General features: G+C 46.2%; 47 protein-coding genes and 1 pseudogene. 34 read left to right on the top strand and 14 right to left on the bottom strand.

The window, feature by feature from the left end:
- The first annotated feature begins 131 nt into the window (after window positions 1-131).
- The 30 genes from ABIO93_RS23530 to ABIO93_RS23385 all read left to right on the top strand — a co-directional run bounded on the left by ABIO93_RS23530 (window position 132) and on the right by ABIO93_RS23385 (window position 35,414).
- Window positions 132-995 (top strand): ester cyclase family protein, encoded by an 864-nt coding sequence (locus ABIO93_RS23530; RefSeq protein WP_348072270.1) that lies wholly within the window; start codon window positions 132-134, stop codon window positions 993-995.
- Window positions 996-1,010: 15 nt separating this feature from the next.
- A complete protein-coding gene (locus ABIO93_RS23525; protein ID WP_348072268.1) occupies window positions 1,011-1,421 on the top strand; it encodes an ester cyclase in 411 nt (136 codons plus the stop codon).
- A gap of 12 nt (window positions 1,422-1,433) precedes the next feature.
- Window positions 1,434-2,591, top strand: a complete 1,158-nt coding sequence (locus ABIO93_RS23520; protein ID WP_348072266.1) for a nuclear transport factor 2 family protein — start codon at window positions 1,434-1,436, stop codon at window positions 2,589-2,591.
- Between the two features lie 115 nt (window positions 2,592-2,706).
- Entirely contained in the window at window positions 2,707-3,144 is a 438-nt protein-coding gene (locus tag ABIO93_RS23515) for an ester cyclase (protein ID WP_348072264.1), read from the top strand.
- Window positions 3,145-3,209: 65 nt separating this feature from the next.
- Complete coding sequence (locus ABIO93_RS23510) at window positions 3,210-4,037, top strand: type 1 glutamine amidotransferase domain-containing protein (protein WP_348072262.1); 828 nt, start codon at window positions 3,210-3,212, stop codon at window positions 4,035-4,037.
- Entirely contained in the window at window positions 4,027-5,736 is a 1,710-nt protein-coding gene (locus ABIO93_RS23505; protein WP_348072260.1) for a thiamine pyrophosphate-binding protein, read from the top strand. The genes ABIO93_RS23510 and ABIO93_RS23505 overlap by 11 nt, the downstream gene beginning before the upstream one ends.
- Window positions 5,737-5,763: 27 nt before the next feature.
- Window positions 5,764-7,299, top strand: a complete 1,536-nt coding sequence (locus tag ABIO93_RS23500; protein WP_348072258.1) for a GMC family oxidoreductase N-terminal domain-containing protein — start codon at window positions 5,764-5,766, stop codon at window positions 7,297-7,299.
- Window positions 7,300-7,346: 47 nt separating this feature from the next.
- Window positions 7,347-7,772: a hypothetical protein gene (locus ABIO93_RS23495; RefSeq protein ID WP_348072256.1), complete on the top strand. Its 426-nt coding sequence runs from the start codon at window positions 7,347-7,349 to the stop codon at window positions 7,770-7,772.
- A gap of 36 nt (window positions 7,773-7,808) precedes the next feature.
- Complete coding sequence (locus ABIO93_RS23490; RefSeq protein WP_348072254.1) at window positions 7,809-8,201, top strand: nuclear transport factor 2 family protein; 393 nt, start codon at window positions 7,809-7,811, stop codon at window positions 8,199-8,201.
- 31 nt (window positions 8,202-8,232) lie between these two features.
- Entirely contained in the window at window positions 8,233-8,808 is a 576-nt protein-coding gene (locus ABIO93_RS23485) for a DJ-1/PfpI family protein (RefSeq protein ID WP_348072252.1), read from the top strand.
- A 1-nt stretch (window position 8,809) separates the two neighbouring features.
- Window positions 8,810-9,235 carry a VOC family protein gene (locus ABIO93_RS23480; protein ID WP_348072250.1) on the top strand — a complete coding sequence of 142 codons (426 nt, stop codon included), beginning with the start codon at window positions 8,810-8,812 and terminating at the stop codon, window positions 9,233-9,235.
- A 133-nt stretch (window positions 9,236-9,368) separates the two neighbouring features.
- Window positions 9,369-11,192 (top strand): AGE family epimerase/isomerase, encoded by a 1,824-nt coding sequence (locus ABIO93_RS23475; protein WP_348072248.1) that lies wholly within the window; start codon window positions 9,369-9,371, stop codon window positions 11,190-11,192.
- 45 nt (window positions 11,193-11,237) lie between these two features.
- Window positions 11,238-11,576 (top strand): STAS domain-containing protein, encoded by a 339-nt coding sequence (locus tag ABIO93_RS23470; RefSeq protein ID WP_348072246.1) that lies wholly within the window; start codon window positions 11,238-11,240, stop codon window positions 11,574-11,576.
- Between the two features lie 3 nt (window positions 11,577-11,579).
- Window positions 11,580-13,700 (top strand): glycogen debranching protein GlgX, encoded by a 2,121-nt coding sequence (gene glgX / locus ABIO93_RS23465; protein ID WP_348072244.1) that lies wholly within the window; start codon window positions 11,580-11,582, stop codon window positions 13,698-13,700.
- Window positions 13,701-13,957: 257 nt separating this feature from the next.
- Window positions 13,958-14,278: an anti-sigma factor antagonist gene (locus tag ABIO93_RS23460; RefSeq protein WP_348072242.1), complete on the top strand. Its 321-nt coding sequence runs from the start codon at window positions 13,958-13,960 to the stop codon at window positions 14,276-14,278.
- An 8-nt stretch (window positions 14,279-14,286) separates the two neighbouring features.
- On the top strand, window positions 14,287-14,715 hold the full coding sequence (locus ABIO93_RS23455) for an ATP-binding protein (RefSeq protein WP_348072240.1): 429 nt from the start codon (window positions 14,287-14,289) through the stop codon (window positions 14,713-14,715).
- 5 nt (window positions 14,716-14,720) lie between these two features.
- Window positions 14,721-17,858, top strand: coding sequence for a hypothetical protein (locus ABIO93_RS23450; protein ID WP_348072238.1), 3,138 nt, complete (start codon window positions 14,721-14,723; stop codon window positions 17,856-17,858).
- 15 nt (window positions 17,859-17,873) lie between these two features.
- Window positions 17,874-20,555 (top strand): TonB-dependent receptor, encoded by a 2,682-nt coding sequence (locus ABIO93_RS23445; RefSeq protein ID WP_348072236.1) that lies wholly within the window; start codon window positions 17,874-17,876, stop codon window positions 20,553-20,555.
- A 25-nt stretch (window positions 20,556-20,580) separates the two neighbouring features.
- Entirely contained in the window at window positions 20,581-21,408 is an 828-nt protein-coding gene (locus ABIO93_RS23440) for a class I SAM-dependent methyltransferase (RefSeq protein ID WP_348072234.1), read from the top strand.
- A 1-nt stretch (window position 21,409) separates the two neighbouring features.
- A complete protein-coding gene (locus ABIO93_RS23435) occupies window positions 21,410-23,950 on the top strand; it encodes a hypothetical protein (RefSeq protein WP_348072232.1) in 2,541 nt (846 codons plus the stop codon).
- Window positions 23,947-27,645: an ATP-binding protein gene (locus tag ABIO93_RS23430; RefSeq protein WP_348072230.1), complete on the top strand. Its 3,699-nt coding sequence runs from the start codon at window positions 23,947-23,949 to the stop codon at window positions 27,643-27,645. Before ABIO93_RS23435 ends, ABIO93_RS23430 begins: the two co-directional genes overlap by 4 nt.
- Before the next feature lie 39 nt (window positions 27,646-27,684).
- Complete coding sequence (locus ABIO93_RS23425; RefSeq protein ID WP_348072228.1) at window positions 27,685-28,515, top strand: ATP-binding protein; 831 nt, start codon at window positions 27,685-27,687, stop codon at window positions 28,513-28,515.
- 42 nt (window positions 28,516-28,557) lie between these two features.
- Window positions 28,558-29,739 (top strand): SpoIIE family protein phosphatase, encoded by a 1,182-nt coding sequence (locus ABIO93_RS23420; protein ID WP_348072226.1) that lies wholly within the window; start codon window positions 28,558-28,560, stop codon window positions 29,737-29,739.
- Window positions 29,740-29,874: 135 nt separating this feature from the next.
- Window positions 29,875-30,693, top strand: a complete 819-nt coding sequence (locus tag ABIO93_RS23415) for a DUF6443 domain-containing protein (protein ID WP_348072224.1) — start codon at window positions 29,875-29,877, stop codon at window positions 30,691-30,693.
- 5 nt (window positions 30,694-30,698) lie between these two features.
- Window positions 30,699-32,504, top strand: a complete 1,806-nt coding sequence (locus tag ABIO93_RS23410; RefSeq protein WP_348072290.1) for an RHS repeat-associated core domain-containing protein — start codon at window positions 30,699-30,701, stop codon at window positions 32,502-32,504.
- A complete protein-coding gene (locus ABIO93_RS23405; RefSeq protein WP_348072222.1) occupies window positions 32,489-33,112 on the top strand; it encodes a DUF3238 domain-containing protein in 624 nt (207 codons plus the stop codon). Before ABIO93_RS23410 ends, ABIO93_RS23405 begins: the two co-directional genes overlap by 16 nt.
- Window positions 33,113-33,515: 403 nt before the next feature.
- Entirely contained in the window at window positions 33,516-33,779 is a 264-nt protein-coding gene (locus ABIO93_RS23400) for a hypothetical protein (protein ID WP_348072220.1), read from the top strand.
- 251 nt (window positions 33,780-34,030) lie between these two features.
- Entirely contained in the window at window positions 34,031-34,222 is a 192-nt protein-coding gene (locus tag ABIO93_RS23395) for a hypothetical protein (RefSeq protein WP_348072218.1), read from the top strand.
- Between the two features lie 60 nt (window positions 34,223-34,282).
- Window positions 34,283-34,453, top strand: a complete 171-nt coding sequence (locus tag ABIO93_RS23390; RefSeq protein ID WP_348072216.1) for a hypothetical protein — start codon at window positions 34,283-34,285, stop codon at window positions 34,451-34,453.
- Window positions 34,454-34,595: 142 nt separating this feature from the next.
- Window positions 34,596-35,414 (top strand): hypothetical protein, encoded by an 819-nt coding sequence (locus tag ABIO93_RS23385; RefSeq protein ID WP_348072214.1) that lies wholly within the window; start codon window positions 34,596-34,598, stop codon window positions 35,412-35,414.
- 32 nt (window positions 35,415-35,446) lie between these two features.
- On the opposite strand, the gene ABIO93_RS23380 is transcribed toward ABIO93_RS23385, so the two are convergent.
- A complete protein-coding gene (locus ABIO93_RS23380; RefSeq protein WP_348072212.1) occupies window positions 35,447-37,261 on the bottom strand; it encodes a glycogen synthase in 1,815 nt (604 codons plus the stop codon).
- 257 nt (window positions 37,262-37,518) lie between these two features.
- Here ABIO93_RS23380 and ABIO93_RS23375 point away from each other — a divergent pair, with 257 nt between their 5' ends.
- From ABIO93_RS23375 to pgi, 3 genes are all read left to right on the top strand, one after another.
- Window positions 37,519-38,724: a DUF5009 domain-containing protein gene (locus ABIO93_RS23375; RefSeq protein ID WP_348072210.1), complete on the top strand. Its 1,206-nt coding sequence runs from the start codon at window positions 37,519-37,521 to the stop codon at window positions 38,722-38,724.
- A 67-nt stretch (window positions 38,725-38,791) separates the two neighbouring features.
- Window positions 38,792-39,631 (top strand): sugar phosphate isomerase/epimerase family protein, encoded by an 840-nt coding sequence (locus ABIO93_RS23370; RefSeq protein ID WP_348072208.1) that lies wholly within the window; start codon window positions 38,792-38,794, stop codon window positions 39,629-39,631.
- Window positions 39,632-39,711: 80 nt separating this feature from the next.
- A complete protein-coding gene (gene pgi, locus ABIO93_RS23365) occupies window positions 39,712-41,361 on the top strand; it encodes a glucose-6-phosphate isomerase (RefSeq protein ID WP_348072206.1) in 1,650 nt (549 codons plus the stop codon).
- Here pgi and ABIO93_RS23360 read toward each other — a convergent pair.
- Entirely contained in the window at window positions 41,340-41,726 is a 387-nt protein-coding gene (locus ABIO93_RS23360; RefSeq protein ID WP_348072204.1) for a VanZ family protein, read from the bottom strand. The genes pgi and ABIO93_RS23360 overlap by 22 nt on opposite strands.
- A gap of 146 nt (window positions 41,727-41,872) precedes the next feature.
- Here ABIO93_RS23360 and ABIO93_RS23355 point away from each other — a divergent pair, with 146 nt between their 5' ends.
- Window positions 41,873-44,329 (top strand): alpha/beta hydrolase-fold protein, encoded by a 2,457-nt coding sequence (locus tag ABIO93_RS23355; RefSeq protein WP_348072202.1) that lies wholly within the window; start codon window positions 41,873-41,875, stop codon window positions 44,327-44,329.
- 85 nt (window positions 44,330-44,414) lie between these two features.
- On the opposite strand, the gene ABIO93_RS23350 is transcribed toward ABIO93_RS23355, so the two are convergent.
- The 12 genes and pseudogenes from ABIO93_RS23350 to ABIO93_RS23295 form a co-directional block, all read right to left on the bottom strand.
- On the bottom strand, window positions 44,415-45,239 hold the full coding sequence (locus tag ABIO93_RS23350) for an SDR family oxidoreductase (RefSeq protein ID WP_348072200.1): 825 nt from the start codon (window positions 45,237-45,239) through the stop codon (window positions 44,415-44,417).
- Window positions 45,236-45,511, bottom strand: coding sequence for a hypothetical protein (locus ABIO93_RS23345; protein ID WP_348072198.1), 276 nt, complete (start codon window positions 45,509-45,511; stop codon window positions 45,236-45,238). The genes ABIO93_RS23350 and ABIO93_RS23345 overlap by 4 nt, the downstream gene beginning before the upstream one ends.
- 129 nt (window positions 45,512-45,640) lie before the next feature.
- A complete protein-coding gene (dnaK, locus tag ABIO93_RS23340; protein WP_348072196.1) occupies window positions 45,641-47,560 on the bottom strand; it encodes a molecular chaperone DnaK in 1,920 nt (639 codons plus the stop codon).
- A gap of 166 nt (window positions 47,561-47,726) precedes the next feature.
- Window positions 47,727-50,273 (bottom strand): phospholipase C, phosphocholine-specific, encoded by a 2,547-nt coding sequence (locus ABIO93_RS23335; RefSeq protein WP_348072194.1) that lies wholly within the window; start codon window positions 50,271-50,273, stop codon window positions 47,727-47,729.
- 96 nt (window positions 50,274-50,369) lie between these two features.
- Window positions 50,370-50,990 carry a hypothetical protein gene (locus tag ABIO93_RS23330; protein WP_348072192.1) on the bottom strand — a complete coding sequence of 207 codons (621 nt, stop codon included), beginning with the start codon at window positions 50,988-50,990 and terminating at the stop codon, window positions 50,370-50,372.
- 92 nt (window positions 50,991-51,082) lie between these two features.
- On the bottom strand, window positions 51,083-51,427 hold the full coding sequence (gene rplT / locus ABIO93_RS23325; RefSeq protein ID WP_244819797.1) for a 50S ribosomal protein L20: 345 nt from the start codon (window positions 51,425-51,427) through the stop codon (window positions 51,083-51,085).
- Between the two features lie 105 nt (window positions 51,428-51,532).
- Complete coding sequence (gene rpmI / locus ABIO93_RS23320; protein ID WP_244819796.1) at window positions 51,533-51,727, bottom strand: 50S ribosomal protein L35; 195 nt, start codon at window positions 51,725-51,727, stop codon at window positions 51,533-51,535.
- A gap of 136 nt (window positions 51,728-51,863) precedes the next feature.
- Window positions 51,864-52,418, bottom strand: coding sequence for a translation initiation factor IF-3 (infC, locus tag ABIO93_RS23315; protein ID WP_348072189.1), 555 nt, complete (start codon window positions 52,416-52,418; stop codon window positions 51,864-51,866).
- 112 nt (window positions 52,419-52,530) lie between these two features.
- Window positions 52,531-54,474, bottom strand: coding sequence for a threonine--tRNA ligase (gene thrS, locus ABIO93_RS23310; RefSeq protein WP_348072187.1), 1,944 nt, complete (start codon window positions 54,472-54,474; stop codon window positions 52,531-52,533).
- 61 nt (window positions 54,475-54,535) lie between these two features.
- Window positions 54,536-55,735 carry a tetratricopeptide repeat protein gene (locus ABIO93_RS23305; protein ID WP_348072185.1) on the bottom strand — a complete coding sequence of 400 codons (1,200 nt, stop codon included), beginning with the start codon at window positions 55,733-55,735 and terminating at the stop codon, window positions 54,536-54,538.
- 73 nt (window positions 55,736-55,808) lie between these two features.
- Window positions 55,809-56,696, bottom strand: a complete 888-nt coding sequence (locus ABIO93_RS23300) for a class I SAM-dependent methyltransferase (RefSeq protein ID WP_348072183.1) — start codon at window positions 56,694-56,696, stop codon at window positions 55,809-55,811.
- A gap of 20 nt (window positions 56,697-56,716) precedes the next feature.
- A pseudogene (locus ABIO93_RS23295) lies at window positions 56,717-57,671 on the bottom strand (hypothetical protein); the annotation flags it as partial.

Below are 57,671 nucleotides of genomic sequence, written 5' to 3'. Positions count from 1 at the left end.
TGTTTTTTTCAGTTTCAATCACTATTTAAAAGCCTGAGGCCGGGCTTGTAGAGATATTTATGACACAAAAAGGACAAAAGAGTAAAACAATATAATTTCTAAACCATCCTTCCACAGAAAAATCAACCAAGATGAATTCTAATAAGGTACTCTCGCGACGTTATTTTTATCAGATCATGAATGGGGTGAATGAGCAGGTTGCTCATGAGATCCTGTCTGAGGACTTTGTTTTTACATTGCCTACGCACCCGGAGCCATTCCACGGCCCCGACGGTTTTATGGGACTGGTTCGTATGCTGCATAGCTCATTCCCTGACTTCTATATTAACCCACAGGAAATGGTGGCAGGCGGCGACTGGGTAATTACACGCTGGCGTGGAGGCGGTACACACACAGGCGGACCACTGCTGACCGTGAAGGGCGACGTCAATGCGACCGGCAAGTTTTTTGAAATTGACGGAATGACCTGGCATACTATTAAGGATGGCAAGATCACCGAATCCATTGGTCATGAAGATACGCTTGGATTAATGTTGCAATTGGGTGTTTTGCCGTCCGAAGCTGCTCCTGTAACGCAGGATCTGGATCACAATCAACAACTTGCTTCGCGGTATTTCGAGGAAATCATGAGCCAGGGCAATCTGGACGTCATAGAAGAAATACTGGATCCGGAATTCGCTTTTATTATCCCTACCCAGCCAGAACCGATTGCAGGCTATCCAGCTTTCAAAGGGTTTGTATCCTACCTGAGAAATGCTTTTCCGGACATCAAATTCACGGTCATGCGCCAGACTGCGGAGGGCAACAAGGTGGCATCTCGGTGGAATATCGAAGGTACCCACTTAGGCGAATTCCTGGGTGCACCAGCGACGGGTAATCACGTAAAGGATTATGGTATTGACATTTTTACAATCAAAAACGGAAAGATCGTCTCTGTGCATGTGAACGAAAACGATTTCGGGCTTATGCAGCAGCTTGGCGCATTGCCTTCCTGAAAACTTTTATGAATTATGGGCCAGACAGAAGATAATAAAGCCATTGTGCGTCGGTACTGGTTTGAATTGTGGAACGACAAGAATATAGAAGTGCTAGATGAGATAGCGGTTGAAGACGTTGCTTTTCACTTCCCGCCAGGTCAGGCTCACCAGCCTCCTACCTTGCGGAAATGGTTTGAAACAGCGCTATCAGCATTCCCGGACGTTCATTTCACCTTGCATGATGAGCTGGCAGAAGGCGATAAGGTAGTAAGCCGCTGGTCATACGAGGCGACAAATACAGGTAATTTTCTCGGAAGGGAAACGACGCAGTTGAAAGTGAAGGACCTGGGGATAGATATCTTCCGCATTGAGGGAGGAAAAATAGTTGAAATGTGGGTAGCCCAGGATAGTCTGGGATTATTGCAACAGTTGAAAGTGCTTTAAAAAACACGGTTTATGGAAAGCAAAGGAGTTCGACATTTTCAGATAAGTAACGGACAACTGCCTGCAACGGCGGTGGTAATCGACGATTTCAGTACGGACTATGATGTACTGGTCATTGCCAATCCGGAATTATCCAGAAAAGATCTTCGCTTTCTGCAAAACGACAATGATACCATTGTCCAGTTGGCCGGTCAGCAAAAAGAGCTGGCAATCCTCAAAAATGTAAATGCGCTTGATCTTGATCCGGTAGCATTATTGAAGGGATTTTATGAGGCGCTGGAAAAAAATGACCTCGCGGATGTCCTTACTTTCCTTTCCGAAGACGTTTTTTGGGAAGTGGCAGGTCCTACCGACATTATGCCGTGGGCCGGAGGCTGGAACGGACACCTTGGGGTCGCCAAGTTTTTTGTTTTACTCAGCGAAGGTCTGGCATTTGAGAAGCTGGTACCAACCCGTTATATAGCACAAGGCAACACTGTTGCCGTTGTGCTTGATGGGCATGGCCAGTCCAGATACGGCGTACCTTTTAGCGGAGGAGTGGTGCATTGGGTAACGATCAGAAACGGCAAGATCAGTCATTTGCAATATTACCGCGACACTTACCCGATCATTGAAGCGATCTATGGCGGACGACCTTTTACAGTACAGCCAAGCCACACTGATTCACATTATCACGTGATCAAACCAGTGGCAGTAGACCGGGCTACCGACAGCATTGTTTTTGATCCTTCGGTTTTTGAAACGCCGCCAGGAACAGTAAAGACGGTTAAAGCCATGTATGCTGCATTACAGGGACTGAATGTGCCGGAAGTGCGGAAAGTGTTTGCCGACAACGTGGTATGGGACATTTTCGGTCCCGCCGACATGCTCTCGTGGGCCGGCGAACGGATAGGCCCGGATGCTGCGGCGGAATCAGCGAACCAGATCATTGAGACGATGCACTTTGATCATTTCAAACCAACGAGACTGATCTACGACGGTGACACCGCGGCTATAGTCATTGATGAAGCAGGAACCTCCACGGTAACGGGCTTACCTTTTCAAACCAGTGTAGTGCATGTAGTAGTAGCCAACGAAGAAGGCAAAGTGACATTATTCAAAAATTACATTAACACCGCCTGGATCGTAGAAGCATTTTTAGGCGGGCGACCTTTTACCGTAAGCAAGTAAGAGAGCGACTAATTACCATGAATGACAATAAATGACCATTGCCTGACCAATAATTGATTGCCGAAAGCCGACGGCCCAGAATTAACCAAAAATCAACCCTTAAAAAAGAAAGACCATGTCATTATCAGCAGAACAAAACAATGCTATTTGTGTCGAATTCTTTGAAGCAGCCTGGAATACAGGAGTAGTAAGAGAAGATTTATTGTCATCCGACGCGATCGACCATTCGCAAGTTGGCGGTAAAACCGTTTCAGAACCTGGTTCAGCCAGTTTTAAAGGAATCATCGGAATGTTTCGCGGCGCTATGCCTGATGTAAGACTTTCCATTGAAGATCAGATATATGTGGCCGATAAAGTAGTGCACCGTTGGAGACTGAATGGAACTGATACAGGCGGCGTAATGGGCATGCCACCATCAGGCAAATCACTTTCGATGACCGGTACCTCCACTGTCCGCATGAAAGACGGGAAAATCGCCGAACGTTGGGCCAATGTGGATGAGCTGGGCTTGTTGCAGCAATTGGGCGTCGTTCCTCCTCCTCCCGGCCATTGATATAAATAGTAAATCCTCCTCTCATACAGTTACCATTTGATTTTTCCCTGTAAATCCAAAATCCTATGTCAAAAAAAATACTCGCCGTTTTATCAGAATACGGATACTGGGGCATTGAACTGGTCGGCCCTCTCGAAAAGCTTGAAGAGGCAGGTTATACCGTCGAATTTATCACGCCTAACGGTAAAAAAGCGGAAGCATTGCCGCCTAGCTATGATACTACCTACGTAGATCCTCCGCTGGGAACCTGTGTTACCACGCCATTGGCAGCTGAAAAAGTAAAAGCATTCGAAGCCTCCAACCGTTTGGATGTACGCCAGAATTTGTCGGAAGTCATTCCACAACGTCCCTATTTCTCGACGCCTGATTTCCTGAGGGCTTTTGAAAAATATTACGCAGACCTTAAAATCGCGCAGGAAAAAGTAACCGAGGAATATGCTGCGGTTTTCCTGGTAGGAGGGAGCGGCCCTATCATTGATATGGTCAACAATCAGCGCGTTCATGACCTGGTTTTGGCTTTTTACAACAAAAAAATGCCTGTTGCAGGAATTTGTTATGGCGTTGCCCCATTGGTTTTTGCAAGAGATTTCAATGAGCGCAATTCCATTATCAAAGGCAAGCACGTGACCGGCCATTGTATCGAATACGATTACCACGATGGTACCGGCTTCCTCAACACTGACCTGAACATGGGGCCACCGCCATATGTACTGGAATACATTCTTTCCGATGCGGTAGGTCCTGAGGGGCAGTACCATGGCAATTTTGGAAAAGAAACCTCAGTAATTGTTGACTATCCATTTATTACAGCACGTTCATTGCAATGTTCATTCGAATTCGGAGAGCAGTTTGTGAATGTTCTTGACAAAGGTCTCACGCGTTATGGCTGGTAAAACCGGGAATCAGAAGATCATTGAACAGTTCCTTGCCGACGGCATGGACTTCATGTTCGGGAATCCGGGCACGGTGGAACAAGGCTTCCTTGACGCCCTGGCCGAGTATCCCGACATGAAATACATCCTCACTTTGCAGGAAACCATTGCGGTCATGGCAGGTGACGGCTATGCCAGAGCTACGCAAAAACCAACTTTGGTACAGCTTCACAGTTCGCCAGGGATTGGAAATGCGGTAGGCGCTGTGTATCAGGCCAAAAGGGGGCATGCGCCGCTGGTCGTGATCGGCTCTGATGCGGGTGTGCAGTACATGAACATGGATGCCCAGATGGCCAATGACCTGGTCGCCATGATGGCACCGGTAACGAAGTATGCCACGATGGCTACCTCTTCGAAATCATTGCTCAGAACGATCCGTCGCGCGGTTAAGATCGCGACCACCGCACCCATGGGTCCCGTATACATATGCCTGCCGATGGACGTGCTCGACGAGATCAATGACGAACCTGTGTTCCCAAGCTGCATTCCTTCCACGAGGGTAGCTCCATCCAAAGAGCTGATTGCGCAGTCGGCGGAAATGCTACTGGCAGCCGAGAAGCCAATGATCTTTATCGGAGATGGTGTCGCTTACTCAGGTGCGATTGAGGAACTGACGAAAGTAGCGGAGATCCTGGGCGCAGAAGTGTACGGTGTAGAATTTGGTGATCTGGTGATGGATAACACCCACCCGCTTTACCAGGGTACTACCGGGCACATGTTTGGATCTTACAGCAAACCCATTACTTCCAAAGGTGATGTGAACCTGGTAGTAGGCACTTATATGGTACCCGAAGTTTTTCCTGATCTGGGAGAAATTTACGCGCCAGACGCGAAAGTGATCCATTACGATCTGAACGCTTATGAGATCGCAAAGAACCACCGGGTAGACCTTGGTGTAGTATGCGATCCTAAGCTTTCACTGGCGGAATTACACCAGGCCATTGAATCGCTGATCACGCCGGAACAACGCGCAGCAGCAAACCAACGTATAGAGCAAATCGGTAACGCTAAAAAGCTGAAACTAGCAGGCGAAAAGGAGCTGGACGACAAGCATAAAGGAAGTCATCCCCTGCATATGGCGCAGTTCACCAGTGTACTCGCTGAAAAGCTGAACCAGGACGAAACCATCATATTCGACGAGGCGCTGACCAACTCGCCGGCATTGAGCAGGTACATTCCGCCCAGACTGGCAGGACAGTATTTTTTCACCAGAGGCGGTTCACTCGGCGTAGGATTTCCAGGTGCGATAGGTGCAAAACTCGCGCATCCTGAAAAAACCGTGATTGGATTTTCCGGTGACGGGGGCAGTATGTACACCATTCAGGCACTTTGGTCCGCGGTGAGGCATCAGACGGGAGCGAAATTCGTAGTCTGCAACAATGGTTCCTACAAACTTTTACAGCTCAATATCGACCAGTACTGGCAGGAAAGGGAGATTCCTAAACACGATCACCCGCTGCCGTTCGACTTGTCTTACCCAGCGATCAGGTTCGACCTTTTAGCAAAATCAATGGGTGTGGATGCGGTCCGTGTTGAAAAGGAAGAGGATATTTTGCCGGCTATTGAGAGAATGCTGGCCGATGATAAGCCCTTTCTGATCGACCTGGTGCTGGAAGGCGACCACCGGTCAGATTGGGTAAAGGTAAATTGTTCACATTAGCTGACTAATTAACGCTACGCCAACAAGATGCAGAATAATCAGATATACGATTACGTCATTGTGGGAGCAGGTGCTTCGGGCAGTGTACTGGCCAATCGTTTAAGTTCCGATCCTGCCAACAGCGTGTTGCTGATCGAAGCAGGCGGTGAGGACCAGGAACCGAACATTAAGGACCCGGGGGGATTTGTAACCCTTTGGGGATCAGAACTGGACTGGCAACTGGAAACCACCCGCCAGGATGGCCTGGGCGGTCGCCAGATCCTGATCAACCAGGGGAAGGTCCTTGGTGGCAGTACCTCTCTCAATGCAATGATGTATGTACGGGGAAATCCCGGTAACTATCAGGAATGGGAAGCATTGGGGGCCGAAGGCTGGGGATACAATGATGTTTTGCCGTATTTCAAAAAATCGGAGAGCTTTGAAAGTGGCGCCTCAGCATACCACCACGATGGCGGCGAACTGAGCATTCGCGACTGTCCTGACGAGGTAATGCGTTCCGAACATTTTTTGGTCGGCGCGACGGAACTGGGTTATGATGGCCCGAATTGGGATTATAATGGTGCGCGCCAGGAAAATGGCGCCGGACTGTTACAATTTCACATTGATGAAAATGGTAACCGGGATAGCGGCGCGTCAGCGTTTCTTGACCCGGCCCGGAAAAGGGATAACCTGACCATTATCACCAACGCACAAGTGTTGAAGGTCTTAATTCAGGACCAGAAAGCATTTGGGGTGGAATTATTTTGCGAAGGTCAGGAGTGGCAGGCATTGGCGTTGAAGGAAGTCATCCTTTCCGCAGGTGCGCTGGCTTCACCCAAGTTGCTTTTGCTTTCAGGAATAGGCGCTGCCGATGAACTTGCTGCATTGAAAATACCATTGGTCGCAGACTTACCGGGTGTTGGTAAAAATTTGCAGGACCACTTGCAGTTACCGATGATTTTTAGATCAAAAATTCCGATGCCGAATACCACATTACTGACTGGCAACGCCCTTTTTGTATCTACAAAGGATGATAGCAGCCTGGTGGATTTGCAGATCAATTTTACACCAAGTTTGCCCCAGCCGCTTGCACCGATATTGCCGGATCTGGGCGGGCCTGTATGTATTTTCCTGCCGATCCTGGTTCAACCTGAAAGCCGGGGAGAGGTATCGCTGAGGTCTAAAAACCCGCTGGATGCACCGCTGGTCAATCCGAACTATCTGAAAAGTGAAGCTGATATCCGGGTGCTTACCAAAGCGGTGGAACTGGTTAGACAACTGGCTAATACTCCTAAATTCCTAGAACTGAATGGCGGAGAAATGGTACCGGGTGAGGGAGCAGACATTTCTACTTTTATACGTAGCCAAAGCACGACGATCTGGCATCCGGCCGGGACTTGCCGCATAGGACAAGATCCTGACTCCGTGGTAGATCCACGACTGAGAGTACACGGAATTCAAAAGTTGCGCGTAGCCGATGCGTCGGTGATGCCCACGGTAACGAGCGGCAATACGGTAGCCGCGTGCTTCATGATCGGCGAGAAAGCTGCGGACATGATTTTAGAAGATAATCGGAATAAGTAGTTGATATAGAGTTGACTATTTCTAAACAATTAACCCAAAACAAAGCAATGTTAACACAGGAAGCGATACGATCATTGGCCGAAGACTGGTATAAGAAACTGGACGTGCACGTTCCCATGGTGGAAGTGTTGCCGCTACTGGCTGACGCAGAATTGGAAATGGTTTTCCCGGAAGTGACCATTTACGGTCATGCCGGATTTGAAGGATGGTTTCAGCGCGTGATCCGCATCTTTTTTGATGAAGTTCATACTGTTAAAAGTGTAGAGTCCGAAATCAATGGTGATACCGCGACGGCAAAAGTGGTGGTGCAGTGGGAAGCGAGCGTCTGGAATGCGCCGGAACCATTCAGCAAACGCATCAAATGTGATGCTTTCCAGACCTGGGAGGTGAAGCTCAATGACGCAGGTAAAGTGGTCATTACCAAATATATCGTGGACGGTCTCGAATACCACGAAGGCTCGGCTACGCTTTAAAAAATTTCGTTAACCCCCTTTATTTCTTTCATTATTATGAAAAATGTACCTGATACCAAGCTTGGTAAAATGTATAAAGAGCATATCCAGCACATTCTGGACAAGAACATTGATGCTCTTCTGAACCAATACACCGACGACGCCACGTTGATCAGCAGCTTTTCCAAATCGCCGGTTGTTTACAAAGGCCGCGACCAGGTGAATGAGCACATGCAGGGGATTCTGGGAATTGACGGGCTGGAAACCGAGATCATTTTCTGGGCTGAAACCGAAAATCCTGAAACGCTGATGATCACCGAGCAAATCACGATGACAGTGGGAGGAGAGCAAAGTGAAATGCGGTTTGCAGACAGCTGGGTACTGGAAAATGGTAAGATCGCCATTCACTTCGCAGGAATGGTCCAGCATCCCGACGGTTCACTGGCGTAATCAATTTATCAACTACCTAAATGCTGTTACCATGAAACTCGCGGGAAAGAAGATCGGCGTTCTGTTTGAAGCCGATTATTTTGAGAATGAAATTTTCTATTACAAATTCCGCTTTCCCGAAGAAGGGGCAGAAATCCACTTTCTGAGCCGGTTATGGGGACAGGATAAGCTCACATTCCTGGGGCACGAGCACCGTGCACCGATGGACTGCTGGGAGACTTTTGAAAACATGAGCGACGAAGAACTGAGAAGCTACGATGCCATCATTGTTCCGTCCGGAATGGTTTCCGACCGGCTTCGCTATACCGAGGACGTTGAAAAAATACCCCCGGCCACGGAGTTCCTAAAACGCGTTTTTGCGGAACCCGGCATTTTGAAAGGGATCATTTGTCATGGATTATGGCTCACTGCTCCGGCTACGGAATTGGTACGGGGGCGCAGACTGGTTTGTCACAATAATCTGATCGGCGATGCGAAAGCTTATGGCGCCATTTATGTCAACGAAGATGTGGTAGTGGATGGCGACCTCATTACCGGACGGTCCGGTGGTCATGCGCATTTGTTTGCCAAAAAGATCATTGAAACCCTTTCTGCTAACCAGAACTGATATGGAAACTTCATTTTTTCACCTGGCACTTACAGTAAAAAATCTTGCGAAGTTCGAATCATTCTATTCCCGGCATTTTGGTTTTAAAAGGGCCAGGGTGATTAGTTTGGGCGACGATGCAGAGCTCGTTTTCCTTAAAAATGCGGACAACTTTTACTTTGAGATTTTTCCTCCCGAAGAAGAACGTCCCTGCCCAATGTCAGAAGCGGACGGCCCGCATTACCCGGGGCTGAGGCACATTGCGTTTTCGGTGGATGACATCGATGCCAAAGTCGCATCCATGGGCGAAGATGCGGTTATTACACTTGGTCCGCTGCATTTTGACGATGTGATCGAGGGATGGAAAACAGTGTGGCTGAAAGACCCTGAGGGTAATATCATTGAAATCACGCAGGGCTACCGCGACCAGGAAGACCTCGTGGTCTAGTCCCCTTCGACTGCGGCGGCCGGTACGCTTAGGGTGACAACCCTCTTGTCACTGAGCGCAGTCGAAGTGCACATGCACGACGTAGAAATCCTTCTTTATCAAATAATTATAAAAACACCTTAACTATTGCAGCATGAATATAAATTTCACTTTTTCGGATACCATTGCAGGGTATATCACGGGATATAATGCACAGGAACGCTGGTTTACGCTGGAAACTTCGGATAAAAGACCATTCAAGGTCAACCTGATCCCTTCCACTTATGCCCGCAGCGTACAGAATTTGACAGAAGGCTGGCAGGATCCAGGTGATATCACTGCATTCCTGGCTACGAACGGACAGTACGTTTATGCTTACGGAACGTTTTATCCCAATGCTGGTGCAGACGAAGCAGCATTTGAAGCACAGCAACTGATATTCCCGGGCAAGGAGCCGAAAGCTTACCGTCACGAAGAGCAAAACTGGTGGATCACGCAAATCAGTTCTATTGCTTCGAGTTATTTGAAATGGCAGTTTGATTATCCGAAGGAGGAGATCAACTACAAGAATTACCGTACCATGCTCCATTTGGGAGGTGCGAAAAAAGGTGATTATTTGCAGGAAACAGATACCATTTCTCGGATGGTGTACGGTTTCGCATCAGCATACCTGTTGACAGGAAAAGATGAATTCCTGGAAGGTGCCGAGTTGGGAACGGAATACCTACGTGACCACATGCGGTTCTTCGATCAGGACGATGACCTGGTGTACTGGTACCACGGATTGAAAGTGGAAGGCCAGAAAGAAACGAAATTGCTGACTTCCGAGTTTGGCGACGACCTGGATTCGCTTCCTATGTACGAGCAGATCTATGCGCTTGCTGGGCCTACACAAACGTACCGGATCACAGGCGACAAGCGCATCCGTGAAGACATTGATAAAACCATTGATCTGTTTGAAAAATACTTTAAAGATCCGAATGGCATAGGCTACTACTCTCACTTGCACCCGATCACATTGGATGCGCACGAAGAGTCGCTGGCACACAACAAAGCACGTAAAAACTGGAATTCAGTGGGTGACCACGCACCGGCTTACCTGATCAACCTGTACCTGGCAAGTGGTGAGAAAAAACATGCTGACTTCCTGGAATATACATTTGATACCATTACCAAATATTTCCCCGACTACGAGAACAGCCCGTTTGTTCAGGAGAAATTTTTCGAAGATTGGAGCAAAGACCAAACCTGGGGATGGCAGCAAAATCGTGCGGTAGTAGGCCACAACCTCAAAATCGCATGGAACCTGATCCGTCAGCAATCATTGACCCCGAAAGATGAATACCTGGCTTTTGCCAAGAAAATTGCTGAACTGATGCCGGCCGCAGGCTCTGATCAGCAGCGCGGCGGCTGGTACGACGTCGTTGAAAGGGTTCAAAAAACTGGCGACAAACATCAGTTTGTATGGCACGACCGCAAGGCATGGTGGCAGCAGGAGCAGGCGATACTCGCTTACCTGATCATGTACGGGGTACTGGGCGACAAAGAATACGAAAAACAAGCGCGTGAGGCGGCTGCATTCTACAATGCGTTCTTCCTGGATAATGACGATGGCGGTGTGTATTTCAATGTGTTTGGCAATGGTATGCCTTACCTGCTCGGGACAGAGCGTTACAAAGGTAGCCACTCCATGAGTGCGTACCATAGTACTGAATTGTGCTATCTGTCAGCGGTTTACATTAACCTTTTGATCACCAAGCAACCAACGTACTTCTACTTCAAGCCTTATCCGAACAGCTGGACCGACAACATCCTGCGTGTATCACCGGATATCCTGCCTGCTGGTAGCATTTACATTAGCGAGGTGTTTATCAATGATCAGCCTTATACCGACTTCGACGCATACGGATTAACCGTGAAACTTCCTGAAGCAGAGGAAAGTATCCGAGTGAAAGTACAGATCAGCCCAGCAAAATAATTGACCGTAAAAAAGCTAAAAGCTAACAGCTAATCGCTAAAAACTATGAAAGTAACAATTACGGATCACGAAGATATCACGGTTGTAGAGGTGACGGGTGACATTGATAGCAAAACCGCGCCTGAATTTGAAAGAAATGCCAAGCTGGCGACAGAAAAAAGCCAAAAGATCGCGATTGATCTGACGGCCGTGGAGTTTATGTCCAGCGCTGGACTGCGTGTGTTGCTGATGGTTTACCGGAATATCAAAGGACAAAATGGGAAGGTAGTTCTGGTAGGGGTTTCGGAAGATATCCAGGATGTCATGTCCACGACCGGGTTTATCAACTTTTTTAGCATTGTTGAAAAACTTGATGAAGCACTTGTCATTCTTAAACAGGACTAGCCCATGGCAACAGATATCAGGATAGATTATTATCCCACGCACGAGCAGCAGGGGATTAAATTCAGACGCGGTCATGTGCTGCCGTTTGGAGCCACGATGGTTCCGAACGGGATCAATTTCAGCATCTATTCCAGCGAAGCGATCGACTGTACATTGGTACTGTTCGAACGTGGCGAGGCGGAACCATTTGCCGAGATACGCTTTCCGGAAGAGTTCCGGACAGGTAATGTCTATTCCATGATCGTCTTTGATCTGGACTACGAACGCCTGGAATACGGTTACCGGATGGACGGCCCGTTCAAACCGGAAGAAGGACACCGGTTCGACAAAAGCATTATCCTGAGCGATCCTTACGCCAAAGCCATCGGCGGACGGGACTCGTGGCTGGCCACACCGAACTGGGATAACATTTATCCTTACCGTTCGAGGCTGGTATTTGAGGATTTTGACTGGGAAAACGACCACCCGCTGGAAACCCCGATTGAAGATTTGGTGATCTATGAAATGCACGTAAGAGGCTTTACGCAGCATCCATCGTCCAAAGTCAAAAACCCGGGTACATTCGCCGCCATTCGTAGCAAGATCGCCTATTTGAAAGAGCTGGGGATCAACTGTGTGGAGCTCATGCCGATCTATGAGTTTGACGAATGGGAAAACAGTAAGGAAAACCCGGTTACCGGCGGACTGATCGTCAATTTCTGGGGATATAGTACGGTCAATTTCTTTTCTCCAAAAGCAGGTTATGCTGCGACGGGAAAATTTGGAATGCAGGTTGACGAGCTGAAAACGTTGGTTAAAGAGCTGCATAAAAACGGTATTGAGGTCATGCTGGACGTGGTTTTCAACCATACCGCAGAAGGGGACCACCGTGGCCATACCATTTCGTTCCGCGGTATCGACAACAAGACTTATTACATGCTGACGCCCGAGGGTTATTATTTCAATTTCTCAGGAACCGGAAATACATTGAACTGTAATAATCCGGTGGTGCGTAATATGGTGCTCGACTGCCTGCGCTACTGGGCCGCAGATTACCATATCGATGGCTTCCGTTTTGACCTCGCTGCCATTCTTGGTCGTGATCAGAATGGTGCCCCGCTCAGCAATCCGCCACTTCTGGAATCACTGGCTTATGATCCTATCCTTGCCAAATGCAAGCTGGTAGCCGAGGCCTGGGATGCGGGAGGATTGTACCAGGTAGGCTCATTCCCGGCATATGGCCGCTGGGCCGAGTGGAATGGTAAGTACCGTGACTCGATCCGTAAATTCCTGAAAGGCGACGAAGGATTGATCGGGGAACTTGCCCAATGTATCCAGGGATGGCCGGACTTGTACCACTACCGCGGACCAACGGCAAGTATCAATTTCATCTCCTGTCACGACGGTTTTACCCTCTATGACCTTTTTGCGTACAATGAGAAACACAACGAAGCGAACGGAGAAAATAATAATGACGGCGGTAATGATAATCATTCATGGAATTGTGGTGTGGAAGGTGAAACAGATGATGCGTTCATTAATCAACTCCGTCACAAGCAGATAAAAAATGCATTGTCGATCCTGATGGTGAGCCAGGGCGTTCCAATGATCCTGTCGGGCGATGAGGTAGGGGTTACCAAATCCGGTAACAACAATACCTACTGCCACGACAATGAGCTGAACTGGCTGGATTGGGGACTTCTTGAAAAGAATGCCGACATCTACTATTTCGCCCAGCGCATTACCAGGTTCCGCCGCGCGCACCCTGTCCTCAGAAGCCGGACACATTTCCAGCATCGCGATTATGTCAATAGCGGCTACCCGGACATCAGTTTCCACGGTACACAAGCCTGGCACGCAGACTTTTCCGAATCAAGCCGTTGTCTCGCATTCATGCTCGACGGCGCACATGCGAAGAGTGGTACCATTGAAGATGACACCGTGTACGTAGCCATGAATTCCTACTGGGACGCATTGTACTACGAACTACCGGCGCTACCCAATGGAAGAAACTGGTACCTGGCCGTAAACACCGATATGCCGACAGGCGACGATATCTACGACATCGGAAAAGAGCCGAAACTGGACGATCAGGGCAGGTTCCTGGTGGGGGGGAGAGCGACGGTGATATTGATTGGGAAGTAGGGTGTAGTTAATAGAAGTTCGGCGTAGTCGCGAAAGTTGGACGTAATCGAGAATGTTCGGCGTAGTCTCCGACTACGTCGTTGCGATAACCGGTCTCAGACCGGTCTACTTGTACCGGTCGGAGACCGGTTATCACTCGAACGTACCGGGCCGCCGGGCGGTCGGAGACTACGCTCAACTTGCTAGACTACGCCGAACTAATCACACTTGTGACAAAAAAGTTATTAGAAATTATTCATTTTAAAAACATTACAATCATGGCATTTCAAATAGAATCTGTAGTCGAAAACCAAATTGCCAAGTTGACGCTTCACGGCGAGTTGGATTCCCTTTCTGCAAGGGTTTTTCAAACTGAAATTGAAAAAATTGCCAATCAGTCCATTGATTCATTGGTACTTGATATGGAGAATCTTAACTTTATGTCATCCGCAGGATTGAGAGTGCTTATTTATTCAAAGCAAAAAATCGGTCCGAAATTAGCCATTTACATTGTCAAACCACAGGAGCTAATCGTTGATACCCTGGTCAAAACAGGTCTTCAGCACAGCGTTACTATCGTAGATCAATATCCTGTTTAACATGAGCCATGATGGAAACGAAAAGTTTTCCCGGGGTTGTTGACTCTCTGGATCCCTTGCGGGATTACATTAGTGAACTTGCTCAAAAGGCTGGCTTGGTCAAGAAGGCCAAATATAGCCTCACGCTTGCCATTGATGAGATTGCTACTAACATCATTTTATACGGTTATGAGAGGGCAGGGCTTGAAGCGGATTTCAATGTTTTGAGTGAGATCACTGAGCATGAGCTCATCATTATCCTGGAAGACCAGGCTGCTGCTTTTGACCCGCTCGGACGAGAAATGCCCGATGCTGATTACCTGTCCAAGCCTTTGGAAGACAGGGATATCGGCGGACTTGGGATTTTTCTGACGGTCAACGGTGTCGATGACTTTTCCTATGAATATGCTGATGGCAAAAATCGTAACAAGTTTATTATGAAAATAGCGGGGACCTGAAATGTATGGTCGATAAATCTACATTAGCAAATCCTTTTCCTGGACTTAGGAGTTATGAATACGAAGATCATGCACTGTTCTTCGGAAGGGATTCGCATATTCTTGCGCTAAAAAACAAACTGCTCGAAAGCCGGTTCCTTGCATTGATCGGCTCTTCGGGTAGCGGGAAGTCATCGCTGATCAAAGCCGGCCTGATCCCTTCGCTGGAATCGTCGGGTAGCCAGGACGAATGGGCTGTTGTTCTTTTCAAACCGGGTGCATATCCGGTGAAAAATTTACTAACAGCGTTAAAAACAAAGCTTAGGAAGCAGCAGGGCGTATCGGCAGGGGGAGACCTTGCGAATCCCGAATGGTCTGCGGATACAATTATGGAAACAGTAAGGGAGCTTATTTCTGCTTTTGGCAAGAATAAGCTTCTACTGGTTATCGATCAGTTTGAAGAAATTTTCCGGTACGATCTGGGTGGTGGTGCTCAAAAGGAGGCCAGGAATGAGGCGGCGATTTTTATACAGATCATATTAAACCACATTAACGAGCCGGCATTAAAATCCTACGCGGCCATCACAATGCGTTCTGACTATTTGGACCATTGCACTGAATTTAAAGGACTTACCGAAGCGATCAACCAGGGGTACTACCTGTTGCCTAAAATGACAATTGAGGAGGTACGGGATGTGATCACCAAACCGGTAGAGGCAAAAGGTACCCGGATATCGGAAGATTTGGTGGATAACCTTTTACAGGAGATCACCATGAACCCCGACTCACTCCCCATTTTGCAGCACGCCCTGCTGCGCACCTGGAACAAATGGGCAGAACTCCCCGCAAGCCATGAAACGATCACGACAGCCGAGTACGAGGCAATCGGTACCATGAAAAACTCCATCAACGTCCATGCTGAGGAGCTTTTTATCCAAAATCTGGACGACAGAAGGAAAGTTGCTGCGGAGAAACTGTTCAAAACATTGATCGTGTCGGGTGCTAGTGACACGCCGGTACTCCACCCGATCGCGTTGAGCGAAATCGTGAAAATTACAGGTATTCCGGATTATCAGCTCATTGATGTCATCCAGGTTTTCAGGGCGAGAGGCGTATCGTTTCTTAGCCCCAATGCCAATGTACGACTGAACCACGAATCGGTGATCGACGTGACAGTGGAGAAAATACTGCTGCTGTGGACACGATTGAACCGGTGGATTGAAGAGGAACTTGAATCTGCCAAATTATACAAACAACTGAGCGCTAACGCCCAGCTGTATCAGGATGCAAAAGCGGGGTTATGGGTCAACCCGGAATTGCAGCTTGGGCTGAAATGGCAAAAGGATAATCAGCCTACCAAAGAATGGGCGAGAAGGTACGATCCGTATTTTGAGCGGGCGATCAACTATCTGGATTACAGCCGGAAACAGCACGAATTTGACCTTCAAAATCAGGAGGAAAAACAGCGAAAAGCATTAAAACAAAGTCGTTACTTTGCTATTTTAGGCGTAGGTATCGGTATAGTAGCCACGGTTGCAGTGCTGTACCTGACGGTTCTTCAGGCAGAGACGAGGCAGGCATTAAAAGAGTCCGCCAGTAAGGAGCAGAGCGCTCAGAGTGAGCGTAAACGCGCAGAGGAACAGTCGAAACAGACATTGGTGCAAAGTAAAATTGCCGAGCAGCAGCAGGAAATTGCAGAACAGCAGCGGTTGCTTACTGATGAACAAAGACAAATTGCATTGCAGGAGAAGGTACGTGCCGAAAAAAAAGAACAGGAGGCTGTTGTGGCGAAGCTACAAGCCAACCGCAACGCAGAGGTTGCGGAGAAAGCATTGCTGGAAACAAAGGAGCAAAAGGAAATTGTAGAAAACGAGAAACGGGAGGTGGTCCGCCAAAAGGAGAAGGTCGACACGCTGATCGTAGTGGCCAACAAGCAACGTGAAAAAGCGGATGCTGCCACGGAAAAAGAAAAGAAACTCCGGCTGCTGGCAGTGGCGCGGTCTATTGCCATTCAATCGTATCAAATGCCTGATAGCAAAGATGATATATCTGCCTTGCTCGCCCTTCAGGCTTATAAGTTCAATGACAAGGAGTCACCTGATATCTTCAATGCATTGTCGAAAGTAGCAGATTCGAAAACCGTGATGAGAAGGCATAGTGACGTGGTGCGGACGCTGGCGATCAATCCCGGGCATACGAAGCTGGCTTCCGGCAGTGATGATGGAACGCTCAAAATATGGAATATGAATGATCTCGCGCAACGTCCCGAGAGTTATGGACTTCCTAAGGGTGTGAGACAGGATATTCGCTCGGTTTTGTTTACATCGGATGATAAGGCAATGATCGCAGGTAGCGACGTCGGGCAGATTTTCAAGTGGAGAGGGGAAACCGGCAATGCCACTCCCGAGGTAATCCGGGCTCATAAAGCGTCCATTCACTCGCTGTTGAATGTCAAAAACACACTGGTATCCGTCAGTTCCGACGGTGCAGTGCGTACCTGGAAAATAACCGACCGTTCGCTGGATTCGATACAACATATCAGATCCGGCTTTCCGATCCTGTGTGCCAAAGTCAGCCCGGACAATAAGGTACTGATGTGCGGATCGACGAACGGGAGAGTTTTATCGTTCGATCTTAGTGACCTGAAAAAGGCACCGACGGTTTACACTTTTCTCCAATTCGGAAGCCAGGTTTCATCACTGGCATTCAGTCCGGACGGAGGAAAGCTGATCACCAGCAACAACTACGGCTCATTACACGCCTGGACATTGGTTAATAATGCATTGACAGGCTCAGTAAACACATTGACCGGACGACATACTTCGCCGGTTAACAGCATTATTTTCTCTCCAAACGGTAAGCTGATGGCGACTTGCAGCTACGACGGCTCTGTGCACATTTGGAATTACAAAGACATTTTATTGCAGCAACAGCCCATTGTGATACACGACTATGATAATTGGGTCATGGGACTGTGTTTTACGGCCGATGGCAACAGGCTGATATCCTGCGGGGCCGATAAGTCGGTGCGGGTTTGGGACATTAATACGGACCAGCTTTATGCCAAGATATTTAAGACCGTTAAAAGGAATTTTACCACCGATGAATGGAATACCTATATCGGGAAAGACATTGAATATCAGAAGATTTTGCCAACAGAATAACCAGAACAGCCGGGTATGAAACGAGTTATTTACATGCTGTCAGTCTTGATGTGGGTGCTTGCCATTCTGGTAGCGGGGGAGGTGCGTGCGCAGGAGAATTGCGGAGAGTTTAAAATCACGGAGGCGCAGCGGAGATATAGCAATGGTAATTTTAACGACGTGTTTTTATTGTTGAACCCATGCCTGGAAGACGGCTTCACCAATAATGAAAAAGTAGTCGCCTATAAGCTTACCGCGCAGAGCTACCTGGCCATTGATTCATTGGGAAAAGCCACGGACGCGATCCGGAAGATGCTGCTGTTGAATCCTTCCTACGAGCCGGAGGGCGATCTGGCTGTGTCCACGAAATTTGCAAGGATCGTCAATTTTCTGAAAAATGCAACCGATCGCGTCATCCAGGTAAGTTCGGTTTCTAAAAAACTGGAAGACATTAACAAGGCTCCGGCCACGGTAATGGTCCTGACGAGCGAGGAAATCGTTCAAAGAGGCTACATTGATCTGGAAGCACTTTTTAATGACCTCCCGGGCTTTGACGTTTCGCGTACCTACGGATCCACCTATTCCAATATTTATCAGCGGGGTTACCGGTCGAGCAATACGGACAGGACGCTTTTCATGATCAATGGCATTGAGGAGAATGATTTCTGGGGAAATTTTGTATACTGGAACCGCCAGTTTCCGATCACCAATGTAAGCAGGATAGAGATCGTATATGGCCCAGCTTCAACGATGTACGGTGCCAATGCATTTCTCGGGGTGGTGAATGTGATCACAAAACAGCCTGCCGATGTAATTAAAAACAACAAGAATTTCGGCGTCAAGGCGGATCTCGGTTATGGCAGTTACAAAACCAGGTACGCCGATGTTACGACGGGGGCAAAGTTCAAGAACATTGTTTTCTCACTGACTGGCAGGGCCTATTTCTCGAAAGAGCATGATCTGTCAAAGTATGAAGAATACAATTTCAGTCCGGACGATTACGATAAGGTTAATTACAAAAAGATTCTCAGCGTAACTTCCAATGCGGCCAATTTTGTGAAAAACAATAAAATTGGCGACGGTAATGCGTACTATAACGTCGTGAAGGACGGTAATGGCCTGGTAACAGCTGCTAACCTGACCGACCAGGGCGAAATCATTGCACGTAACCTGGATAAATCAGCATTGAAAGGCAATCTGAATGGCAGTCCGATCGGTTACTCCAATTTGCTGGAACATTACTACATCAAAGGCAGTCTGAAAGTGAGCGACTTTACGCTGGGTTTTCAAAACTGGCAAAACATTCAGGGGTCGATCAACTATTCCAATGATAATTCGAGGCCAGGCTCATCCAATGGCAATATATGGGAACCGCGTCAGTCGCTTTACTATGTTATTTATGAAAAAGAGATCATTCCCGACAAGCTGGCGATCATTAACACGGCACAGTACCGTACCACGCAAATCAACGATCAGTCGCGCATTGTAACAGTTCGCAATTATTCCAACAAGGGATTAACACCGGTGAATTTGCTGAACAACAAGGCACCTTTCTGGCGGACACAGTTCTACTATCAGCAGTCGCAACAATACCGCGACGAGCTGAAAATCCTGTACACACCGTCGCCCAGACTGGATATTGTGGGCGGTGTCGAAATCCGTAACAGCCTCATTCAAGGCGACTATAAGAAAATTACAATCGATTCCACCTTGGTTGACGATTACTATGTAAGCGCCACCGAGCAGGGAAGAAGCGATTTTGACAACGTCCCGGGCGGTAACCTGTTCGAGCATCATAACTTTGGTGCGTACGCGCAGGGTACCTACGAGGCGAGCAAGGCATTACGCATTACATTAGGCGGGCGCTTTGATCATAACCGCATCAGGACCACCGGCGGCTACGGGAACCAGTTTAACCCGAGGATGGCGGTGGTGTACGCGCCGGGCAAGTTTGTCGTCAAAGCCATTTATGCCCAGGCTTTTCAGGACGCATCCAGCCGCGACCGTTACTCTACTTCGGCTCCTACGAGGCTGGTAGCGAATCCGGGGCTTCGCCCCGAGCAGGTTAATAATTTTGAAGTATCATTCAATTTTGCACCAATGAAGGGCGCCAGGCTGGATGTAAGTGCCTATTATGCAATTTATAAGGACATTATCGAGGAGATTTCGGTGCCATATAATAATGGTGTCACATTGCAAAAAAACAATACTGGTAAGTCGTATGTGACTGGTGTACAGGCTGTATTCGATTATAAAATCTCCAAAAAAATTAATCTGTTCAGCAACTACACATTCACCGATGCGAAAAAAGACTCTATCGCCGGAACAGTAGTGAAAGATGTGGTGACTAATAAAAAACTGATCGTAGGCGACATTGCCAGGCATCACTTCAATGTGGGGGTCAATGGTGTTTTTCTTAGAAGTGAAAAGCTGAATGTCAACCTCCGGTTCAATTATGTGAGCGGCCGCAGGGTAGGTCAGGGCACTTCCGTTCCGCTCAATCCGCAGCCTAATGGCCTTTTTCCGGCATACAAACTCGTCAATACTGCTATTACTTACACGATTAGCAATGCGGTTCAGGTGCAGGGAATTGTTAATAATTTACTCAACGAAAAATATTCCGATCCCGGAATAAGAAGTGCGAACGGGATCGACCAGGCCTATCGCACGCCTCAGAAAGGCACCAATGTGATGTTACGTGTAATCCTCAACCTATGAAATAATGACAAACCCTACTCTTATTATGAAGAATTCTTACGACGACAGAGTGATCCGGTACGAAACGGTCACCAACTTCAGCGACGAAATGTTCGATGAGCTTGTCAGACTCATCAACCCGCGCGACGGGCAAGCCATACTCGACTGCGGAGCGGGTTATGCGCCTGTTACGCAAGCCATTATCAGCAGGCATCCATCAATCGACGTGGACTATTGTATCTTGGAATACAGTGAGATACAGATCCAGCGTGCCAAAAAAGAAGTAACGCAACTATTGCAATTGCTGGGCGAAACCAAGCATGTCGCCTATCAGCAAAACAGCGCCGCGGACATGAATTACGACGATAATTCCTTCGATACGGTCATTACCAAAATGGTTTTGCACGAATTGCCGGCTGCCGAGCAGGTCAAAATGATCAATGAGATTTATAGAATATTAAAGCCAGGAGGCAAATTCATACTCTGGCAAACCATTCTGGACGATAGTACTGTGGAGTTTTATAGGAATATGTTCAGGAAAAAGGACAGTCTGGCAGGTTACGAATCGCTGGTAGAAAACAGGAATTTCATTACTCAGGACGCATTCTATTTTCTGTTGGACAGTGCGCGTTTTCACGAGTATGAACTTGCCAGATCGTTTACCTACAATTTCAACAGCAAGTACCGGCTTTATTCAGAATTGCAGGGCGACTGGACCAAGCTACGTTTGTTGAATGAGTACCTGGTAAACCTGGTTACGGACGAGGGAGACGATTTTTCTGAGAAGACGAATTTTACATTTGAAGACGATAATGTGAGCCTGTTTTTCAAACAGGGCGTATATCTGGCCAAAAAACCATTGACAAACGAATAGGATGATGCTGTCGAAACAGTCTGCATACACCGCATTGAATATAAAGGCAGAAGAGGAAAAACCTGTTCTGTTGATGCTCTGCTATTCCTTTTTTAGCGGCGTATCAATCTATATATTTTACCTGGTGGCCAATGCATTGTTTCTGGTTAATTACGACAAATCCATGCTGCCCGTAGCCTATATTGGTGGCGGGGTTTTACTGTTTTTTATCGGCAGGATCAATGTTTCTTTTCAGCGCAAGGTCAATTTTTCGCGCCTATCCATCATGCTGATCGTTTTTCAGCTGGTAGCCGTTGCCGCGATGCTATACTTTTATGAAACAACAGCATTGAAATGGATCACGCTGGTGATGTTCATCTGGAACAGGATTTCCGTATATGTCAACAATGTGACTTTCTGGACGTCTTCATCCAAAATCTTTAATCTCGAACAGGCCAAACGCATTTTCAGCCTCATCGCTACCGGCGATGTAGTGGCTTCTATCGTCAGTTATTTTTCGGTGAATGTGTTGCTCAACAGCAAAGCCATGCGGACCGAAGAGCTGCTGTACATTTGCATGGCCGCGCTGGTGGTTTCGCTGGGTTTTATGCTGGCGATCATTGGCAGTTATCATCAAAAGTTGGCGGTAAGGACAAAAGAGGCAAGTAATGAGGCGACTACTGAACATGAAGATCAGCCAGTTTTCAAAAGAGATTACCAGATCCTGCTGCTTTTGCTGGGGATGCTGCCGGTTCTCGGGGTTTACTTTGGCGAATTTATATTTTCGGTTGAAGTAAAGCGACAGTTTCCTGTCAAAGATCAGCTGACCTTGTTTCTCGGGCAATTTTTCTTTGTGTCCGCCATTATCGAGCTTTTGGTCAAAGTCTTTTTTTACCGTTTTGCGATTCGCACATTTGGTCTGGTTTCGGGCATTATCATCCTGCCCGTCGCGCTGATCATTGTGCTAAGCCTTGCCATTCTGTTTACTTCCCTGGATTATACGGTGTTCTTTTACATTCTTTTGAGCAGGTTTTTGTGTATTTCAATCAAAAAATCTTTCAGTGATACCTCATTTCAGATTTTATACCAGCCTCTTTCAAAAACGGAAAGCCACGAGCTGCAAAACAAAGTAGAAATCTACGCCAAGCCGCTGGGTTATATTCTGGCCGGGGTCATTTTGTTGGTCCTGATGTACATTGGCCTGGGAGAACCGGTTCAGATCATGATGGTTTTTGTGGTGATACTCATCGGCTGGACTTTCGCGGCGTTTAGAATGCAATCGGCCTACCAACTGATGCTGAGTAATCTTTTTTCAGGACTGTCAGGTATGTTTCAAACCAGGAGGTCAGAAGCTGAACCTGTTAATAGTGAGCCTGGTACGCCGGTAAATCTGCGCCCGTTGCCATTTGAAGAAATAGCAAAACTGGCAAGCTCTGCGATTATGGAAGATAGGCTGGAAGCGATCGAAATGCTGGGACAGTCCAAAAGATTCCTCGCGTACAAATACCTGATCCCTTTTTTGCAGGATAAGAATGACGGTTTAAAAACCGCCGCCATCAAAGCTTCCGCTGCCAATGGTAACCCCGAGTTATGGCCTTACCTATTTGAAAACATTTGTTCTGACACGTTCTTTGCGCCCACCACGTACGCGCTCACCCGCATGGGCGACCGGATATTGCCCGCGCTGAACGAGTTCTTTGAAAAATCAGACGACTTGCCGGAAATACAGAATCGCGTGATCGGTATCGTGAAGCAAATCGAGTCCGACAATGCATTGCGTTTTCTACGGCAAAAACTCAACCATCCAGCCTTGTCTATCCGCCACCGCGTTTACGACGCACTGGCCTCCAAGGGTTATGGCGTGAAATTGAATGAGCGGCCCGGGGTGGTTCAGGAAGTAGGGCAGCATATCGCTTTCATGGTCTGGATCATCGCAGCGCAGAAAGACCTGATCAGAAGCCGGTACTTGCACAGCGAGGTTTTGCAAAACGCGCTGACACAAGAATATCTGGATGCGGTTTCCCAACTGATCAACATACTTACCATTCTGACAGGCGAAAAGCGATTGTACTTCATTCAGGATTCGGTGCGGTCGAGGGACGAAAATACGAGGAGTTACTTGCTGGAAATCCTCAACATGGCTATCCCTGCTGAGCACAAAAGCCGTGTTTTACCGCTTTTCGAGGACATTCCGTTAACGGACAGGCTCGTCAAGTTGCAAAGCTCTTACCCGCAGCAGAAGCTTTCAGGCGAAGAGCGCCTGCACGACATGATCAATAAGGATTTTTCAAGGTTAAGCATTCATACCAAAGCATTAGCGATCAGGGAATTGGAGAATTTTCCTTCCGAAGACACTTCTTTCACACTAGCCGCCAATGCCGTTTCTCCCGTAAAGATCATTGCCGAAGCCGCTCTCGACATTTTGCACAAAACCGATCCTAAAAAGTTTGAAGAATTGTACCAGACCATGCAATGGAGTGAGGATGATTTTCACTGTTCAGTTTGCCGGACCATTGAAGCCGCGAAAATAGAAAATGAACTTCTAAACCCGGCAAACTCATGAGGTATCTCCTATGTATATGTAGCCTGATCATGCTCGCGGCCACGGTGTCCGTTGCGCAGGGCACGTCTTCACAACTGAAAATCTATTCATCCAAAGATTACAAGGCGCATAGTCAGAATTTTGCAATTGTTCAAAACAAGCAGGGTGTTCTTTATTTTGCCAATTTCTCGGGGGTACTGGAATACGACGGCGTATTTTGGAAAACGATCCCTACCGGGAAGATCACGAAAGTTTCTGCATTATTTCTGGACAAAAATGAGCGGTTGTATGTCGGTGGCAAGCATGAGTTCGGCTACCTGGTGCCAGGCAAAGCAGGTGCTCCAATATTTAAAAGCATTAGCGACAAATTTTCCGGATTTGGTGCGGTTCTGAGCATTTTTGAAACATATCAGGGCATTTATTTTGTCACAAAGAATGTGGTTTTTCGGTGGGACGGAAAGCAATTGAAGCAATGGAAATCCGGTCCGGCGATTACCAGCGCCTTTTTTGTGAATGGTACCATCTATGTATTTCAAAAAGGGCCGGGGCTGAGAACGTTTAACGAAGGCGTTTTTACCACGGTACCGGTGTCCAATGAGCTGGACAATTTGCAGGACGTCAATTCGATGATCTACGCGAATAAAAAGACATTTATCCTGACCACGAACCAGGGACTTTATGCATTGGAAGACAACATTATTACCCAATTTTCGGGTGAAAGCAATGCATTTCTGGCTGGTAAGGAAGCTTTTAGTGGCAGACTGTTAAAGAACGGGAAGCTCGCCATTTTCGCGGCGGAAGGGCAAATCCTGATGGTTTTTCCGCAAACCGGTAAGGTAGAGAAGCTAAGCGAGAATTATCGTCTTGCCGATGAGCACGTTAACTATTGGATGGAGGACCGGGCAGGAATGTTATGGCTTGCGCTCAACAATGGCATTGCTCAATTGGATATAGCGTCTCCGGTAACCGAGTTTGGTGAAGATAATAATCTGCGCGGGCAGGTTAATGACGTTGTCCGGTTCAATCATACACTTTACGCGGGCACCAGCAATGGTCTTTATTTCCTGGACCAGGAGATCTTTAAGGGAGTACGGTCGATCCGGCTGGCAGTATGGTCGCTTTGTGAATGGAACGGATCGCTTTACGCGGCCACCAGTAAAGGCGTTTTTAAGATCGATAAAAATAATACCGTTTCGCAGCTGACGAGTGAATTCTCACTTTTTGTCTACGCTTCTAAAACGCATCCAGGTAGGTTGTATGTGGGATTGCAAAATGGTGTCGAGCGACTGGATGTTGGAAGTAATGCGGGTAAATCGGTTCATTTGCAGGGAATTACGGAACAAATAGAAAGGATTACTGAGGATGCGGACGGTAACCTGTGGCTGGAAACACAAACGAACGGTGTAATCCGTGTCCTGCCCGACGGCGTAACCGTTACCCGATACCATGAAGGAAATGGTCTTCCGACTTTACTTTTGAATCGCATTACCAACACTTCGGCGGGGCTGCTGGTCAGTAATGCCAATGGAATTTACAGGTATGAAAAATCGGTTGATCAGTTTACACCATTCAACAGCTTTAGAAAGCAACCGGGCGCTGTGTGGAAAGGTGAGCTGAGAGAGGATTCGGAAGGTAATATCTGGACGACCCATGGTGATTCGAGGGTTATTTCCATGTACCAGAAACACGGAAATGAATATCAGGAAGTTCTCAAACCCTTTCTGCCACTTTCCGACCGTACGATCAATGTCATCTACCCTGATGCTGGCCAGCTAGTTTGGTTCGGCGGGAGCGAAGGGCTCGTGCGATTTGACAGGAGCATCCGGAAAAATTACATGCAGGCGTATCCGGCGTTTATCAGAAAAGTTACGGCGACGGGTGATTCTGTGTTGTTCGATGGCCTGATCGGCGGATCAGATACCAGTACCACTATGGCTGGCTCCATGAAATTGGATTACAAGTTCAATGATGTGAGTTTTGAGTTTTCAGCAACCAGTCTGATTCCCCAGGACAATCTTGAATTTCAGTATTACCTTGAAAATTTCGACCAGACTTGGAGTGCCTGGACGGACAACAATCAGAAGGAATACACCAACATTCCGCCTGGAAATTACCGGTTTCTGGTGAAAGCTAGGAACATTTACCATACCGAAAGCGCTGAGGCTTCCATTGGATTTAGAATACTGCCTCCGATTTATCAGCGGTGGTGGGCATTTGTCCTTTATGTGCTGCTCATCATCGGCGCTATTTATTTTATTAGTAGAAAAAGGCGTGAGTTTATTCTCAAAAAAACCCGCGACCTCGAAAATCTGATCCGTGAAAGGACCGAAGAGGTCGTGAATCAGAAAGAAGAACTGGAACAGCAGTCAGAGCAACTTTCTGCGACAAATGATCAGCTGGAAAGGATTGATGATTTTGTCAAATCCATTAATAGTGAGGTCAATACGAGCAAATTGTTTCAGCTGGTACTCGAACGCCTCTGTCTTTTTCAAAATGTGGACAGCGCTTCTGCATTGATTCACAACAAGGCCACGGATACCTACCAGTTTATCGCGATCACGGGAGGCATCGAGCTGGCCGACCTGGAAGATGTTTCTATCACTTTTGACCAGGCTGAGCAACGCTATATGGAAAATGGGATGGAGGTATACGAAGATATTTTCGTGAAAAACAATTTTCGGGCCGAAAACCTGGATGATTCGATTGAAGATATATATGCTCCCAAGTCTCTCATTACCATTCTGATCAGGGTGGAAGGGCAAGTGAAGAGTTTCATTACCCTTGAAAACACAGATCATGAAAATGCATTCGGCGAGCGCGATTTTATCATGGTCAGAAACCTGAAAGAACATTTGATCGGGGCCTACATAAAAACTGACATTCTTGAAAACCTTGAAAAAACGCTTACGAACCTCAAATCCGCGCAGGAAGAATTGATCCGGCAGGAAAGACTTGCTTCGGTCGGCAGCCTCACCAAAGGTATTGTGGACAGGATACTGAACCCGCTGAACTACATCAACAACTTCTCTCAATCGTCCGGAAGTTTACTCAAAGAGATTACTGAAGTAACGGAGAAGCATCAGGATGGTCTCTCGGAAGATGAGCGCGACGACCTGGAAAGTGGCTTTGATATGCTCAAAAAGAACCTGGAAAAGATATATGAGCACGGTAACAGTACCACCAGGATCGTGAAAGACATGCAGAAATTGCTGAAAGGTAAGTCGACCGAATTTTTTGTGACAGACCTCAATCCTTTTCTGGAATCCAAAACCAGATCAGCCCATCAGGAAGTTTCGAATGACTATAAGGATGCGAATGTGAAATTAACGGTCGCATTGGATATCCGGGCTGTAAAAGTCAGTTTGCTGCCTTATGAATTCGCACAGGTACTCACCAACGTGATCAGCAATGCGTGCTATGCGCTGATGGAGAAGGTAAAGACCGACAAAGTATTTGTCCCGGAAATAACCGTTACTACCTGGCCGTTGGAGAATGCGATCTGCATTCGGGTGAGGGATAACGGCAAAGGCATTCCGCAAAAGGAAACAGAGCAGCTTTTCAATCCATTTTTTACTACTAAACCTACCTCCAAAGGCACAGGACTGGGTTTGTACATGAGCAAGGACATCATTGAATACCATAAAGGCCGAATGTCAATCAGTTCGAAGGAGGGAGAATTTACTGAGGTCGAGATCATTCTTCCCGTTGTCAGTTAACCCATTAAAGTCAATATACCGTTTTTAAAATTTATGAATATGGGGCCAGAAACTACCGATAAGGAAATTGAAATTTACCAGCAACGGATCCTCGAACTGAACAGGCTAGCCGAAATTGGACAGCTGAGCGCCGGTATTTTGCATGAAATAAAGAATCCGGTGAGTTTTGTCAACAACTTTTCAAGGCTATCGCAGGGACTGGTGGACGATATGAAAGACATTGTTCAGAAGCAACCGGCGGACATTACTGAGGACGATCTGGCAGACGAGAAGGAAATGCTCGAAACATTGTCGCAAAACCTGTTGAAAATCAATGAAAACGGGAAGCGCATCGAGCGGATCATCCAAGGTATGCTCGCCCAGACGCGATCGGATAGTGCCGTACTGGAACCTGTGGACCTGAACCAGTTATTGGAAGAATATAGCAAACTGGCCTACCAAAGTGTACGTGCCGAGGACCGGGAATTCAATGTTACATTGAAATATAACCTGGACCCCGCCATCGCCAATGTGATGTTGGCAAAAGGAGAATTCGGGCGGGTAGTGCTTAATCTCACGAACAATGCCTGCTATGCCGTCAATGAAAAACGCAAACAAGGCATTGAATCCTACGAACCTGTGATCGAGATCATTACATCAAGGCAAGAGCATGAATTGGTGATCCGGATTTGTGATAACGGGATTGGCATTCCGGAAGAAATCGTATCGAAGCTGTTCGACGCTTTTTTCACTACCAAGCCACAAGGAAAAGGCACTGGCCTTGGACTTGCATTGACGTACACGAGCGTCGTGAACACGCACAAAGGACAGATCGCCGTGACGTCGGTACTGGGCGAAAAAACAGAATTTAAAATCACTTTGCCGGTTTGAGGCCGGAGAAAAATTAAAATATTAACCTAAAATACAAAGGTAATGGCTATCAGGATATTAAGCGTTGACGATGAACAGGACATGGAAATGCTCATTCTCCAGTTGTTCAGGAAGCAGATCAGGGATAAAAAATACGAGTTTGTATTCGCCAATAACGGGGTGGAGGCACTGGAGCGGCTGGCGGAATCTGAGGACATTACGCTTATTCTTTCAGATATTAATATGCCGGGAATGGACGGGCTGACTTTTCTTTCTAAGATCAATGAAAAGCAGAATCCGTTGTTGAAGGCGATCATGGTGTCGGCATACGGTGATATGGACAATATTCGGACCGCGATGAACCGTGGCGCTTTTGACTTTGTCACCAAGCCGGTCAATTTCGAAGATCTGGAAATCACGATTGCGAAAACAGTAGAGCACATTGAAATGCTGGCCAGTCTGGAAAAGGGTAGGGAGCAGCTCATTGCGATACAGAATGACCTGAGCGTTGCGAAGGAGATCCAGAGTTCCATGCTTCCCAAAACGGTACCTGCGAACATTGGTAAAGCGGGTGTTGATCTGCATGCATTTATCCATCCTGCCAAAGTAGTAGGAGGGGACTTGTATGATTATTTCATGATGGATCCCGAGCATTTGTTTTTCATGATCGGCGACGTTTCGGATAAAGGAATACCCGCTGCATTGTTTATGGCGATCAGCAAAGCGATCTTTAAAAGTCAGTTTTCAAACCGGAATGGAGATAGTATTACTGAGAAAGTGAGGATTGTGAACGAGTTTTTGAGCGAAGACAATTCATCATATATGTTCGTTACGGCATTTGTATGTATTTTGAATGTCAAAACCGGCGTGATTGAATATGTAGATGCAGGGCACGAACCCCCGCTGATCATTCGCGCCAACGGAGAAACGGAACTCATCAAAAAAGAGGGCGGTATGGCGCTATGTTTCGACAGCACATTCGTTTTCGAGTCGCATACTGCTCAATTGCATCCCGGCGACAAGTTTGTACTTTATACAGATGGTGTCACGGATGCAAATAATCTGGCTGGTGCCCGATACGGCTTACATTACTTTCAAGATTTTTTCACCACCGGAGAGGGATCGACTAAGGAAACGGCGAAGGAAATGAACGATGCCACGCTGGAAAGTCTGATCGACTTTATTGGCGGTGCCAATCAGTTTGATGACATTACGATGTTGTCGCTGAGGTATTTGCCTGGTTGAGATAAGTCAAATCATTAAGGCCACTCTTGTTCAACTTTTGTTAGATGAGAGTGGCTTTTTTTTATTTGTCGAAATAAATGTGTGACCGATTGAAGTAGGTACGTCTTAATAGAAATTGTACTTAAATACTTCACAATGAAACACATTCTATGCTTTCTATTTTTCTGCACCAGCTGTTTCGCTCAGCAAACGAACACCCGCAATTACATCATCAGCCGGAGCTTTAAACAATCCGGCGCGGACCCCAATGATGTTAGTAAAGTAACAACCCATGTTCAGTACCTGGACGGTCTGGGCAGGCCACTGCAAAATATGGCAGTCGGCCAAAGTCCCACAGGAGCCGACATTGTACAGCCCATTGAATACGATGCTGCCGGTAGGTTGGTCAAGAAGTATCTGCCCTATGTTGCGGCAGGAAATGGGGCCTTTCAAAACAATGCAGTCTCAGGCGCTGCTAGTTGGTACACCGCCAATTCTGCTGACCTGAACCCTGCCGACCTGGGCAGGCCTTATCATGAAACTATTTTTGAGCAATCGCCGCAGGGCCGGGTTTCAGCGAAGCGGGCTGCTGGTAACAAAAGTGTTAACTCGGTAATCAAACACAAAGTCAATGCTGTCAATCAGGTCAACCGCTATGACTATGATCCGGCTTTAAACACCATCGTGCAGGTTGGTCAGTATGCGCAGGGCACGCTCAATTATCTGAACATCACGGATGAGCAAGGCAATGTCACCAATGAATTTACCGATCTGCTGGGACAAATGATCTGCCGACAGGTGATTTCCGGTGCTGGTACATTGACTACAAACTATGTTTTTGATGACCTTGGATTGCTAAGAGCGGTTCTGCAACCCAATTACCAGGATGTTGCCTCTCTTGTCGACTATGCATTTACTTACGATTACGATGACCGAGGAAGGATGACGGTCAAACGTATTCCCGGCGGGGTGTGACTGAAATGGTCTATGACCAATATAACAGACTGGCCATGTCGCGGGATGCTAACCAGCTTGCCCGTGGCGTTTGGGCTTTCATTAAATATGATGCATTGGGCAGACCCATTGTTAACGGCGAGATCGCCTCCCCGCTGAACCGCATCGACTGGTCAGTTGCAATCGATGCCGCTACCCAGCATCATGAAGAGCGGAGCAATGGCACAGTTGCAGGTTACACTTTGGACAAAACAGCCCCTAAGAATGCAAATGAAGCCAATTTGCTTACTATTACTTTTTACGACGATTATGCTTTTTCCAAAGCTGCAAACCTTTCTTATAATGTCGCATATTATGCATCCAACAATCCCAATGTAAAGGGACAAATTACCGGTGCCAGGACAAGAATGCTTCCCGGAAACGGCGCCGCAGGGGGCTGGCTGACAAGTGCGACTTATTATGACATTGAATACCGTCCGATCCAGACAACCAGTGAGTTATACGATCTTGGCGCAGGCGCAATCGAGAGAATATCAAGCCAATTCAAATATGACCTCGCACCCGTAGTTGCAGAACTAAAAACGGAGCAGCTATTGGCAGGTAATGTTACCAACATGCATTTGGCAACTTATTCCTACGACCATGCGGACCGGCTTTTAAGCATCAAAGAAAAAGTAACCAGCGGGGCCAGCACCAAAGAAGCGGTCACAGTTGCCCAGCGGTACAATGCATTAGGCCAGTTGCAATCCAAGTGGTTCCACTCGGCAGACGGTGCAAAATTCAGGTTGAGGACAGACTATACCAACAACATCCGTGGCTGGTTGATGGACGGAAAAACCGTTTACAAGAAAGATGTCGCCGGGCCTGATGTTCCTTACTTTGGTGTTGGGCTGGCTTACGCCAACGGGGCAAACTACACCAACGGGAACATCAGCCAAATGCAGTGGCTAAACAAAGATGATGCCGCTTTTACCAAAGGCCTCAGTTTCAGTTACGACGGTGCCAACAGACTGACCGGATCAACCGTGTTAATGGGATTTGCTGACATTGAAAGCGGCATGAGTTACGATAAGAATGGGAACATTAAAACTTTGGCCAGGGCTGGGGCGGCAGTTGATAATTTGGCTTATGCTTACCTCGGCAACCGGCTTTCGGCTGTCACCGATGATTCTGGGAGTAATTTGGGTGTGAAGAGCGGGATTAGTAGTTACGGCTACGATGCAAATGGAAATATAACCAGCGATGGAAACAGAAACGCAACTTTGACTTATAATTACCTGAATTTACCAAAAACCGTTACCATTGGAGGCAAAACGTTGACTTACGATTACGATGCGTCCGGGACAAAGCATAAATACGCAGCCGATACGGTAACATTCAAATACGTTGGGGCTTTTGAATACAAACAGGTTGGGGCGGCGAACGGCTTAGACCGTGTAAGTTTGAGCGAAGGCCAGGCAGTTTTCAGGAAAGGTGCATTGAAGTTTGCGTATAACCTCAAAGATCATTTGGGGAATGTCAGGGTAGTTTTCGATGAGTTCGGGCAGGTTTTGCAGAAGACGGATTACTATCCGTTCGGGTTAGAGATCGATAGAAACAATCCTGTTCAGACCCCGGCGGCAAGAAATGGGATTAACCGTTATACGTTCCAAGGACAGGAAAAGCAAATTGGTACAGACTATGTACAATTTAAATGGAGATTGCACGATCCTTTGACGGGAAGATTTTTATCGGCGGATCCATTGAGCGAAAAGTACCCGTTTTGGACGACGTATGCTTTCAGTGGAAATATAGTAATTAATGCCAGAGAGAAGGTTTGGAGCCATATCTAGTTACTGGGCGTTCGTTTATTCCCGCCAATAGTGTACCCAATCCAATGGCACCAATGTCAAATACGAAATCCTTCAAAGGCGATAATAGGCAATCTTATCAAGCAAACGCATCATCATTCAGAACAGAACAAAAAGTCCGAGTTGATTTTGACAATAAAAAGGTTTCTACATTAAGTAATGTTGCCAGCGGATCTATTGGGGTCGACAATAAAGGCTTGGAAACAGAAAAATCTTTGGCAACAAAAGCGGGACCTAACCCTTCTTACGATAAAGGATTGCTGGAAAAAGGGAATTCCACGACTATTGGTATGCAAGTTGATGCATCAAATAAACTTGTTAATGGTGCTCCGGCGATAAACTATGATGTCAACATTACGATATCTCAACAAAGCAATGGCTCACTGGATTACAAAATCAATGGGGCTAGTGACGGATTCCCAGCTTATGAATTTTTTATAACTAATGAAGCTACTGGAAATTCTACATTAATTTATGGCAGTAATCCAACCAAAACAGGAGATACACCCATGGCGTTGTTTCCTCCAATGGAAAAGAAAATAAATAGCTCAGGAAACATCAACGATAGAAAGGAAGACGAACAACATTAATTATGAGAAAAAGAAATTTAATACTTCGTTATTTTGGAATAACACTTCTTATAATAGGGGTTGTTTTAAATGTAAAAATGTACCTAAACCAAGAATGGCCGACGTACCTATTTTTTCTAGTTTGTTTAGTTGGATTACTACAAACAATAATATCCGTGATTTTATCGCAAATGAAAGAGGGTTGGCAAATACTATTGTCCTTGCTACCGATAGTAATATTGTTACTGATCCTATGGGTATAGGATCAGTAACAATATAGTTATTACAACAGGCTGATTACTGTTCCATTGGGTTGAGTATTAACCGGGATGGGGCATTGCCCAAGGTGCCGAATTAGGCGAACCGGTATGACTATGATCCAGCGGCTAATACCATCGTTCCGGTCGGCCAGTATGCGCCAGGTATGCTCAGTTTTGTAAACTTCACCGACGAGCAAGGAAATGTAACCAACGAATTTACGGATCTGTCCGGCCAGATGGTCTGCCGGCAGGTGATTGCGGCCGCCGGGATTACGCTTTCTACCTATTATGTATACGACGAAATGGGGCTGCTCAGGGCAACTTTGCAACCCAATTACCAGGATGTAGCCTCATTGTCGGATCATGCATTTACATACGATTATGACGAAAGAGCGCGGGTTATGACGCGCAGAATCGCCCGATTGTAACAGGTGAAATTGCCACAAACGCCACCCGGGCAACCTGGGCCGCAAATGTCGCCGCCATTGCAGAGCATCATGAAGAGCGCAGTAATGGCACGACGGCGGGTTACACATTGAACAAAACAGCGCCATTGAACGCTTCTTAGGCCGACCTGCTCACCATTACTTTTTATGATGACTATGGTTTCTCAAAGGCAGGCAACCTGGCCTATAATGCGGGCTATTATCCTGCCAATAACCCCAATGTAAAAGGGTACATGACTGGAAGCCGGGCCCGGGTGCTGCCCGGAAGCGGTGCAGCGGGCAGCTGGCTGACCAATGTTATCTACTATGACGGAGAATACCGCGCGATCCAAACCGTCGGCGAACTTTATGATTTGGGAGCGGGGGCCATTGAAAGAGTATCCAGCCAATACAAATCTTTAATTATGACGGTGCGAACAGGTTAACCGGGTCGACAGGATTGCTGGGGTATGCTGATACAGAAAGCGGCATTACTTATGATAAAAATGGCAACCGCTGTGGTGGATAACCTGGGTTATGCGTACGTCGGCAATCGGCTTTCGGCAGTCGCGGATGGTTCGGGGAGTAATTTGGGTGTGAAGAGCGGGGTTAGCAGTTATGCCTATGATGGTAATGGAAATATGACATCCGATGGGAATAGGAACGATATCCAATAAGCACAGAGGTTTGACATTGAAAATCCCGGTCTGAGATCGGGATTTTTTTTAAAATTCTAAAAGTTCCGTGTTACTTTTTTGAGAAGTTGCGTCTAAACAAAAACTAGGAACTTATCCCAAACTTATGAAGCAACTAACTACATTGAAATCACTGAGCTGTTTGGTGCATTCGGTTCTATTTGCATTCGTATTTATTGCTGGTTGTAAAAAGAATGAAGTTGTACCACAATCAAATTTTTTTGGAAACCAATGTCGGATTACCAGAATTATTTTCAATAACCGGCCCTACCTTGCCAGCTATGATGAGAATAATAACTTACGAGGGTTAGGCCCGGGATTGAACAAAGAAGGGCAACAGTATATTTTTGAGTTCTCCGGAGAAAGATTAATGAAGGTCGATTATGTCCTTTCCCAAAATAAGCCCGAAACCATTGTTCAATACGAGTACGGACCCTTTGGCTTAAATCTGGTTCGAAGGTTTGCATTCCGACCAGATTTAAACAACCCCCTTCCAATGATAGAAAGAACACGTTGCGAATTTGCTTATGATAATGAAATTAATAAGCCTGTTTCATTGAAGGTATTTTCAAATAATAGCGATTCAACAAACTTTCCCGACGATTTCAAATTAGCCACGACTCGTAATTACGAGTTCGACAAAAGCGGAAATCTTGTTAAGGAAACAGTTTTCGGTGTAACTGATCAAGGAAAAACGCCTTTCAGTTACATATTGAAACACTTATACGATAACCATTTAAATTCTGGCAGGCCATTATATTATATGTTATATGGCGGTCAAGATTCTGGGTCTTACCTATTTTCCGAAAATAATAAAGTAGCTACGGAAAAATTCATGTTCGGCGATTCTTCGAAAATTCGTTACAACGTTAAGTATGACGGCAATGGGCAGGTAGTCGACGATGGTTTTATGTTTTCTGGAATAAAATGGAAATGTGAGTAGCTGCTGCCGTAGATTTTCAGAAACACCACACCTCAATACAAATCAGCCACAGGCTGATACCGCATCAATGCCAGTTTGTAATTTTCATGATAGCGTTGCTGCAGTTCCGACCAGCAGAATGTATCCATAACTTGTTTTGGCAAGCTGGCGCGGGGGACGTACTGGTCTTTTTCGAATGCTTCAGCGAAGTCGCACATGGTTTGGGTCAGCTGAGCTATTGCCTGCTCTTCGGTCTGGTGCCTGCGGTTCAGGATTTTGACCTCGTGGTCGGCATCGGAAGGGATGATAGTCCGCATATATCTCCCGAAACCGGATAAATCGCTCGTAATGACCGGCGTACCGTGCATGATCGTTTCCATTGGCGCGTATCCCCAGGGCTCGTACAACGAGGGGAAAATGCCAAGGTGACAGCCACGGACGAATTCCAGGTAGTCGAGTGAAAAGAGAGACGTCGCGCGTTCAATGAAATCGGGGTGATAAATCACTTTGACGCGGTTATGGGCATCATTGTTCAAACCATTGCGCTCGCAGAAGTCAGTAACTTCGTCCGCACTGTCCAGGTGGTGGGTTACAACCGGCGGTAAACCTTCGCGTTTGAAATTGGCCAATGCCTGCCGCCAGGTCATTTGTAGATCATCATCGATCAGCTCGTTAAGATCGGGAAGTTTGTGACCGCCCGTGCTCGTTACATTCGAATACATCCGGGGACCGATTTTGGCACTGATACTTTTGCAAATTTTTTGAAGATCCTGAAAACGCTGCCTCGATTCGAGCACGTCGGGACGAATGTTATGGAAAGGTTTTTTCGAAATAATAAAAAATACGACCGTCAGTTCGGACTTGCGACGGATCAGCTCCTGATTTAGCCTGGCAATGCTTTCCAGTGTAATGTTGAATCCTTTGTTCCGATATTCGTACCGCCCGGACGTGAAAAAGTAAAGGGTTTTTTCTGTCTTAACTTGATAGCTCGGCGAAAACAATGCTTTAACAAATGCATCAATTTTAGAACGATGCGCTAAATGTTGCTCAAAAACCTCGTGGCCCACTCCCGGTTTTCTGTGAATACCGCTACGGATAACGTTGTCGGGGGTACGTTCGAAAAAAGCCTCACATTCACGTGAAGTAATCTCGCTGTTGGCAACCAGCGTATGTGCGCTCCGGACCGCTGCCCTTTCCAGTGCAACCCTGCTTTCAATGCCGTACTGTCTTGATTTTTGCTGCCAGTTGTACGTGCGCGATTGAAGGCAGTAATGCTCCTCATTGGGTGAAAGATATCTGCCGAGTAATGTCGCATGTGCAGTGAATACGGTAGCCAGCCGGACCTTTTCATGCATTAAACCTGGAATGCTACCGGCCGACATCCATTCGTGGTAATGAGCGATTACATCCTGGCAAATTTCCAGGTTATCAATGAACGTGGTCAGAAATATTCTGGTGATTTCACCGAATGCAATCACCTGATCAATTAGCGGATCGTGTTCAATGGTGGAGACAGCATGGTTTTGCCATAGTTTTGCTTTGGCGTCATTGAGATGTTCCAGGCCGACGACCGGACTGATCAGGAGTACTTTCGGACGGGCTTCTTCGAGCAACCAATAACCATAATGTATTTCATAGCCGAGGCTGCGAACGTATTGTACGGCCTCCGCAAGGGGAATATTCTCGATTTCGCGTACCGGTCGGAAATCCAGTTTCGCTTTTTCCGGAAAGTAGGGACCTATGGCCATATAGTTATCCCCGTAAGTATCAAGCATGGTAGGAACTTTCGACTTGATGTATGTGAAAATTCCGCCGATCTGATTACAGACTTCCCAGGCAATTTCAAACAGAAGGGTATCCGGTTTCAAAATGTTAAGAGATTCGGCTGATGAAATTAAATAACGTTAAGCTTCGACTTTCGGAGTGCATCGTTCCCTGCTTAGCAAAGCAGGATATTTCAATTAAAATTAATAACTAAAAGAAGTCGCGGTTGGAGATAAAATGCTAAGCAGAAAAATCGTAACCTAAAACTGACAAAAGTGGTGCTGAGTTGTTAATGTCGTCGTATTGCTTTGTATCGGGGAAATAAATTACCTTCGAATTCCTAAACCTATGATTTAATAAAATGCAGAATTCAACCCCTCCATCCCTTCGACTGGACTCTATCGACATTTTTCGGGCGCTTACCATGTTCCTGATGATTTTTGTGAATGACCTAGGCACATTGGAAAATATTCCTACCTGGTTACTGCATACCAAGGCCGCGGAAGATGCCATGGGACTGTCCGATGTCGTATTTCCCGCATTCCTTTTCATTGTCGGTTTGTCTATTCCTTTTGCTATTTCAAACAGAAAAAAGAAAGGGGATAGTGACGGTGCGATCCTGATGCACATTGCTGAACGGACATTTGCACTGCTGTTGATGGGCGTCTTCATCGTCAACCTGGAAAGTGCAATGGATCACGGAATGATCATCAGCGTGGACTTATGGGGCATTTTAATGGTGGTCGCATTCTTTCTGATCTGGAATGTGTACCCCGCCAATCCTGACAAAAAAGTATTGTATAGTGCATTGAAAATTGCGGGTTACCTGTTGCTGGTTGGGCTTGCACTGATATTTAAAGGCGGCACACCCGAAAATCCTTCAGGAATGGAAACCAGATGGTACGGTATACTTGGGCTGATCGGTTGGTCGTATTTCTTGTGCGCGCTCACCTACTTCATCACCCGCGATAGACTGCCATTTGCGATTGCGGGCTGGTTGTTTTTTGTACTTTTCAATCTGGCGGATTTCGCAGGGATACTGGGCTTTCTGGATCCGGTCAAAGCATACGTTTGGATCGTCGGCGGCGGTTCCATGCCTGCTTTTGGAATGGCAGGAGTGGTCGCTTCGGTGGTGTATCGGCATTATATGAAGCAAACTGGCGTGAATTACACCTATTTATTCATTTTGCTCGCATTAGGGATTGTATGTCTGCTACATGGTTTCGGAACGCGTCCTTTCTGGGGAATTTCCAAGATCAGGGCTACTCCGGCATGGGTAGGGGTTTGTAGTGGGATCAGTTTTTTCGCGTTTGCGGCTCTGTTCTGGATTGTTGATTTAAAAAAAACAAAAAAATGGGCGACTGTATTAGCACCAGCGGGTACTGCTACACTCACTTGTTATCTCATTCCTTACGTATGGTACAGCGTGATCTCAATGCTTCAAATCAGCCTGCCCATGTACTTGCGGACAGGCGTGATCGGGTTAATGAAATCTGCCTGCTTTGCTCTTTTGGTGATTATTCTGACGGGTATCATCAACCGCTTCGGAATCAAACTTAAGATTTAAACATATAGGTGGTAAATTTTAAACTCTTCGTCTTTATAGAGTAGCAGTCAATTTTAAACTTTAAATAATGAACACGAGGAGATCATTTGTCAAAAAGAGTTTCGCGGGGCTGGTAGCAGGAAGCCTGGTATCGTTTCCCGAAACAAGCGGTGCCGGCACTCTCAAAGAGAAGAAAGAAGATACATTCAAACTGGCGATGGCGGGTTATAGCTTTGTCAATTTCAAGCTGGATGAATCCATTGAAATGATGAAAAAGACGAATGTTCATTATTTATGTATCAAGGATTTTCATTTACCATATAAAAGTACGGCTGAGGAAATCGCTGCATTTCATGCCAAGTTGAAAGCCGCCGACATTACCGGATACGCAGTAGGGCCGATTTATACCAAAACCCACGAGGACATTGACAATGCGTTTGACTATGCCAAAAGGGTGGGAGTGAACCTCATTGTTGGTATCCCCAATCATGAGGACCTGAAATATGTGGAGCAGAAAGTGAAGGAGTATGATATTCGCTATGCCATCCACAATCACGGTCCTGAGGACAAGCTCTACCCGAATGCAACTTCCGTTTATAACTTCGTCAAAGACCTGGACCCACGCGTTGGGCTTTGTTTTGATATGGGCCATAATAGAAGGGATAACCAGGATTCGGTTGCAGATCTGGGCAAATATGCCAAACGGATCTTTGACATTCACCTGAAAAACGTTTCCGGTGCCACCAAAGACGGCAAAACCTGTGAGCTGGGCAGAGGAATTATTGATATTCCTGCTTTTGTAAAAATGCTGCGAAAAGTGAAATATTCAGGCTCTTGCGCCCTTGAATATGAGAAAGATATGAAAGATCCACTGGCAGGTATCGCTGAATCGGTCGGCTATTTCAGGGGAGTTTGTGATGTTGTATAGGCACGAAAAAACGTGTAAACTGCTGTAAAGTCATATTTTTGCAGGATCAAGGTTGATTTTTTACCATAACGCAATAAGAAATGCTCAAAAACGTGCCCTTTGATCAATTATCTGCTTATAAAAAGCTGAAAACGCATCACAAAACCATATCTCAGAAGCATTTAAAGAACCTGTTCGAGGAAGAAACAGACCGTCATAAGAAGTTTTCCATTCGGTTTGGCGACATTCTGCTGGATTATTCTAAAAACCGGATCACTTCCCGTACGCGCTCTTACCTGGTGCAGCTTGCGGAAGAAGCGGGTCTCGCGGATGCGATCGAGCAAATGTTTACCGGAGAAAAAATCAATGCTACCGAAGGTCGCGCTGTACTGCACACCGCCTTGCGCAACCGTTCCAACGAGCCTGTATTGGCCGATGGCAAGGACGTGATGCCTGACATCAATGAGGTATTGGCCAAAATGAAGGATTTTTCGGGAAAAGTGAGATCAGGTGCCTGGAAAGGATATTCTGGCAAAGAAATCACGGACATCGTGAATATCGGCATCGGCGGCAGCGACCTGGGCCCGGTGATGGTGACCGAGGCTTTGAAAGCATACGGGAAGGCTGGTTTGAATGTGCATTTCGTATCCAATGTCGACGGTACGCATATCGCTGAAACGATAAAACCGCTGAACCCGGAGACGACGCTGTTTATGATTGCTTCCAAAACTTTTACCACGCAGGAAACGATGGCGAATGCTCACAGCGCGCGCACATGGTTTTTGGAAAAAGCGGCGAATCAGGAATATGTCAAAAAACATTTCGTGGCCATCTCTACCAATCAAACAGAAGTGGAGAAATTTGGCATTGATCCTGAAAACATGTTTGGTTTCTGGGATTGGGTGGGGGGCCGCTATTCCTTGTGGTCAGCGATCGGATTGTCCATTGCATGTTTCGTAGGTTTTCAAAACTTCGAGCAACTACTTTCTGGTGCGCACGAAATGGACAAGCATTTCCGTACTACCAAGTTCGAACGTAATATTCCGGTCATTCTGGGCTTGTTAGGAGTTTGGTATAACGACTTTTTTGACGCGCAAACGCAGGCGATCCTTCCTTACGACCAGTATATGCACCGGTTTGCGGCCTATTTCCAGCAGGGAGATATGGAAAGCAATGGCAAAAGTACAGGACGTAACGGCCAACCTGTTGGTTATCAGACGGGCCCTGTCATTTGGGGAGAGCCAGGTACCAATGGGCAGCATGCTTTCTACCAGCTGATCCACCAGGGTACCAAGCTGATACCTTGCGATTTTATCGCTCCGGCAGTGAGCCATAATCCGCTCGGAGACCATCACAAAATGCTGCTTTCCAACTTTTTTGCTCAAACGGAAGCATTAATGAATGGTAAGACCGAAGAAGAAGTGCGTGCAGAATTGAAGGCCTCGGGTAAAAGTCAGGAGGAAATAGATTTTATCACGCCGTTCAAAGTTTTCTCAGGAAACCGTCCGACCAATTCATTTTTGGTTAAAAAGATCACTCCCAAAGTGTTAGGAAGCCTGATCGCCATGTACGAGCACAAAATCTTCGTTCAGGGTATCATCTGGAACATTTTCAGCTTTGATCAATGGGGTGTTGAGTTGGGCAAACAATTGGCCAATAAAATTTATCCGGAATTACAGAACGACTGGCCGGTTACCAATCACGACAGCTCTACGAATGGTTTGATCAATCAGTATAAGCGCTGGCGATAACGATCCAGAATCGTTGTTTTGATCAAAAAACCTAAAATAACACCAGCAGCATCTGCTACTGCATCCCACCAATCAAAAGTGCGATCGAAGGGCAGAAGCTGCTGGTAAAATTCCAGCCCCAGGCCATAGGCCATTCCTAATACTACCAGCATCAGGCTCTTCTGCGGATGTGCAAGCAGAAACAGTATAATCCAAACTGTAAAGAGGCTTGAATGCACGATTTTATCGAAACCCATGATCGGAGCTGCCGGGATATCTTTCCCCGGCCATGTGCAGGCCACCAAAATCAGCAAAGTCCAGAACCAACCCAGCCACGGCTGTCTTGCAATAAAGCGGGTAATTGTAGTAATCAAATTAGAAATCATTGTTTTGTAATTAATTCGCCAAGTTAAAAAGCATTTTTCCAAGTTTAAAGCAAAGTCTTTAATAATGATTTTATTAATTATCTGCGACGTTATTTTTAATTTTTTTTATTAAGTTTAAGTTCGACAAAACTGTTCCCTTATTCCAAATGAAAAAATTAAGTTTTACACTGTTTTCACTATTCCTATTCCTTTCATCGCAAGCGCAGGTTATATACCATTTTGAGGGAGGCCTCGGTGTTGGACCGTGTCACCAGTATGGCCGCGAGGCCCTATATACCGACCCATTAGCTTACCAACTTTACAAAGGAACTTTAGCAAAACCGCAGGATGGAATTGCTCTTTTGAAGAATGCCAAAGGTGAAGAAATTAAATGGCGTAAGGTACAGGCTGACTCCACACACCGTTTCCGCGGGGATTCGTTCTCAAATGGCTACGTTTATTTGACCTATGAATCAAAAAAGGAGCAAACTGCGGTTCTGACATTGACTGGTCATGACATGGTTTTTGTCAATGGCGTTCCCCGTGGTGGCGACCAGTACCGTTATGGCTGGATGCATCTGCCCGTTGTTTTGAAAAAAGGAAAAAATGAATTCTACGCCCGTGTGGCCCGTTTTGGTAGATTCGGCGGGATTACCGCGAATCTGACTTTTCCGGAAAAACCTGTTTATTTGAATACCGAAGACCTGACAGTTGCTGACATTGTACCAGGACTTAAAAATGATTCTTTGTGGATAGGTCTGGTGGTTCAGAATGCTAGTTCCAAAGCCATTGACGGATTGCAAATTAGGGCCGAGTTATCCGGAAAGGAAGTTTTGACAAGCATTCCGGCTATTCCTGCCATGAGCTCGCGTAAAGTAGGTGTGCTAATCAATGGTGCAAGCATTAATTCTCCTGGAAAACAGGATGTGGCTGTTACATTGATTCAAGCAGGAAAAACCATTGGCCAGACAAGAATCGCAATACAATCGGTTGAAGAAGGTAAGCAATATAGCCGCACATTTGTGAGCGATATGGATGGCAGTGTTCAGTACTACGCAGTTTCACCTCAGATCAAAGGCGGGGAATCGGGCCAGCCAGCTCTTTTCTTTTCGGTGCACGGGGCAGAGGTTCAGGCGATTAGTCAGGCTCGTGCTTACAAACCAAAAGATTGGGGCGTACTCGTAGCACCTACAAACCGTCGCCCGCGCGGGTTCAACTGGGAAGACTGGGGAAGATTAGACGCGCTGGAAGTTTTAGAGATTGCCAAAAAACAGTACAATCCTGATCCGTCACGTATATATCTGACCGGACATTCAATGGGCGGGCATGGAACCTGGTTTCTGGGTGCTACTTACCCTGAGAAATGGGCAGCGATCGCTCCTTCGGCAGGATACCCTACATTGTCGTCTTATGGTTCACATGATGGAATGATACCCGATAGTGCCGGGTCACCGATCGAGTCAATTCTGCTCCGCGCCAGCAATCCAAGCAATGTTCTGGCGTTGACCTCGAATTACAAAAATCTGGGTGTATACGTAGCGCACGGGGATGCGGACAGGACTGTTTCGGTCAACTACGCACGTCAGATGCGTGACATTCTCGGCAAGTTTCACCGCGATTTCAGTTACTATGAACACATTGGGGGAGCGCATTGGTACGGCGATATTAGTGTGGACTGGCCGCCAATTTTTAACTTTTTCAGTTGGCATTCGATCCCAAAAGATTCTGCGGTTAATGCGATTGATTTTACAACGGCTAATCCTGGTATTTCTTCTAAAATGCGTTGGGCCAGCGTGCAGCAGCAAGTCAAGGCATTAGAGTACAGCCGGATTCAGTTGATGCTGAATAAGAAAGATGCCCGTATTCAAGGCACCACAAGCAATGTAGCCTTACTTTCTCTGAATCTTGATGCATTTACAACAGGTACCAAAGTGAAAATAATGTTGGATAGTCTCGCTGCCATTGAGTACCAGGTAAAAGAACAAAACGAGACGATTTATCTTAAAAAGGAAACGCAATGGCAACTTGCGACCGCTCCCGGGAAAAGTGAAAAGAATCCATGGCGAAACGGAACATTGAAAGATGCATTCAGAAATAGAATGGTCTACGTGTATGCGACCGGTGGTACGAAAGAAGAAAAAGACTGGGCCTTTGAAAAAGCAAGATATGATGCTGAGACCTGGTACTTCCGAGGAAATGGTGCGGTGGATATAATAGCAGATAAGGATTTTGACCCTAAGAATTTCAAAGATCGCGGCGTCATTTTGTACGGAAATAAAAGTACGAACGTAGCTTGGGATAAGCTTTTGAAAAACTGTCCGGTTACTGTAACAAACGGGAAAATCTTAGTAGGAACGAAGGGATTTTCGAGTAATGACCTGGCAACATATTTCATCTGGCCGCGTGCTGATAGCGACGTTGCATCGGTTACGGTCATTGCTGGAACCGGCAAGAATGGTTTTCAGGCAGCTAATGCAAATCAATATTTCAGCGGCGGCAGTGGCTTTCCTGACCTGATGATTTTCTCAGCTGATATGTTGGAAAACGGAATGAAGGAAGTAAAAATGTCAGGGTTCTTCGGCAACGATTGGTCTGTTGAAAAGGGAGAATTTGTAACCCAGTAATTTGTCCTTATCAAAAAATAGAAAAACGTCAGGTTTGCGCCTGACGTTTTTTTATTGCTGATGAAGTAAGTCTTATTATTCAGAATTAACCATTGTCTGCAAATTCCGGGTACAGCGTCATTCCGCCGTCAATGTAAAGTGTTTCTCCATTTACATAGTCGGAATCGTCCGACGAGAGCCAGGCTACTGCTTTGGCAACATCCTCAGGAGTTCCGATGCGTTTGTATGGGATCAGCTGTAACAGACCTTTATATTTGTCGGGATCAGACCAAACTTCCTTGTTAATAGGCGTTTTGATCGCTCCGGGACTCACCGAATTGACGCGGATTTTGTGTGGTGCGAGTTCCTGGGAAATGGATTTCATAAACATCATGATACCGCCTTTACTCGCTGCATAATTAACATGCCCTGCCCAGGGAATGACATCGTGCACAGAACTCATTAAGATAATTTTTCCAATGGAAAGTTCGCTATGGTTCACCTCCTGCGCATTCTCCTGTTGTTTGACAAATTGCCTTGCAGCTTCCCGGCAACACAAAAATTGTCCAGTCAGGTTAACGTCAATGACCTTTTGCCATTGTTCCAGAGTCATTTCCAAAAATGATGAATCCTTTTGCAAACCTGCATTGCTAACCAGCACATCGACTTTTCCGTACCTACTAACAGCCTCTGCAAAAAGCGCTTTAACATCATCTTCGCGACTCACATCTGCCTTAACAAGAATTGCAGATCCTCCGTTGGACACGATTTCGTCCAGCACCTGCATTCCTTCGTGGGCATTGGAGTTGTAGTTAATTACCACTTTTGCTCCGTGATTCGCAAAATGAACCGCACAGGCTTTGCCTATTCCAGAACTCGATCCGGTCACGATAACTACCTGATCTTTGAATTTCAGATCGGGACCTATCATATGATTTCTTTTTCTATGGACTTTAATTTTTTCCAGACTCTGCGGTTGACATTTTTTACCGCCCAGTTTTTAGCAATCAAAATTGCTTTGGAAACAGCCTCGCGTGGAGAGATGTTATTTCTTCTTAAAAGATCTTGTGCAATAGCAACCGCTTTTTCGCGGGTAGTAGGGGATAAATACATCAACTCTGGTAATGCGATCCTTGTGTCCATATTTGAAGTGAATTTTAGTAACAGGTTTTTTAAATTGATGATTTGTGTAATTCTTTTCAATAAAAATCAATGCCAGTCATTGTGTGTGTTTTTTTGTCATGATAACGAAAGTGTGCTCCCCAATTTTGCAGCAAGGCGTGTAAAAAAAATCCCCATCTGGTTAAAGACGGGGATTTTTTAGTTGAAGCCTTATTTAACTTCTTCGAAATTGACATCCGTCACATCGTCGGTAGCACCGGTGCTGTCGGTAGCACCCGCATTACCAGGGTTTCCGGCAGGTTCGCCCGGCTGGCCCGGCTGTCCTTCGGCACCCTGAGCGTACATTTCTTGCGAAGCCGCCTGCCATGCACCATTCAGTTTTTCCATTGCTGTATCGATACCCGCTACATCCTGAGTTTGATGAGCAGTTCTCAATTCCGCCAATGCACCTTCGATGGCCGATTTATTTCCAGCTGAAAGTTTGTCTCCAAATTCTTTCAATTGTTTATCAGTCGAGAATATCAGACTGTCGGCAGCATTGATCTTTTCAATTTTCTCGCGCTCTGCTTTATCAGAAGCTTCATTCGCTTTCGCTTCTTCACGCATACGAGTGATCTCGGCGTCGGTCAAACCGCTTGAAGCTTCGATCCTGATTTTTTGCTCCTTGTTAGTTCCTTTGTCTTTCGCAGAAACGTGCAGGATACCATTTGCATCCACATCAAATGTTACTTCGATTTGTGGCGTACCGCGTTGTGCTGGTGGAATATCCGACAAGTGGAAACGTCCCAATGTACGGTTTTGAGTAGCCATAGGACGTTCTCCCTGCAAAACGTGGATCTCAACAGAAGGCTGATTGTCAGCAGCAGTTGAGAATGTCTCGGTTTTTTTCGAAGGAATGGTTGTGTTCGCTTCGATCAGTTTGGTGAAAACACCACCCAACGTTTCGATACCCAATGACAATGGAATAACATCCAATAAAAGAACGTCTTTCACTTCGCCTGTCAAAACACCACCCTGGATAGCTGCACCAACTGCAACTGCTTCGTCAGGATTGACGTTTTTAGAAGGTTTTTTGCCAAAGAACTTTTCAACTTCTTCCTGAACTCTTGGAATACGGGTTGAGCCACCTACGAGGATCACTTCATTGATATCGCTGTTGGTATAACCTGCATTTTTCATCGCTCTCTTGCAAGGTTCCATCATTCTCAGGAACAAAGAATCTGCCAGTTGCTCAAATTTCGCACGGGTCAGAGTCCGAACAAGGTGCTTTGGAATACCATCTACCGGGAATATATAAGGTAGGTTAATTTCAGTTTGCGCAGAGCTGGATAGTTCTACTTTTGCTTTTTCAGCTGCTTCTTTCAGACGTTGCAAAGCCATAGCATCCCTTCTCAGGTCAACAGCTTCGTCTTTCTGGAATTCGTCAGCAAGCCAGTTAATGATCACCTGGTCGAAGTCATCACCACCAAGGTGCGTATCACCGTCCGTCGATTTTACTTCAAATACGCCTTCACCCAATTCAAGGATAGATACGTCGAAAGTACCACCACCCAAGTCAAACACAGCGATTTTCATATCGATATGCTGCTTGTCAAGACCGTATGCAAGCGCTGCCGCAGTAGGCTCATTGATAATACGTTTCACATCCAAACCTGCGATCTGCCCCGCTTCTTTTGTAGCCTGACGTTCCGCATCGTTGAAATAAGCAGGAACAGTAATCACTGCTTCTGTTACTTCCTGGCCCAGATAATCTTCCGCAGTTTGTCTCATTTTCTGTAAAATGAAAGCAGAAACCTCCTGTGGCGTATATAACCTGTCACCGATGGGGATACGAGGGGTGTTATTAGGTCCTTTTTCGACGGTATATGCAACAGTTTTTTGCTCACTGCTTACATCGTCATATTTTTTACCCATAAATCTCTTTATGGAGCTGATAGTATGCTTGGGATTAGTGATCGCCTGACGTTTGGCCGGTGCTCCTATTTTACGTTCACCGTTGTCCATGAACGCAACTACAGAAGGAGTTGTGCGGGCACCTTCGCTGTTTGCAATTACAACCGGCTCATTGCCCTCCATGACAGCCACGCAGGAGTTCGTTGTTCCTAAGTCTATGCCAATAATTTTTCCCATTGTTCTATATTAAAGTTAAGTATAATTTGATGCTGTTTCTTTGACGGAACCGATCTTCATATCGGCCGTCCAGAGTTTTTGTTAAAAACCCCGTACCAGAATCTTTGAGATAAAATGAGAGTGACAAAGTGTCAGGCCGGGAACCGGCCTGACTAGGAGTAGGGGATTAGCTGATCATCTGACCCATCAACGGATCACTTTGGCTGGTCTTACCGGTTTCAACGTGACCCGCATAACGCATGATCATGTCGGGTTCGCCTTCGATTTCTACGGAGAAATCGTACCAGTTGAAGCTTTTATCTAAAATAAGAGAAATGACCTTTCCTTTGATTGCTCCCTGGGAGTTCCGGGGAATCGTTACGAATTGACTTTCAGTGCCATATACGTTATCTTTTACGGTAACGGTACAGTCTTTTGACGAGCTGCTATTCCCGATATCAAGCAAAATATTGCCCGTCGGCTTTTTGTTTTTATCCAGCTCATACCTGGGCGTTACCTCCACGTAGGAATTGTTTTTATTTCCCGAGAATTCCCTGAAAAAACCGTTTGGACCATATACCCGCAAATGGTACCGCCCGTTCTCAAAATCGGCCAGATCCCATGAAGCATCAAGCGAATCACCAGCCTTGACTGCATAATTCCACACTTTGACAGCCTCATTTTTATACTTGCCAGGCGCATAAATGACAAATGGAGAACCGGCAGCTTTGTCGCGAAGTATGTCATTTCCGGCTTTCAGTTTAATTTGAAATGCATTTTTGGCAGAGTTGTAAGAGCCATTAACATGCAGTTCGTAAGGTAGAGCGCAAGCTGCACGGGTACCTTTTTCCTGTTTCGGCATGACGGGTGAAAGCAATGGGTTTTTATTGACACTATTGATTTCTTCCGGAGTCAATGCTTTATATCCATTCGGGAGTTTTTTGAAACGTGCATTATAAATGCTCTCCATGAATTCATCTCTCGCTACAAAAGTCGGCAAGGGGATCTGCTGGCCGTCGTATGGCGTAAAGGTGGAGGTAAGATCACCACAAATCGTCCGTCTCCATTCACTGATATTGGTTTCCTTAATCGCCTTTCCGGATTTGTGGCTCGCGAATTTTTCCAGAAACTGCAATATAGAAGTATGGTCAAATACCTCTGAACATACATTACCACCACGATTCCATGGTGAGGCGATCAGGAGGGGCACCCTGTAACCCAGGCCAATGGGACTTTCCCGACTTTCCTTTTTAGGCTTTTTGGTCATATCCTGTTCCAGCGTCACGAATTCGGTCTTGCAATCAATCCCCTCAGAAACTGCGCCTGTGTCAGCTTTATATGGATTAGGAACAGAAAACGGTGGAACGTGGTCAAAGTAACCGTCATTTTCGTCATAGCAAAGAATGAAGATTGTCTTTTTCCAAACCTCGGGATCGGAAGTGAGAATATCCATTACTTCCGACACATACCACGCACCATACCAGGGTGAAGTAGGGTGGTCGGAGAAGTTTTCAGGTGCTACCAGCCAGGATACTGTCGGTAGGGTACCACCTTTAACATCCGCCCGGAACTGATGCAGGATATCTCCCTGCGGAGCCTTAGCTTCATGTTCAATGTCGCCATCCTGGTATTTTACCGTTGTGATCTCCCTGTAATCCGGGTCTTTTTTATTGGTAGTAAATGCCTTTTGATGCAGATTTTTGCTCCGCGCCGAGAGCTTTTCGTAATTCTCAGGACTCCACCGTACGAGCTCTTCTTTGGCAAGTTGCAGCAATGCTTGTTTTTCCTTAATTATTTTTTCCAGTGCGGCGGCCTCTTTTCCAGGAGAAACTGTTTTCAGCCTGGTCTGAGCCTGCTCAATTTCTGCCGGTAGGGCGCCTTTTCTTTCCGCTAGATATTTTTGATACCCCGTGTAAAAACGAATGTTGTACTGGGTAAACCATTCAATCGGGTTATCTGTAAAATTCGAAAGCCATGAATCCTCTTCTCCCTCAAAACCGGTGGAAATACTCAGCTCATTCTGGTAAATGCGCCAGGATACATGATTATCTTCCAGCCGCTCCGGGAATGTGGTCCAGGAAGCCTCTGCATTGTCACTGACATTTTCATTTCGGACATTCGCGTAATGTTTTGGATCCGGGTTCTCACGCACTGTACCCGTCCAGAGATAAAGGCGGTTGGGCGTAGTACCAGTTAAGGACGAGCAGAAATTCTGGTCACAAACTGTAAAGGCATCGGCGAGCGCATAGTAAAATGGAATGTCTTCACGATTATAAAATCCCTGGGTAAGGGGCATTCTGGCATGTTCCTTATTCCCGGATTGCTTGGCGATGAGCCATTGATCATATTTGCCGTCATTTCTCGCATCTACCTGATTAGTCCAGGAATGGGGCAATGAACCCATCCAGGTAGCCTTGGATTCCTTCATATTCAATCGGAAAGGCAAGTACGTCTCCCCAAATGCATTGGTTTGCAGCCATACAAGGTTTTTATTCGGTAAATTGATCGCCCTGGGATCATTGAATCCTCGAACACCGCGCAATGAGCCATAACAATGGTCAAATGATCGGTTTTCCTGCATCAGGATCACTACATGCTCGGCGTCGAGATACGTGCTTCCTTGTTTTGGATCAATTGCAAGCGCTTTTTGAATGGATTCAGGAAGTGCGCTGAACAATCCGGTTGCGCCGGTGAGCATAGTGGCTTTCCTGATAAATTCTCTTCTGGATTCCATGAGATGAAAAGTAAGTGGCTTTACGGTAATACATTTTTTTCCACAAATGTACTATCCCGCCAGGCGCAGGGTTTTATCCTTATATGATGTTTTGTATTATTTCTTGCCAAACAGGCCGCCCAGCATTCCGCCAAGATCAAGGCCGCCTGACGATCCCTGGCCGGATTGCGGAGCCGAAGATCCTCCTCCCATCAAACTTCCGCCCATTTTGATCAGGTCGTGCATGTCCAGTTTTCCGTCTGCCATGGCATAGCCGATCTGGTTGAAATCAAAGCCGGAGCTTTGAGCAGGTGCCTGTGCTGAGCTGCCTTTCGTCAAGCTTCCGATTATATCATTGAAATCAATGCTGGAATCGCCTGGATTGCTCACCTTGCTGATCAGCCCTCCGAGCACGCCGGGAAGTACCGAGCTCACAATGCCTCCGGCTGTCTGACTGTTCATACCGAATTTTTCCATGATAGCGCCGATTGCTTTACTGGCAATGGAGGCCACAATAGGGTTATTCATGAGAGATGAAGATGATGTTCCGCTGTTACCTGATAACAGGCCCATTAAGCCTCCCAGGTTACCAGCTTGTGCGTGTTCCTGCAAGCCACCGGTAATGGATCCCAGGAGGGTATGCATTACTTCTTCGTTGTGTTCGTTGGGGACTGCGGGATTTTGGACGATGGCCTGTTGTGAGTTTTCCTGAACGAGGCCTAGAAGTTGTTCTAACATGCTTATTTGGTTATGAGGTACGTTTGTGATTATGACCTGCAATATCCAAATTTATGCAAAAAAAAATCCCGCCGGAGAGGCGGGATGCTGTTTTATTTAACCTGATCAACGATTGCTTTGAATGCATCCGGATGGTTCATCGCGAGGTCAGCGAGAACCTTCCTGTTTAGCTCTATGCCTTTTGCACTAAGTTTGCCGATGAAAGCTGAGTAAGATAATCCGTGGATACGTGCCCCGGCGTTGATACGCTGGATCCATAGCGCGCGGAAATTACGCTTTTTCTGCTTGCGGCCTTTGTATGCGTAAGCCAAACCGCGCTCTACTGCGTTCTTGGCAACTGTCCATACATTCTTGCGACGGCCGAAATAGCCTTTCGCTAATTTTAAAACTTTTTTACGTCTTGCACGTGACGCTACGTGATTTACTGAACGTGGCATAATTTAACTGTTTTTGATGGTCGGCGCTCTCTTGAGTCTTGAAAAGCCTTCTATCGGGTTGAACAAAAAACCAGAATTTGGTATTTAATTTTTAATGGCTTTGGATTATTTTCCAAGCATTGCCATTACCTGCTTGTGGTTAGACTCATCGATCAGACCAGTTTTAACCAAACCACGCTTGCGTTTGTTTGATTTTTTGGTCAGGATGTGACTGTGGAAAGCGTGTTTGCGCTTAATTTTTCCAGTGCCGGTCAGCGAGAAACGCTTTTTAGCCCCTGAAACGGTTTTCATTTTAGGCATGATTCAAAAAAATAATAATTGATAAAAAATAAAACAGCCCGCAAAATTAGTCAAAAGGTTTATAAAATGAAAATCGTGTCCCGACTTACAGTCAAAAACACGATTTCTATATCTAATGAAGACTATGCTTCAGGAACTATTTACTTTTTGCAGGTGCCGGAGCGAGAATGATCGTCATTCTTTTACCTTCCAGTTTCGGTTCCATTTCCAGCTTGCCATATTCCGAAAGTGCTTCCGAGAATTTTTTCAAAAGGTTAACCCCTCTTTCCTTAAACACAATGGTACGGCCAACGAAATGGACGTAAGCTTTTACTTTTGAACCTTCTTTCAAGAAATTGATCGCATGCTTCAATTTGAAATCGAAGTCATGGTCATCCGTGTTCGGGCCGAAACGGATCTCTTTAATAACCACTTTCATCGCCTTCGCCTTGATCTCTTTCTGTTTCTTCTTCTGCTCGTATTTGAACTTCGAATAGTCCACCACCTTGCATACAGGAGGGACCGCCGTCGGTGCAATTTCAACAAGATCAAGGCTTTGCGCCTTCGCAAGTGCTCGGGCAGTAATGATATCAACTATTCCCGGTTCAATGTTTTCTCCAACCAGGCGTACTTCTTTTGCTGTAATTCGTTCGTTTATTTTATAAGGTTCTTCGGGAACTCTTAACCGTCCACTAGGGGGTCTTAATGCCATATAATTTGGTTTGGTGTTATTTTAGGTTTTTAGGTGAAATCGAAATCGTTAACACTCCGGTCACAAAAATAGTGCCTTAGTGCGGGAATAATAACAAAAAGTTAGAAAATCGTCAAATAATGGCAGCTTCTTTTTTGAAAAAGCCGATAAATTCTTCTATTGTCATGCTTCCAAGGTCGCCTTCCCCTTTTCTGCGGACTGACAATTTTCCTTCTGCCATTTCTTTTTCACCTACAATCAGCATAAAAGGTACTTTGGTAACTTCCGCATCACGGATTTTCCGTCCGATCTTCTCGTCCCTGTGATCTACAAATCCGCGAATGTCGTGGTCTTGCAATTGGAAGAATACATCTTCTGCGTAATCTGCAAATTTCTCAGATATCGGTAAAATTGCGATCTGGTCAGGTGAAAGCCACAATGGGAACTGTCCGGCAGTGTTTTCGATCAGGATCGCTATAAATCTTTCCATGGATCCAAATGGCGCCCGGTGGATCATAACCGGCTGGTGTTTCTGATTATCGGAACCTGTATATTCCAGGCCAAAACGTTTTGGCATCTGGTAATCAACCTGAATGGTACCCAGCTGCCACTTTCTGCCCAATGCATCGCGCACCATGAAATCAAGTTTCGGGCCGTAGAATGCCGCTTCGCCCAGTTCGGTAACTGTGCTTAATCCACGTTCCTGCGCAGCTTCAATGATCGCACTTTCTGCTCGTTCCCAGTCCTCGTCCTTACCAATGTATTTTACTTTATCATTAGGATCTCGCAAAGAAATTTGTGCGCTATAATCCTCAAAACCAAGCGATTTGAAAACGTAAAGTACCAGGTCAATTACCCTCACAAACTCTTCTTTAACCTGATCAGGCCGACAGAAAATGTGTGCATCGTCCTGCGTAAAGCCGCGTACACGGGTCAAGCCGTGCAATTCACCGCTTTGTTCGTAACGATAAACGGTACCGAACTCGGAAAAGCGCAATGGCAGATCCTTGTAGGAGCGGGGAGAGGTTTTATAAATTTCGCAGTGATGCGGGCAGTTCATGGGTTTCAACAGATACTCTTCGCCCGCATTAGGTGTTTTGATAGGCTGAAAAGAATCTTTTCCGTACTTATCCCAGTGGCCAGAAGTAACGTAAAGCTCCTTGCTCCCAATGTTAGGCGTGATCACAGGCAGGTAACCAGCTCTGGATTGCGCCTTGCTAAGGAACGCCTGAAGTCTTTCGCGAAGCATCGCACCTTTAGGCAACCATAATGGCAGACCCTGACCAACTTTTTCAGAAAAAGCAAACAATTCAAGTTCCTTGCCCAAACGACGGTGATCCCGTTTTTTCGCTTCTTCCATCAACGTCACGTACTCTTCCAGCTCTTTTTGCTTCGGAAAGGTAATCCCGTAAATGCGGGTAAGCATCTTGTTTTCCTGCTTATTACGCCAGTATGCGCCGCCAATGTTGGTCAGCTTCACGGCTTTGATAAAACTGGTATTGGGGATATGCGGCCCACGGCATAAGTCGGTAAAGCCACCTTGTTGGTACAAGGTAATGGAGCCATCTTCCAGTCCATCGATGAGTTCCAGCTTGTATTCGTCGCCTTTGGTTGTAAACAATTCCAGAGCGTCGGCTTTGCTGATCGGTTTGCGGATATATTCATTTTTCTGACGCGCCAATTCAAGCATTTTAGCCTCTATCTTCGGAAAATCATCCTGGGACAATGTTTTATCGCCCAAGTCGACGTCATAGTAAAAACCCTTTTCAATAGAAGGCCCCGTACCGAATTTTACACCCGGATAAAGCGCTTCCAATGCTTCCGCCAATAAGTGGGCAGAAGAGTGCCAGAATGTTGATTTACCGTCTTCGTCATTCCACGTCAGTAATTTCACCAGAGAGTCCTGTGTGATCTCGCGCGTAGGATCCCAAATTTCACTATTCACTTTGGCGGCTATCACATTACGTGCAAGCCCTTCACTGATACTGAGTGCGATATCGAGTGCAGTTACTCCTTTCGGATAATAACGTTCACTACCATCGGGCAGGGTAATTTTTACTTGAGACTCGTCTTTCATTCAAAAATTTATTCTTGTGACTATGGTTCAAATCTTCTGCGGAGGGCCGCAGATTGCAAATCTATTCAATTTTAGCTTTTCGTGATGAATCTACGCGGATATTTGTCGTACCGCGTGGCTTTATCACATTTATTTTCACCCTCGATGTATCCAGTAACTTGTAAGTGGAACCAGCAGTTTCCTCGGGATAAAAATTAGAATAGGTACCCTCGTTTTCACGGAGCCGGATCCTGTACAGCCCATATCGCGCGTCCTGATCACCGGGACTTATTGTTAAAGCCGTCGTATAATACTCCCTTGCCCTGGCATAATCACCGGTTTTTTCATAACTAAAACCCAGCATATTATTGATCTCTTTCGACTTGGGTTTTAGTTTTAATAACTGCTCCAACGCCGGGAATGCCTTATAGAATTCTTTAAGGTGAATACCAAGTGCAGCAACCTGCATCAATGCTTCTTCATAATTGCTTTTCAAAGATGCAGCTTTCTGGTAATTGATCAGGGCAGTGTCTGGTTTAGCAAGCAGGTTAAAAATTTCTCCTCTTTCGAAGTACAAATTGGCCTCATTCGGAAATCGGCTGATCGCTTTTTCGTTGACCACCAACGCCTGATCTACATTGTTCAGCTTTCTTAATATGATAATGCTTTGTTCGTAGGCGCGAAGCAATCTCGGATTCACATTAATAGCATAATTGAAACTCGACAAACTAGCCAGCGAATCGCCTTGCCTGGCCTGCAGCATTCCCTTGACATAATAAGCAGATCCGTCATAAGGAGCCATTTTCATAGCCTGGTTCAAATAGCCAGCTGCTTCTCCGAACCGGTTTTTTGCTTGCAGAATGTCAGCAAGTAAAATGTAAAGTTCAGGACTGCTTTGTTGTAGTACCTCGGCCCTTTGCGCGTCTTCCAGGGCGTTGTCGATTTTACCGAGCTCACGGTTGATCTTACCACGCAGCAAAAAGTATTCGCTCACATTATCCTGTTCGTAAATCGATTCATTGATGTCGTCGAGCGCCTCGGAGTATTGTTCACGGTCGAAGTAAATACGTGCCCTTTTGAAATAGTTGACATCGGAATCAACGCCGCGGTTGATCAGGTCCGTCAGTGAAAGCAATGCGTCATTTTGCCATTCCGTCCTTGATTTTTTGATAACCGGGGGAATGCGCGTAGCATTTCTGGCGTCGCTCTGACAGGACTGAATGCATCCCGCGAAAGCGAAAAGTAGTAATAATGATATGTAATGAATGTAACCTGACCTCATGTAATGTGAATGAGCAAAAACAAAAATTAAATGCCGCTCATGACAATACAAAATTGAGCATTCTTCATGTATTTTAAATACTTTGATCAGAAAATCGGGAAAAAACGCCGAGCGGGAGGTTTTTACCAAATGAATCAGGAATATATAATTCTCCAAATTCATGGTTGATCTGTGTTCCAAAATGCGCCTTGATCAGGTTTTCTACGATCAAGGCCGAAAATCCGAGTGAGTACAGGTTAATGATGAAGAAGAAATTCTCCTTTTTCAATAATAAAGCGCATAGCTTCAAAATCTCGTTCAGACTTTCTTCCAGTAACCATTTTTCACCGTCAGGTCCGCGACCATAGGCAGGTGGATCGAGGATAATGCCATTGTACTGATTTCCCCGACGAACTTCCCGCTGGACAAATTTCAATGCATCCTCTACCACCCAGCGAATGTTATCCAATCCGCTCAGTTCCATATTTTCTCTCGACCAGCTGATCACCTGTTTCACTGAATCCACGTGCGTAACATCCGCGCCGGACGCTTTGGCCGCTAGCGACGCAATGCCGGTGTAGGCAAAAAGATTCAGCACAGAAGGCTTGCTTTCCGGAATCTGTTTTAGTTTTTTCGAAATATAGTCCCAGTTGGTCGCCTGCTCAGGAAATACGCCTACGTGCTTGAATGAGGAAAGAGCCAGTTTGCTCCTTAAATGCAGCGAATTGGTACGGTACTGAAAAGTCCATTTGTCAGGCATTCCGGGTTTGGAGACCCATTGTCCTTTTTCCTGGGAATTTTTATCTCTCTTAAAAACAGCATTAGACTGCTTTTCCCATTCTTGCTCAGAAAGTGATTTGTCCCAGATCGCCTGAGGCTCAGGGCGGGAAAGTATATACGGACCAAAACGTTCCAGCTTTTCAAAGCCACCAGTATCGATCAATTGGTAATCAGTATGTTGTTCGGGGGTAAGTAGGATCATTTTGGGGCGTTGGCCAATAGCTAGTAAGTAATCTTATTCAAATAAAACACATTCCGTCGCCCCCTCGTCTGCGGGTCGCCGGCTGCGTTGGTGATGCGTTGTTCGCCCCAGGCCAGGTAAAAGTTTCCATACCAGTAGTCAATGTCGTCGGTGCTGGTTTTTCGTACTTTGTCTCCTTCGACATTCGTTTCGTTCGGGATCACGCGGTCGCTGTCGACTACCTGGTTGCCTTTGATGATCTTACTTCGGATCGCACCGTTATGGCTGTAAACAAGTTTGGAATTGCCATTTGAAAATGTCTGCACTTTGATTTTTTCGCGTAGGTCCATACTCTTCACATTATCAAAGCTGATGCTGTTGTCCCAAAGCAGTTTTCCGTTCTGGTCCACATCCGCGATAACGGCGTGGGTATAGGTAAAGCCGTCGAAAATTTGCTGGTTATAGCCCCGGCCGCCATACATTGGGTTCCAGAGATAGGGATTATAGAGTCCCATTCCAAACGGATAGCCGATCATGCTGCCATAACCGAGCCCGCCCATCATATTGGGGTTCTGGTACCGGTATTCAGGATAAAAAACCTCTGCTACCAACAGGAAATTATTGTTTTTCGGGACAATGTCATGGACTAGCAAACGGTAGTTCAGTTTCAGATCATCGCCGCTTTCTTTCTTCTTCCGAATGCGTTTTTCGATTTTTTCCTGCTGCCGTTCATTCATGAAATTGAAGAAATTCTTGAAATCAGTGAAGCTGTGATAGCTCGTAAAAACAAGTTCTTTATCTATAAATTTGCTGATATACAGGCCTTGGGACGCGGCGTTATTGGTGCTCTGCATGTTTCGGTATCCGTAGGTACCTATCACGATCCTGACAGAATCATTGAGTACCTGCAGTCTTCCGCTCAGGAGCGAATAGTCTTCCTCCGGATCCACGGCTACCTGGGTGTAGAGCTCGCCGGTTTCTTCATACGACCGTGCC

Origin of the sequence: Dyadobacter sp., from assembly GCF_039919315.1 — a bacterium.
Lineage (GTDB): Bacteria > Bacteroidota > Bacteroidia > Cytophagales > Spirosomataceae > Dyadobacter.
Note: the sequence above shows the minus strand (reverse complement) of the source record. Positions and strands in the feature narration are given on the sequence as shown.

Bases quoted from the DNA above. Each gene is read 5' to 3' on its own strand.
- ABIO93_RS23530 (WP_348072270.1), top strand. From the start codon at position 132: ATGAATTCTAATAAGGTACTCTCGCGACGTTATTTTTATCAGATCATG.
- ABIO93_RS23525 (WP_348072268.1), top strand. From the start codon at position 1,011: ATGGGCCAGACAGAAGATAATAAAGCCATTGTGCGTCGGTACTGGTTT.
- ABIO93_RS23520 (WP_348072266.1), top strand. From the start codon at position 1,434: ATGGAAAGCAAAGGAGTTCGACATTTTCAGATAAGTAACGGACAACTG.
- ABIO93_RS23515 (WP_348072264.1), top strand. From the start codon at position 2,707: ATGTCATTATCAGCAGAACAAAACAATGCTATTTGTGTCGAATTCTTT.
- ABIO93_RS23510 (WP_348072262.1), top strand. From the start codon at position 3,210: ATGTCAAAAAAAATACTCGCCGTTTTATCAGAATACGGATACTGGGGC.
- ABIO93_RS23505 (WP_348072260.1), top strand. From the start codon at position 4,027: ATGGCTGGTAAAACCGGGAATCAGAAGATCATTGAACAGTTCCTTGCC.
- ABIO93_RS23500 (WP_348072258.1), top strand. From the start codon at position 5,764: ATGCAGAATAATCAGATATACGATTACGTCATTGTGGGAGCAGGTGCT.
- ABIO93_RS23495 (WP_348072256.1), top strand. From the start codon at position 7,347: ATGTTAACACAGGAAGCGATACGATCATTGGCCGAAGACTGGTATAAG.
- ABIO93_RS23490 (WP_348072254.1), top strand. From the start codon at position 7,809: ATGAAAAATGTACCTGATACCAAGCTTGGTAAAATGTATAAAGAGCAT.
- ABIO93_RS23485 (WP_348072252.1), top strand. From the start codon at position 8,233: ATGAAACTCGCGGGAAAGAAGATCGGCGTTCTGTTTGAAGCCGATTAT.
- ABIO93_RS23480 (WP_348072250.1), top strand. From the start codon at position 8,810: ATGGAAACTTCATTTTTTCACCTGGCACTTACAGTAAAAAATCTTGCG.
- ABIO93_RS23475 (WP_348072248.1), top strand. From the start codon at position 9,369: ATGAATATAAATTTCACTTTTTCGGATACCATTGCAGGGTATATCACG.
- ABIO93_RS23470 (WP_348072246.1), top strand. From the start codon at position 11,238: ATGAAAGTAACAATTACGGATCACGAAGATATCACGGTTGTAGAGGTG.
- glgX (WP_348072244.1), top strand. From the start codon at position 11,580: ATGGCAACAGATATCAGGATAGATTATTATCCCACGCACGAGCAGCAG.
- ABIO93_RS23460 (WP_348072242.1), top strand. From the start codon at position 13,958: ATGGCATTTCAAATAGAATCTGTAGTCGAAAACCAAATTGCCAAGTTG.
- ABIO93_RS23455 (WP_348072240.1), top strand. From the start codon at position 14,287: ATGATGGAAACGAAAAGTTTTCCCGGGGTTGTTGACTCTCTGGATCCC.
- ABIO93_RS23450 (WP_348072238.1), top strand. From the start codon at position 14,721: ATGGTCGATAAATCTACATTAGCAAATCCTTTTCCTGGACTTAGGAGT.
- ABIO93_RS23445 (WP_348072236.1), top strand. From the start codon at position 17,874: ATGAAACGAGTTATTTACATGCTGTCAGTCTTGATGTGGGTGCTTGCC.
- ABIO93_RS23440 (WP_348072234.1), top strand. From the start codon at position 20,581: ATGAAGAATTCTTACGACGACAGAGTGATCCGGTACGAAACGGTCACC.
- ABIO93_RS23435 (WP_348072232.1), top strand. From the start codon at position 21,410: ATGATGCTGTCGAAACAGTCTGCATACACCGCATTGAATATAAAGGCA.
- ABIO93_RS23430 (WP_348072230.1), top strand. From the start codon at position 23,947: ATGAGGTATCTCCTATGTATATGTAGCCTGATCATGCTCGCGGCCACG.
- ABIO93_RS23425 (WP_348072228.1), top strand. From the start codon at position 27,685: ATGGGGCCAGAAACTACCGATAAGGAAATTGAAATTTACCAGCAACGG.
- ABIO93_RS23420 (WP_348072226.1), top strand. From the start codon at position 28,558: ATGGCTATCAGGATATTAAGCGTTGACGATGAACAGGACATGGAAATG.
- ABIO93_RS23415 (WP_348072224.1), top strand. From the start codon at position 29,875: ATGAAACACATTCTATGCTTTCTATTTTTCTGCACCAGCTGTTTCGCT.
- ABIO93_RS23410 (WP_348072290.1), top strand. From the start codon at position 30,699: ATGGTCTATGACCAATATAACAGACTGGCCATGTCGCGGGATGCTAAC.
- ABIO93_RS23400 (WP_348072220.1), top strand. From the start codon at position 33,516: ATGCTCAGTTTTGTAAACTTCACCGACGAGCAAGGAAATGTAACCAAC.
- ABIO93_RS23395 (WP_348072218.1), top strand. From the start codon at position 34,031: ATGACTGGAAGCCGGGCCCGGGTGCTGCCCGGAAGCGGTGCAGCGGGC.
- ABIO93_RS23390 (WP_348072216.1), top strand. From the start codon at position 34,283: ATGGCAACCGCTGTGGTGGATAACCTGGGTTATGCGTACGTCGGCAAT.
- ABIO93_RS23375 (WP_348072210.1), top strand. From the start codon at position 37,519: ATGCAGAATTCAACCCCTCCATCCCTTCGACTGGACTCTATCGACATT.
- ABIO93_RS23370 (WP_348072208.1), top strand. From the start codon at position 38,792: ATGAACACGAGGAGATCATTTGTCAAAAAGAGTTTCGCGGGGCTGGTA.
- pgi (WP_348072206.1), top strand. From the start codon at position 39,712: ATGCTCAAAAACGTGCCCTTTGATCAATTATCTGCTTATAAAAAGCTG.
- ABIO93_RS23360 (WP_348072204.1), bottom strand. From the start codon at position 41,726: ATGATTTCTAATTTGATTACTACAATTACCCGCTTTATTGCAAGACAG.
- ABIO93_RS23355 (WP_348072202.1), top strand. From the start codon at position 41,873: ATGAAAAAATTAAGTTTTACACTGTTTTCACTATTCCTATTCCTTTCA.
- ABIO93_RS23350 (WP_348072200.1), bottom strand. From the start codon at position 45,239: ATGATAGGTCCCGATCTGAAATTCAAAGATCAGGTAGTTATCGTGACC.
- dnaK (WP_348072196.1), bottom strand. From the start codon at position 47,560: ATGGGAAAAATTATTGGCATAGACTTAGGAACAACGAACTCCTGCGTG.
- ABIO93_RS23335 (WP_348072194.1), bottom strand. From the start codon at position 50,273: ATGGAATCCAGAAGAGAATTTATCAGGAAAGCCACTATGCTCACCGGC.
- ABIO93_RS23330 (WP_348072192.1), bottom strand. From the start codon at position 50,990: ATGTTAGAACAACTTCTAGGCCTCGTTCAGGAAAACTCACAACAGGCC.
- rplT (WP_244819797.1), bottom strand. From the start codon at position 51,427: ATGCCACGTTCAGTAAATCACGTAGCGTCACGTGCAAGACGTAAAAAA.
- rpmI (WP_244819796.1), bottom strand. From the start codon at position 51,727: ATGCCTAAAATGAAAACCGTTTCAGGGGCTAAAAAGCGTTTCTCGCTG.
- infC (WP_348072189.1), bottom strand. From the start codon at position 52,418: ATGGCATTAAGACCCCCTAGTGGACGGTTAAGAGTTCCCGAAGAACCT.
- thrS (WP_348072187.1), bottom strand. From the start codon at position 54,474: ATGAAAGACGAGTCTCAAGTAAAAATTACCCTGCCCGATGGTAGTGAA.
- ABIO93_RS23305 (WP_348072185.1), bottom strand. From the start codon at position 55,735: ATGAGGTCAGGTTACATTCATTACATATCATTATTACTACTTTTCGCT.
- ABIO93_RS23300 (WP_348072183.1), bottom strand. From the start codon at position 56,696: ATGATCCTACTTACCCCCGAACAACATACTGATTACCAATTGATCGAT.